Genomic DNA, 57,671 nt, shown 5'->3' with positions numbered 1-57,671 from the left:
GGCCGGCGGGCCCGGGCACCCCGGAGCGCAGGATGAAGTGCTCCACCGCGAGCGCCTCCTGGCCGATGTTGTTGGACAGGGCGAACCAGGGCGCCGCCACGCTGATCTGGGTGGCGTGCGCCCGCATCGCGTCGAGCTTGCGGCCGACGTAGGGGCGGCCGTCGATCTCGGTGGTGATGTCCTCGTCCGCGCAGCCGAAGGGCAGGTCGTCGACGGTGTCCTCGGCCAGGAACCCCACCCCGGCCGCGCGGATCGCCTCGGCCGCCCGGCGCATCGTGGACCTGGCCGTCGCGGTGAAGTAGAACTTGGCGATCCGCCACGGCCGGCCCTCCCCGAACGCCGGGTCGGCGGCCAGCTCGAAGGCCCGCCAGGAGACACGGTGGGCCTGGATGTGGTCGGGGTGGCCGTAGAAGCCGTTCTGGTCATAGGTGACGAGGACCTGGGGCCGCACCTCGCGGATCACCTTGACCAGCTCCCCGGCCGCCTCATCCAGGTCGGCCTGCCAGAAAGCGTTGTCGCGGTGGTTGGAGGCGACGCCCATCATGCCGGAGTCGCGCCAGCGGCCCGGACCGCCCAGGAAGCGGTGGTCGGTGACGCCGAGCGCCTCGCAGGCCGCGGCCAGCTCGCCGATGCGGTGCTTGCCCAGGGTGTCGTCCCGGTCGGCGGCCAGGTGGGCCAGCTCCGGCGGGATGACTTCGCCCTCCTCGCCGAGCGTGCAGGTCACCAGCGTGACCTGGGCACCCTCGGCGGCGTATCTGGCCATGGTCGCACCGCTGCCGATCGTCTCATCGTCTGGGTGGGCGTGCACGAGCAGCAGGCGCCGGTCATTCATGCCTTCGAGGGTATCCGGGCCCTTGTGTACAAGGTGATGTGAACCGCCCCGAACACCCGGGTCCGCCCCTTGGTGAACTCCCGTTCCAGCGCCTTCAGCGTCGGGTGGCCGGTCCGTCCGGGGCCGTTGAGCCGCCGCGAGACCACCCACACCCGGCGGGAGTCCGGACCGGGCGGCCCCAGCCTCCGGTACGGCTCGCCGTACACGGCGACGAACAGCCGGAAGCGCTCGGGCACGTAGAGCAGCGCGTCGCCGGGCCGCTGCTCGGCCCTCAGCACGGCCGCCAGGGTGCGCAGGTCGTCAGGGCGGTTGGCGGGGGCGCGGACGGCGAGGTGAGCGCTCGTGGAGAGCACCGCCAGGGCGGTGAGGGCCGCCCAGCTCGCCGGGGCGCGGCCGAGCGCGGCCAGACCGGTTCCGGCCAGCAGGGCCAGACCCGGGACCGCGAAGAGGACGTAGCGCGGGCTGTAGACCGGGTGGACCTGCGAGATCAGCAGTGACAGCACCACCGGCAGGACCGCCCAGGGCAGCGCCACCCACACCAGCGACGGCCGTCCCGCCGCCGTCCCGGCCACCGGTCCCTCGCCGCCCGTGGCCGCCCCGCCCGCCCCGGCCCGGCGGGCGGGCCGTACCCCGCGCCAGATCCCGAGCAGGACGAGGGCGATCAGCGCGGCCAAAAACAGGGCGGGCAGCGGCGGCGCGGCCCACGCCGCGTCGCCGCCGGCGATGTCCACCCCGAGCTGCCCCAGGCCGTCGATGCCGGGCACCTTCAGCCAGAACAGCTGCTCCTCCCGCTGCCCGGCCGCGATCAGCGCGAGCGGCGCGAGCAGCGCCCCGGCCCCGGCCAGCGAAGCCAGCCACGGGAGGATCTCCGCGCGCCTGCGGACCACGACGCAGGCGTGCGCGGGCAGCAGGAGCAGGGCGTAGAGGTGGAACCAGCCGAGCAGCGCGACCAGCAGGCCGTAGCCGGCGTACCGGGACCGGCGCTCGCCGAGCAGAACCCAGGTGGCGGCGACCGCCACCGCGCTGACCAGGGCGTAGCTCCGCGCCTCCTGGCCGTAGCGGCTGACCATGGGCAGCAGCGCGTAGACCAGCCCGGCCAGCAGGCCCACCCGCGGGGTGGCCAGCTTCCGCCCGATGGCCGCGATCCCGAACGCCGCCCCGGCGACCCCGAGCGCGGAGGGCAGCCGGGCCGCGGTCTCCCCGCCGAAGGCGGCGAACGGCCTGAGCATCAGGTAGTACAGCGCGTGCACGGCGTCGATGTCGTCGAGCAGCCGCCACAGCTCGTCGAACGGCATGGTCGCGGCCAGCACGCTCACCGACTCGTCCCGCCAGAACGACGGGGTGCCGATCCCCCAGAGCACCGACACGAACGCCAGCACGGCAGGTGTCCCCGGAGAGCGGGCGATTCGCGTGGTGAGCGTCACCTGCCCAAGTTTCTCCTAAGACATCTGTTGCTCAAGCCGCCGTCGAGAACCTCGGGACGCGACATGGAACTGGCAAGATGACTGGTATGAGTGAGAGTTTCCCTCGTCTGCAGGCCAGGACCCGCCGGTTCACCCTCGGCGTGCCGCGTGGCTTCACCATCGCTCCGGGTGGCGACCGCGTCGTCTTCCTCCGGACGAAGAGCGGTTCCGACCCGGTCACCTGCCTGTGGGAGTTCGACGTCGCCGGCGGCAAGGAGCGGCTGATCGCCGACCCGCGCGCCCTGGCCGTGGACGAGGACGACCTGCCGCCGGAGGAGCGGGCACGGCGCGAGCGCAGCCGGGAGCAGGCGGGCGGCATCGTCGGCTACAGCACCGACACCGCGGTGACCACGGCGGCCTTCGCCCTCTCCGGCGGACTCTACGTCGTCGACCTGAAGACCAAGCACATACGGCGGCTGAAGACGCCCGGCCCGGTGATCGACCCGCGGGTCTCCCCCACCGGCGAGCACGTCGGCTACGTGACCGGCGGCGCCTTCCACGTCCAGGACCTCGAGGACGAGATCGACCACGTGCTGGCCCGCCCCGAGTCCCCCGAGGTGACCTACGGCCTGGCCGAGTTCATCGCCGCCGAGGAGCTGAGCCGCATGCGGGGCTACTGGTGGTCCCCGTCCGGCGACGCGGTGCTGGCCGAACGGGCCGACGAGTCGCCGGTCGCGAGGTGGCACATCGCCGACCCGGCCAACCCCGCCCGCCCCGCCGCCGAGCAGCGCTATCCCGCCGCCGGCACGGCCAACACCCGGGTCGAGCTGTACGTCCTGTCCCTGGACGGCACCCGCATCCCCGTCCCCTTCGAGGACGAATACCTGGTCACCGCCTCCTGGGACGCCCACGGCCTGACGATCGTCACCCTGTCTCGCGACCAGCGGACCATGCGCCTGCTCAAGGTCGACCCTGCCACGGGCCGCTCCACGACCGTCCGCGAGGACACCGACCACGCCTGGGTGGACGTCGTCCCCGGCGTGCCCGGCCACCTGTCCGACGGCACGCTGGTCTGGGCCGCGAGCAGCGACGGGGGCCACCGTCTGATCATCGGCGACGAGCCCGTCACGCCCGCCACGCTCCAGCTCCGCGAGGTCGTCGACATCGACGGCGACGCCGTGCTCTTCCGGGCCAGCGGCGAGCCCACCGAGGTCGCCCTGTGGGCCTACAAGGACGGCCGGATCACACTGGTCAGCCCGGCCGAGAGCGGTGTCTACAGCGGCCACACGGCCGGCGGCACCCTGGTGGTCACCGGCCAGACCCTCGGCGACGAGGGCTCGGCGACCCGCGTCTTCCACCACGGCAAGCCCCGGGGCCACATCGCCTCCTACGCCGAGCGGCACGGCCTGGACCTGCGGGTCTCCCTCATCCGCGCGGGCGGGCGCGACCTGTCCACCGCCGTGCTCTTCCCGGCGGGGCACGTGCCCGGCTCGGCGCGGCTGCCGGTCCTCATGGACCCCTACGGCGGGCCGCACGCCCAGCGGGTCCTGGCCGCCTCCGGCGCCTACCTGACCAGCCAGTGGTTCGCCGACCAGGGCTTCGCGGTGATCGTGGCCGACGGCCGCGGCACCCCGGGCCGCGGCCCCGAGTTCGAGCGGGCCGTCCTGCACGACCTGGCCACCCCGCCCCTGGAGGACCAGGTGGACGCCCTCCAGGGCGCCGCCGCACGGTTCCCCGACGACCTGGACCTGTCCCGGGTCGGCATCCGCGGCTGGTCCTTCGGCGGCTTCCTCGCCGCCCTGGCCGTGCTCCGCCGCCCGGACGTCTTCCACGCGGCCGTCGCCGGGGCGCCGGTGACCGACTGGCGCCTCTACGACACCTGCTACACCGAGCGCTACCTCGGCCGGCCAGAGGAGGGGCACTACGAATCGTCGTCGCTGTTCGCCGACGCCGAGAAGCTGGACCGCCCGCTCCTGCTGATCCACGGCCTGGCCGACGACAACGTGGTCGCCGCCCACACCCTCCGCCTGTCCTCCGCGCTCCTGGCGGCCGGTCGGCCGCACAACGTCCTGCCGCTGTCCGGTGTCACCCACATGACCCCTCAGGAGGTCGTGGCCGAGAACCTGCTCCTGCTCCAGGTCGACTTCCTCCGGAAGGCCCTCGCCTGAACCCGGCGCCATCGGGCGCGATCAGCGTGATCTGAGGGGACGGACCGTGGAGGACACGGGCCGTCCCCTCAGTCCGTGAAGGGACGCGTCCCGGGACGGCGGGTGAGGAAAGCGCTTCCTTCGCGATGGCCGGCCCGGTCCCGCTCATGACCACCACCGGCGCTTGGAGCCGCTTGGGAGGACCTGTCGATGATCAGCGCCGGGAGACCGGCGCGACCACAGGTCGGCCACAAGTCGTCTCCGTAGCTTTGCTGAGGCCGGATCCCCGGAGTCGTCGGCGTCGCGCCGTCGCGCCGGGACCGGCCCTCTCCACGGATCCGCGGAAGAACGGATCAGGCGACCGCCGGCAGGCGGCCGTCCTCGCCGGGCCCCGCGGAGAGCAAGGACGGCGCAGGCAGTGAGGACGTGAGCAAGTCCATGAACGAGGGTGAACTCCCCGGCGGGGACCGTTTCCTGCTCGGAGACGTCGCCAGGGCGGCTCTGGCGCGGACGGCCGCCCAGGCCGCCGGAGCGCCGCACGCCGCGGCGGCGGACGGGGCCGGGAGCCCGGCGTCCCGGGTGTCTCCGGGAGCGGAGGCCGTCGCCGGCTGGGAGATCCGTCCCGGCACGCCGTGGACCTATGTCACCCCTGTCACCCCGGCGGGCTCGGCCTCCCGGGCGCAGGGCTGGAAGCTGCACGTCTCGGCGACGCCGCTGTCGGCCCCCCTGGTGCTGACCCGGGTGGTCGAGGCGCTGGGCCGCCACCGGTGCGCGTTCAAGTTCGCCTCCGACCTCGAGGAGCTGGTCAGGCTCATCTCCCGGGAGACGGGCCGCGGGTCGGTCGGCAAGTTCGTCACGGTCTACCCGCCCGACGACCGGACCGCCGCGGTGATCGCCGAGGAGCTGCACGCCGCCACCTACGCCCTGCCCGGGCCGCCGATTCTGTCCGACCGCGCCTACCGGCCGGGGAGCCTGGTGCACTACCGCTACGGGGTGTTCTCCGCGCCGAGCGAGCTGGGCAACGACGGCACCTACGCCTCGCGTCTGACGGCGCCCGACGGCACCCGGGAGCTGGACCAGCGCAACGCGTGGTACTCGCCCCCGGCGTGGGCGACCTGCCCGTTCGAGCCAGGGCGGGCGCCGGCGGCGCCGGCCGGCCCGGTGCTGCTCGGCGACCGGTTCGTGGCGCGCCGGGCGATCCGGCACGGCGCCAAGGGCGGTGTGTTCCTGGCCGAGGACCGGACCGGGGGCGGCGAGGTGGTGGTCAAGCAGGCCCGCCCGCACCTCTGCGCCTCGACCGACGGGCGCGACGTGCGTGACCTGCTGCGCCACGAAGCGCACATGCTCGAACTGTTCGCACCGCTGGGCGTCACGGCGCGGAAGGTGGCCTTCTTCGAACAGGACGGCAACCTCTTCCTGGCGCAGGAACTCCTGGCCGGGACCGTGCTGAGCGCCTGGGTCGGCGAGCAGCGCCACCTCACCTCCGACCGGGACCGGTACGGCACCGTCCTGCGCCTGGCCCGGAGTCTGGTGGCGCTGGTCTCCACCGTGCACGGCCAGGGGTATGTGCTGCGTGACCTGACGCCGAACAACATCATGGTCACACCCGGGCTGGAGTGCCGGCTGATCGACCTGGAGCTGGCCGCCGTCCCCGGCACCCCCGTCCAGCGGAACTTCACCCTCGGCTACGCGGCCCCCGAGCAGGTCTCCGCCCCCAGGCACTCCCCCGCGCCCGGGGTGGCCGTCGACCTGTTCGCGCTGGGCGCGACGCTGTACTTCCTGTCCACCGGATCCCAGCCGACGCTGCTGGAGGACAGACCCCTCGGAGCACGCTCGCGCGATCGGCGGCTGGAGACGCTGGTGAGCGTCGCCGGCGCCGGTGATCCCGTGGCGACGGCGCTGGCGCCGCTGCTGCTCGGCCTGATGGCGGAGGCTCCCGAGCGGCGCTGGGAGCTGCGGCGGGTGGAGGAGTTCCTCGCGGAGGCGGCCGCCGGCGCCCTGGCCGGGACGCCGGACGCCTACCGCCTGGGCGTCCCCGAGCAGGACCGGCTGCTGAACGACGGCATCGCCCACACGCTGCGGACGATGTCGCCGCAGGCCCTCGCCGACCCCAGAGGCCGGGGCAGCCTGTGGCCCACTTCCGGGTTCGGTTCGAACGCCGATCCGTGTGCCGTGCAGTACGGCTCGGCGGGAGTGATCAGCCTGTTCGCCTCGGTGCTGGAGACCTCGGCGCTGGAGACCCCGGTGCCGGAGACCTCGACGTCCGAGACCTCGACACCGGAGTCGGAGTCCGCCCGGGCGGTCCCCCCGGCGTCGCGGGCCGAGGTCCGCAGGGGCCTGCGTCAGGCGGCGGACTGGACGGCGCGCCGTCTGGCGGATGAGCACCGGCCCTCGCCGGGGCTGTACTTCGGCCGGGCGGGGATCGCGTGGAGCCTGTACGAGGCGGGCCGCGCGCTCGGCGACGAGGCGCTGCGCGGGGCGGGCATCGAGACGGCCCTGGCCCTGCCGGTCAGCTGGCCGAACCCGGACGTGTGCCACGGCCTGGCCGGGACGGGACTGGCGCTGCTGCACCTGTTCCGGGCCACCGGCGACACCCGCTTCGCCGACCGGGCCGGGGAGTGCGCCGACGCCCTGCTGAAGGCCGCGCGGCACACTCCCGGCGCCGTGCTGTGGCCCGTCCCCGACGACTTCGACTCCGCGCTGGCGGGGGCGGTGCACTACGGCTTCGCGCACGGCGTCGCGGGGGTCGCGACGTTCCTGCTGGCCGCCGGGACCGCGCTGGAGCGCGAGGACTGCCTGGAGACGGCCGTGACGGCCGGGGAGACGCTGCTGGCCGCGGCCGAGTACCGGGACGGGGCGGCCTGGTGGCCGCAGTCCCCGGACGGCGGCGACAGGATCCCCCACTGGTGCAGCGGGTCGTCGGGGGTGGGCACGTTCCTGCTCCGCCTGCACGCGGCCACCGGTGACCCGCGCCTGCGGGAGGCCGCCGAGAGCGCCGCCCGCGCGGTGCACGCACGGCGCCTGGTCTCCGGCACCGCGGCCTGTCACGGTCTGGCCGGTGACGGCCAGTTCCTCCTGGACCTGGCCGACCTGCTGGACGAGCCGGTCTACCGCGAGCAGGCCGAGGAGCTGGCCGGGGTCCTGTGGAGCCGGGCCGTCGTCCGTGACGGGCTGCTGGTGGTGCCGGACGAGGAAGGGACCGCGGTGACCATCGGCTGGAACACCGGGCTGGCGGGCATCCTGGACTTCCTGCACCGGCTCCGGCACGGCGGGCCGCGTCCCTGGATGGCCGACGCCCCCGGTGGCGACCTCCGCGGCGGTCCGGTCCGATGAGCCAGACCGTCACCAGGGCGGGCGAGAACCGCCCGCCGGATGTCCCGCGGATCAACTTCCGCTTCTCCGGGCGCGGCCGGTACGCCGCCTGCCTCACCCGGCTCGGCCACGGCCGCCTCACCGCGGAGATGTGGGACCTCGCCGACGCCCGGCCGCGGCCACGGCCGCTCCGCACCCGCGCCGGCGAGACCTCGCTGAGCCTGCCGGTGCCCACCGAGGCGGGCGACCTGCTGCTGTGCCGCCTCGGACCTGGCGAGCACCGCCTGACGCTGCTCACCGCAGCGCCGTACGGGGCGGAGGGCGCCGCAGAGCACGAGGTGGGCGTCCTGCGCGGCAACGGAGTCAGGATCGTCGCGGGCACGGCCCGGGGGACCGCCGCCCTGGCGTTCGGCGCCGGCAGCGGCGGGCGCACCACGGTGTGGCGCCTGTCCGGGCGGGCGGAGCGGCCCGAACCGATCGCCGAGCTGCCCTACCTCCTCAGCGGCGGGATCTGGCTCGACGGGGCCGGCCACCGCCTGGCCCTGACCACCGTGGGGCCGGGGCCGGCGACCGTGGTCCTGGACACCTCACGAGGCACCTTCACCTCACCGGCCGGGCCCGCGGGCGACGAGCGTCTCCTGCTGGCGGCGCCCGGCCCGGGCGTGCTGCTCACCACCGCGCACCGCGACGGCGCCTACCGCCTCGGCGTCCGCCACCGCGACGGCGAGGGGCCCACCCGCTTCCCCGAGCGGCTCAACACCGTCGAGGGCGTGGTGACGCCGCTGGCCCTGGACCCGGCGGGACGGCGGCTGGCCCTCGCGGTGACCCGCCGCACCCGCTCCCACCTCCTCCTGCACGACCTGGTGGAGGACACCGCCGTCGAGGTCGGCCTCCCGGCCGGGACGCTGTACCCGGCGGCCCACTGGGGCCCCGCGGGCCTGCACGTGATCCACAGCGCGCCTGACCGCCCGCCGGGCTTCGTCAGGGTGGACGGGCGCGCCCGGCCGCGGTTCCTTCCCGTCGGGGAGGACCACGCGGCCCGGCTGGAGCCGGCCCGTGTCCGGTCCTACGACGGCGCGGCGGGCCCCGTCGAGGCGATCGTGTACGGCGACCCGGCCACCAGCCGCCTGGCCGTGCTCGCGCTGCACGGCGGCCCCGAGGACGCCTGGCACTTCGCCTTCGACCCGCTCTTCCAGCGCCTGGCCGCCGCGGGCGTCGCCGTGGTCGCGCCGAACCAGCGCGGCAGCACGGGGTACGGCGCCGCTCACCGTGAGGCCGTCCACGGCGCGTGGGGCGGGCCCGACCTCGCCGACGTCCTCCGACTGGGCCGCGCCCTGGCCGCCGCCCGCGGGCCGGACAGGCCACGGGTGATGCTCTACGGCGCCAGCTACGGCGCCTACCTGGCGCTGCTGGCCGCCGCCGCCCGGGCCGACCTGTGGTCCCGTGCCGCGGTCGTCGCGCCCTTCCTGTCGGGGCGGGAGCTGGCGGAGGACGGGCCGGCGCCGGTCCGTGCCCTGCTGGAGCGGCTCGGCGGACAGGCTGAGATCGACGACGACCTCGGCCCCCGCGACCTGCTGCGGCTGGCCGGCCGCATGCGGCTGCCACTGCTCATCGTGCACGGCGACGACGACCCGGTCATCCCGGTCGGCCATTCCCGCCGGCTGTACGCCCGGTTACGCGGAGCCCGCGGCCAGGTGACCTACCTGGAGGTCCCCGGCGGCGGTCACGCCCCGCAGTACGACACCCGGGACGGCGCCGTTCTCGGCCGCATCGTCGACTTCCTCGGCACCGGGCCGCCCAGCGGCCGCTGACCGGACATCCGCGTCCCGCACGGCCTGACAGGCCGTGGACGCGCCACGAGCCCGGCCGGCGCACACCCGGCGTCCCGCCCCGCGTCAGCGTGGCAGGGACGTCCGGCGCCGGCCGTGAAAAAGGGCTGCCGTAAAGGACGGCGGCCCGGTCATCACCATCGAGAAAGGAAACGTCATGGAGCTCGACATCGCCGCTCTGGACATGCTTCCCGCCACCGAGGAGGCCGGTCTCCAGCAGTGCCGGATGACCTGCGGGGAGACCTGCTCCGACCCGTGGAGCCCCACCTGCGGCGTCACCGGCGGCGCCCCCACCTGGTAAAACGCTCGCACCGCGGACGCGGTGAGCACCGAATAGATCCCTGAGTGAGGCCCGGGGCACGCGCCCCGGGCCTCACCACGGGGCGGCGGGCCCACCGCCGCCCCGCCGCGGACATCCGCCCCCGGTCGCCCGGCCACCGCCGGGAGCCGCCCGGCGGCCGACGACCGCGGCGGCAACCGATACGTCCCGGAGGGAGACGATGTCAGATCAGGCACCGGGCGGGCCGCCGCAGCAGGCGACGCGCGCAGACGCCGACCGCCTCCTGGCGTCCGCCGCACGCCGGGCATGGGCGCCGCTGGCCGTGGCCGCGGTGGCCGACATCGTGGCCACCGCCGCGGCGCTGGCCCTGCCCGCCGTACTCGCCGCCGCCGTGGACGGGGTCCTGTCCGGTCAGGGCGGCGGGCGGGCCGCCTGGCAGCTCGCGCTCGTCCTGGCGGCCGCGGTGTGCGCCGAGGTCGTGGGCGTGCCGGCCGGCGCGGCCTCCACCGCGTCCGCCACGTCGGCCCTGCGGCTGCGCCTCACCGCCCACCTCCTCACGCTCGGAGCCGCCGGGACCCGCCGCCATCCGGCCGGGGAGCTGGCGAACCGCCTGGTGAGCAACACCGCCACCACCGGTTACTTCCCGTTGACGCTGCTGGGCATGGCGACCGGGCTCGTCACCTCGGTCGGCGGCGTGGTCGCGCTGCTGATGACCGACTGGCGGGCGGGCGCCGCCTTCCTGGCCGCCGCGCCCGTCGCGTTGATCATCGTACGGACCTTCGTCACCCGGGTCTCCGGGCTCTACGGCCGCTACCAGGAGGCGCAGGGCCGGCTGGCCACCCGCCTCACCGACGCCCTGGCCGGCATCCGGACGGTACGCGCCTCGGGCACCGCCGGCCGTGAGATCGCCCGGGTGCTCGCCCCCCTCGCGGACCTGTCCAGCGCCGGCCGGGCCCTGTGGCGCGCGCAGGCGCGCGGCGTGTGGCAGATCGCCCTGCTGCCGCTGGTGGAGCTGCTGGTCCTCGCCGTGGCCGGATTCGGCGTCACAGACGGCCGTCTGGAGCCGGGCCAGCTCCTGGCCGTGGCCGGCTACACCGCCCTCGGCCTGACCTTCATCGAGCAGGTCGACGGGCTGATGGGGCTGGCCCACGCCCGCTCCGCGGCCCGGCGGGTGGGGGAGGTGCTGGCCCTGCCCTCCCCCGCCCCCGGCACCCACCCGCTGTCCGCGGGCCCCGGGGCCCTGTCGTTGCGCGGCGTCACCGTGACCCGCGAGGGCGCCCCGCTCCTGGACGGCGTCGACCTGGAGATCCCCGCCGGAGCGCTGACCGCCCTCGTCGGGCGTTCCGGGGCGGGCAAGACCACGCTGGCCCTGCTGGCCGGGCGGCTGACGGACCCCGACCGGGGGCAGGTGCTGCTCGACGGGCAGCGCCTCACCGACATCCGGCCGGACGCCCTGCGCGGCGCGGTCGCCTACGCCTTCGAACGCCCCGTGCTCCTCGGCGGCGACCTCGCCTCGGCCATCGCCTACGGCAGGCCCGAGCTCGACCTCGACGCCGTCCGGCGGGCCGCGCGCGCCGCGCACGTGGACGAGGTCGTCTGCCGTCTCCCGGACGGTTACCGGACCCCCGCCGACACCGCCCCGCTGTCCGGCGGCGAGCTCCAGCGCCTGGGCCTGGCGCGCGCGCTGGTACGGCGGGCCCGCCTGACCATTCTCGACGACGCCACCTCCAGCCTTGACACGGTGACCGAGGCTCAGGTGGCCCGCACCCTGCTGGAGGGCATGCGCGGGTCCACCCGGCTGGTCATCGCCCACCGCACCACCACCGCCGCCCGCGCCGACCTCGTCGTCTGGCTGGACGACGGCCGGATCCGCGCCCGGGGCACCCACCGGACACTGTGGCGAGACCCGTCCTACCGCGCCCTGTTCGCCTCCGACACCGGACCGGCCGACGGCGGACCGGCTGCCACCCAGCCCACCGGCAGCGGGCCGGCCGACGCCCACCCCACCGGCACCCGACCGGCCGACGGCGGACCGGCTGACGCTCAACCCACCGGCACCGAGTCGGCCGACGGCGGACCGGCCGGCGGCGGCTCGCCGGGGACGGAGGAAACGTGCCCGGCCCGTCTGTGACCCGCCCGCGGCCTGAGCCCGGCGACGTGGCCGCCCGCACCGCGGCGGGGTCCCCGGCGACGGACCGGTCCGTCGCCGCCGGGCTCAGGCTGCTGTCGGCGCTGCTGCGCCGCCGCAGGCGGCCCCTCGCCGCCGCCATGGCCTGGTCCCTCGTCGAGGCCGGTCCGGCATGGCTGTCCGGGCTGTTCGTCGCCGCCGCCGTCGACCGTGGTTTCCTGGCCGGCGACCCGGGCGCCGGCCTGGCCTGGCTCGCCCTCCTCGGGGCCGCGGTGCTGCTGCGAGCCGTGGCCACGCGGCTGATGTTCCCCCATCTGGCCGCGGTGGTGGAGCCGCTACGCGACGACCTCGTCACCGCCGTCGTCACCGCCACCGTCACCCGCGCCGCCCACGGCGGCGGGCCGCCCGACACCGCCGCCGTCAGCCGCCTCACCGAGCAGGTGGAGACGGTGCGGAACCTGGTGTCCGCACTGCTGCGGAGCAGCCGCTCGCTGGGCGTCTCCCTGATCGCCGTGCTCGGAGGGCTGCTGGTGCTGTCCCCCGTGGCCGCGGCCGTCGTCGCCGTACCCGTGCTCGTGGCGCTGGCCGTGTTCGCCAGGACGCTGCGCGTGCTCATGGTCCGCCAGCGCGAGCTCGTCCTCGCCGGCGAGGCGCTCACCGCCCAGGCCACCCCGATCCTGGCCGGACTGCGCGACATCGCCGCCTGCGGGGCGCAGTCCCAGGCGTACGCCACCGTGCGGACCGCCGTCACCGCCCACGCCGCGGCCACCCGGGCGCTGGCCTGGGCCGGCCTGGGCAGGCGGCTCGTCGTCACGCTCGGCGCGCACGTCCCGCTGCTCGGCCTGCTGGTCGCCGCCCGGCCGCTGACGGAGAACGGCCGGCTCAGCGCCGGAGAGGTCGTCGGAGCGATGACCTACCTGGCCACCGGTCTCGATCCGGCCCTGCGCTCGCTCACCGGCACCGTCGGCGGCTGGGGCGTGGCGCTCGCCGTCACGCTGCGCCGGATCGCCGAGACCGTCACCGTGCACGCCGTCCCCGCCCCGCCCGACGGCACCGCCTCCCCGGACGGCACCGCCCCGCCCGGTGACACCGCCCTGTCCGGTGGCGCCGCCTCCCCGGACGGACACGGGCTGCGGGCGGAGCGGCTGAGCTTCGCCTACGCGCCGCAGGCCACCCCCGTCGTGCGCGACCTCGACCTCACGGTCGCCGAAGGCGAACACCTGGCCGTGGTCGGCCCCAGCGGCATCGGCAAGTCCACACTGTCCATGCTGTTCACCGGGCTGAGCCGGCCCACCGGCGGGGAGATACGGCTCGGCGGGGTCCCGCTCCGGACGATAGCCGGACACGAGCTGCGGGCCATGGTGGCGCTCGTTCCGCAGGAGGCGTACGTCTTCACCGGGACGGTCCGGGAGAACCTCGCCTACCTCTGCCCCGCCGGGACCGCGGACGCCAGGCTGCGCGGGGCGGCGGAGGCGGTGGGCGCCGGCACGCTCGTCGAACGGCTCGGCGGCCTCGACGCCGTGATCGACGGACCGTCCACGCTGTCGGCCGGCGAGAGACAGCTCATCGCCCTGGCCCGCGCCTACGCCTCCCCGGCCCGCCTGGTCGTCCTGGACGAGGCCACCTGCCACCTCGACCCGGCCGCCGAGGCGGTGGCGGAGACGGCGTTCGCGGCCAGGCACGGCACCCTGATCGTGATCGCGCACCGGATCAGCTCCGCGCGCAGGGCGCGACGCGTCCTCCTGATGGACGGCGCCACCGTGCTCACCGGCTCCCATCATGACCTGGCGGCCCGATCCCCCCTGTACGCCGTCATGGTCGGCCTGTGGCAGCACGACCACGGCGCTCCGTCCATGAACGGTTGACGGCTCCCGGGAGGGGCCGGCCGCCCCCGGCACCCGCGCCGGAGAGCGGCGCGGGCGGGGGCCGCCGTCCTACTTGGACGTGCCGTGCCAGCTGCTCCACAGCGCCGCGTAGGAGCCCTCGGCCGCGACGAGCTCGTCGTGGGAGCCGAGCTCGCTGATCCGGCCGTCCTCGACCACCGCGACCCGGTCGGCGTCGTGCGCCGTGTGGAGGCGGTGGGCGATGGCGATCACGGTGCGGCCGTCGAGGACGGCGGCCAGCGACCGCTCCAGGTTGCGCGCCGCCCTGGGGTCGATCAGCGAGGTGGCCTCGTCCAGCACCAGGGTGTGCGGGTCGGCCAGGACCAGGCGGGCGAGGGCGAGCTGCTGCGCCTGGGCGGCCGAGACCGGCTCGCCGCCGGAGCCGACGGCCGTGTCCAGGCCGCCGGGCAGCGCCTCGACCCACTCCAGGGCGTCCACGGCCGACAGCGCCGCGCGGACCTGGGAGTCGTCCGCGTCGGGGCGGGCGATCAGCACGTTGTCGCGCAGGGTGCCCCGGAACACGTGGTGCTCCTGGGTGACCAGGGCGACGTGACCGCGCAGGTCGTCCAGCGGGAGCTCGACCAGGGGGGTGCCGCCGACCGTGACCGCGCCGCTGCGCGGGCCGTGGATGCCCGCGAGCAGGCGGCCCAGCGTGGACTTGCCCGCGCCGGACGGGCCGACCATCGCCAGCCGCTCCCCGGGCTGGACCACCAGGTCGATGCCGTGCAGCACGTCGTGGCCCTCGCGGTAGGCGTAGCGGACGCCGCTGGCCCGCAGTTCCTCTCCGTCGGGAGTGCCGGGACCGGCCTCGCGGTCGTCCGGCACCTCGGCGACCCCCAGCAGGCGGGCCATGGAGGCCCCGCCGACCTGGAGCTCGTCGATCCACATGAGCAGCCGGTCGAGCGGGTCGATGAGCTGCTGCACGTAGAGCGTGGCCGCGGTGACCTGCTCCAGCGAGACCCAGCCCCGGATGTAGAACATGCCGCCGATGACGAGCGTCGCCACGATCGGGATCACGTAGCCGAGCTCGACCGCCGGGAACCAGACCGTGCGCAGCCCCAGGGTGTAGCGTTCGGCCGCCCACGACCGGGAGATGTCGGTGTCGGTGCGGCGGTGCCGCCGGGCCTGCAGGCCCAGGGCCTCCACCGCGCGGGCGCCGCCGACCGTCTCGGCCAGGCCGTCGGTCATGTCCGCGTAGGCGGCGCTCTCGCGCAGATAGCCGTCCCGGGCCCGCTTGAGGTACCACCGGGTGGAGATCCACAGGATCGGCGCGGCCAGCAGCGAGGGCAGCGCGAGCAGCGGCCCCACCACCAGCAGCGCGCCGACGGTGATCACGCAGGTGACCAGCGCGATCAGCGTCTCGGGTACGGCGTGCCGTACCGTGCGCGACAGCGCGTCCACGTCCCGCGAGGTCCGGGTGATGAGGTCGCCGGATCCGGCGCGCTCGACCGTGGACAGCGGCAGGCCGAGCACCCGGCCTACGAACTCCTCGCGCAGCTCGGCGAGGACCTTCTCGCCGAGCCTGGAGGAGGCGTAGACCGCGGCCCTGACCAGCACCGCCTGCGCGACCAGGAAGCCGCCGATGGCCAGCGCCACCATGGTGACGTCGACCCCGGTGCCGTCGTGCACCCCCTGGACCAGCCGGCCCAGCAGCCACGGCACCGCCAGGCCCGCGACGGCGGCCAGGCCGTGCAGGCCGAGCGCCACCGTCAGGTCGCGGGGGTATTTCAACGTGAGCCTGCGGGCGTACGCCCGGACCTGCGCCTGGTCGGCGACGGGCAGGATCTGCCTGCTCATGCCTTCTCCTCCGCCCGCCACTCGGAACCTGTGCTCACACGATCACGACGCCCTTCCGCTCGCCCGCTCACGAGTCTTCCCCTCTGGTGACCACGGCGGTGTAGGCCGGCACGGTCGCCAGCAGCTCCCGGTGCGTCCCCTGGGCGTGCACGACGCCGCCCTCGACGTAGATCACATGGTCGGTGCGGTCGAGCACCAGCGGGCTGGTCGTGCAGACCAGCGTGGTCTTGCCCGCCCGGGCCTTGGCCAGCCGGTCGGCGATGCGCGCCTCGCTGTGGGCGTCGACCGCGCTGGTGGGCTCGATGAGGATGAGCACCTCCGGGTCGGCCGTCAGCGCCCTGGCCAGGCGGAGCCGCTGCTGCTGGCCGCCGGAGAACTCCCGGCCCGACTCGGCGACGTGTCCGTCGAGGCCGTCGGGCAGCGCCTCGACGATGTCCTCGGCGCAGGCGGTGTGCAGCGCGCCGGCGATGTCGGCGGCGGAGGCCCCGCCGGAGACGTCGAGCTCGTCCCTGAGCACGCCGGCGAAGAGCTTCGCGCCGTTGTCGGCGACCAGGATCCGGCGGCGGACCTCGGCGATCGGCAGGGTGTCCAGCGGCACGTCGCCGAAGTCGACGTCGCCGTCGCTGTAGCGGCCGAGCCGGTCGGCGATCGCGACGGCGTCCTCGGGCGTGGCCGCCGCGACGGCGGTGAACACGCCGGGGCGGACCGCGACCCCGGAGGCCACGTCGCGCAGCAGGCCCCCGCCCGAGTGGCCGGTGCCGCCGTCCACCTCCGGCTCCAGGTTGAGGATCCGCACCACCCGGCGGGCCGCGACGTGTCCCTTGGTCAGCTTGTCGGCCGCCTCGGTCAGCGCCCGCATGGGGGCGATCAGGAAGACCGCGTAGCCGTAGAAGGCGACGAGCTGGCCGGGGGTGATCTTGTCCTCGATCGCGAAGGTCGCGCCCAGCCAGGTGACGCCGGCGATGAGCAGGCCGGGCAGCAGGATCTGCGCGCCCTCCAGGGTCGACTCGACCGCGGCCACCCGCACGCCCGCGTGCCGCACCCGCTGCGACTCCTCGGCGTAGCGGTCGGCGAAGACCTGCTCGCCGCCGATGCCGCGCAGCACCCGCAGGCCGGCGACGATGTCGGCGGCGCGGGTGGACAGGTCGCCCTGGAGGTCGCGGTGGGCGTGCTGGCGCCGGTGCAGCGGCCGGAGCAGGGGGACGACGGCGACGGCCATGACCGGCACTCCGATGAGCACGGTCAGGCCGAGCGGCAGCGAGGCCCTGATCAGGATGACGGTCACCGTGACGATGGCGACGATCGCACCGGTGCCCCTGAGCAGGATGTCCATCGCGCTGCCGATGTGGGCGATGTCGGAGTTGCCGACGCTGACCACCTCGCCGGTGGACATGCGCTTGGGCAGGGTCGCGCCCAGCCGGGTCGACTGCCTGACGGTGACCTGGACGGTCCGGTAGGCGGCGCACAGCCAGTTGTAGACGGCCATCCGGTGCCGGAGGATGCCGGCGGCCGCCTGCACGATCCCCAGGCCGAGCAGCACGGCGCCCCAGGTGACGAGGGCCGGGGTGTCCTTGGCCCTGATGGCGTCGATGCCCTCGCCCATCGCGGTCGGCACCAGCGCCATCGCCAGCCACCACAGGGTGGCGTAGCCGATGCCGAGAAACAGGGAGCCCGCCTGCATGCGGGCGATCCAGCACAGGTATCGGACCGGGCTGCGGGCGTCAGGGGTGCCGGGGTCGGCGACAGGTAGGGAGCGCATAGCCAGTCCAGGCTGACAAACTCCTTCCTCAGCAGGCAAACCATTTTCTGACCTCCGGCGACGTCAAGCAGGGTTGACAGCCACTTGATGTCAACCTAAATTGACAGACATGAGCGATACGGCGCAGCTGGCCTCCGACGCCGGCAGCCGCGATCCGGCCGTCGGCCTGCGGGCCGTGCGGGCGCTGCGGATGCTGGTCGACCGGCTGGAGGCCCTTCAGGTGGAGAACGCCAGGCAGCAGGGCTGGTCCTGGCAGGAGATCGCCAACTGCCTGGAGGTCACCCGGCAGGCGGTGCACAAGAAGTACGCAGGGGGCCGCGGCCTGTTGAGGCGGGAGAAATAAACATGTTCGAACGGTTCACACACGAAGCCCGGCAGGTCGTGACGCTCGCGCAGACGAACGCCCGGCGGCTTCACCACAGCCGGATCGGCACCGAGCATCTCCTGCTCGGCCTGTGCGAGCAGCCGGCCACCCTGTCGGCACGCCTTCTGGCCCGGCACGGGCTCGACCATGCGGAGGCGTCCGCCGCGGTGGTCCGCCTCATCGGCCCCGCACCGGACGGGGAGCTGGACAGGGACGCCCTGGAGACGATCGGCATCGACCTCGACGCGATCCGGGAGAAGGTCGAAGCGGCCTTCGGCCCCGGCGCCCTCGACCGGAGACCGGAGCAAGACCACCGTGGCCGCCTCCGCAGCGGCCGTCACATCCCGTTCTCCCCCCATGCGAAGAAAACCCTGGAGCTCTCCCTGCGGGAGGCTCTCGCCCTCAAGCACAGGCACATCGGCGACGGCCATATCCTCCTGGGCCTGCTCCGGGGAGGCGACGACCTGGCCCGCCGTGTCCTCGACGAGGCGCGCATCGACACGGGGACGCTGCGCCGGGAGATCGTCGAGAACATCGGCCCCCACCGAGCCGCCGGTTAGAACCCGCCCGACGCCACCTGTATGACGCCGCCCGCCCCGGTGCCCGGCCTCATCGGTCGGATACCGGGACGGGCGGCGTCCGCGTGAACCGCGCGGATCCGCGACGCCCGTGCCCGGCACGGAAACGCGGGCCGTACCGGATGAGAATCCGGTACGGCCCGCGCCCGCTCCTACCCGTCCGGCTACTTCGACGCCTTGAGGTAGTCCCGGTTCATCTGGGCGATGGTGTCCAGCGGGATGCCCTTGGGGCAGACCGCGGTGCACTCGCCGGTGTTGGTGCAGCCGCCGAAACCCTCGGCGTCCATCTGCTCGACCATGGCCTTGGCGCGGGAGTCGCGCTCGGGCTGGCCCTGCGGGAGGAGGCTGAGGTGAGTGATCTTGGCCGCGGTGAAGAGGGAGGCCGAACCGTTCGGGCAGGCGGCGACGCACGCGCCGCAGCCGATGCAGGTGGCCGCGTCGAACGCCGCGTCGGCGTCGACCTTCTTGACCGGGACGCTGTGCGCGTCGGGGGCGGACCCGGCGGGAACGGAGACGAAACCGCCCGCCTGGATGATCCGGTCGAACGCCGAGCGGTCCACGACCAGGTCCTTCACCACCGGGAAGGGCGCGGCGCGCCACGGCTCGATGGTGATGACCGCGTTGTCCTCGAAGTGCCGCATGTGGAGCTGGCAGGTGGTGGTGGCCACCTGCTCGCCGTGCGCGACGCCGTTGATGACCATGCCGCACATGCCGCAGATGCCCTCGCGGCAGTCGTGGTCGAAGGCCACCGGGTCGTCGCCCTCCAGGATGAGACGCTCGTTGAGCACGTCGAGCATCTCCAGGAAGGACATGTCGGGAGACACGTCCTCGACGCGGTAGGTGACCATGCGGCCCTTGTCCTGGGGGCCCTTCTGGCGCCAGACCTTGAGAGTGAGGTTCACTTGTAACTCCGCTGGCTCATCTTGACGTACTCGTAGTCGAGGTCTTCCTTGTGCAGGACCGGGCCCTGCTCGCCGTACTCCCAGGCCGCGACGTAGGCGAAGTTCTCGTCGTCGCGCAGGGCCTCGCCGTCGGCGTCCTGCGACTCGGCGCGGAAGTGACCGCCGCACGACTCGGTGCGGTGCAGCGCGTCGATGCACATGAGTTCGGCCAGGTCGAAGAAGTCGGCCACCCGGCCGGCCCGCTCCAGTGCCTGGTTGAGCTCGTCGGCCTCGCCGGAGACCTTCACGTTCTTCCAGAACTCCTCGCGGAGCTCGGGGATCCGCTCCAGCGCCTTGCGCAGCGACTCCTCGGTCCGCTCCATGCCGCAGTAGTCCCACATGAGCTTGCCCAGCTCACGGTGGTAGGAGTCGGCGGTGCGGCTGCCGTTGTTCGACAGCAGCCTGTCGATCTTCTGGCGGACCGCGATCTCGGCCTCGGCCACGGCCTCCTCGTCGACCTCTCCGTAGGGGCCGTTGGCGAGGTAGTCGCCGATCGTGGTCGGCAGCACGAAGTAGCCGTCGGCCAGACCCTGCATCAGCGCGGAGGCGCCGAGGCGGTTGGCGCCGTGGTCGGAGAAGTTGGCCTCGCCGATCACGAACAGGCCGGGGATCGTGGACTGCAGGTCGTAGTCGACCCACAGGCCGCCCATCGTGTAGTGCACGGCGGGGTAGATGCGCATCGGCTGGGTGTAGGGGTCCTCGCCGGTGATGCGCTCGTACATCTCGAAGAGGTTGCCGTACTTCTTCTCCACCGCGTCGCGGCCGAGCCGCTTGATCGCGTCGGCGAAGTCGAGGTAGACGCCCAGGCCGCCGGGGCCGACGCCGCGGCCCTCGTCGCAGACGTTCTTGGCCGCGCGGGAGGCGATGTCACGCGGGACCAGGTTGCCGAACGCCGGGTAGATGCGCTCCAGGTAGTAGTCGCGCTCCTCCTCGGGGATCTGCGAGACGGGCCGGTCGTCGCCCGCCTTCAGCGGCACCCACACGCGGCCGTCGTTGCGCAGCGACTCCGACATCAGGGTCAGCTTGGACTGGTAGTCGCCGCTGACCGGGATGCAGGTCGGGTGGATCTGCGTGTAGCAGGGGTTGGCGAACATCGCGCCGCGCCGGTGCGCCCGCCAGATCGCCGTGGTGTTGCAGCCCTTGGCGTTGGTGGACAGGAAGAACACGTTGCCGTAGCCGCCGCTGGCCAGCACGACCGCGTCGGCGACGTGCCGCTCGATCTCGCCGGTGACCATGTCGCGGACGATGACGCCGCGCGCCCGGCCGTCGGAGACGATCAGGTCGAGCATCTCGTGGCGGGTGTGCATCTCCACGGTCCCGGCCGCGATCTGCCGCTCCAGCGCCTGGTAGGCGCCCAGCAGCAGCTGCTGGCCCGTCTGGCCGCGGGCGTAGAAGGTCCGGGAGACCTGCGCGCCGCCGAAGGAGCGGGTGTCGAGCAGGCCGCCGTACTCGCGGGCGAACGGCACGCCCTGGGCCACGGCCTGGTCGATGATGTTCACGCTGACCTGGGCGAGCCGGTAGACGTTGGACTCGCGGGCGCGGAAGTCGCCGCCCTTGACGGTGTCGTAGAACAGCCGGTAGATCGAGTCGCCGTCGCCGCGGTAGTTCTTGGCCGCGTTGATGCCGCCCTGGGCCGCGATGGAGTGCGCGCGCCGGGGCGAGTCCTGGTAGCAGAACGACTTGACGTTGTAGCCCAGCTCGCCGAGGGTCGCGGCGGCCGAGCCGCCCGCGAGACCGGTGCCGATGACGATGACGTTGAGCTTGCGCTTGTTGGCCGGGTTGACCAGCTTGGCGCTGAACTTCCGCTTCTCCCAGCGGTCCTCGATCGGACCCTCGGGAGCCTTGGTGTCGCGGATCGGCTCGCCTTCGGTGTATTTCAGGGTCGTCATCGTCCGATCACCGTTCCTCGTTCGCTACGCGGATGGCCTGCTCCGCGGCGTCCGCCGCCGCGCTCACTGCGTCGGGTCCGCTCACTTGACCACTCCGGCCATGACCGCGATGGGGACCGCGAGGAAACCGAGGACCAGCACCGCGGAGATCGCGGCGGCCACGCCCCTGAGCGGGCGGTAGCTGCGGCCGCTCGCCAGCCCGAGCGTCTGGAACGCGCTCCACAGGCCGTGCCTCAGGTGCAGGCCGACCATGACGACCGCGAGCACGTAGAAGATCGTGACCCACCAGCGCGAGGGGTCGAAGCCCTGCACCAGCTTCTCGTACGGCGTGCCGTCCCAGCCGGCCGGGTTGACCGTGCCGAAGGTCAGGTCCAGCAGGTGCCAGATGACGAACAGGACGATGACGACGCCGCCGTAGCGCATGGTGTGCACGGCGTAGCCGCCCGCCTGGGACTTGCGCTTGGCCGCGTACTTGACCGGGCGGGCCTTGCTCGCCCGGCGGGCCAGGGAGATCGCCGACCACATGTGCAGGCCGACCGCCACGGCCAGCACGACCTCGACGACGGTCAGCAGGACGCGCCTGGGGACGATCGGCTCGCCCATGGTCCGCAGGAACTCGGCGTAGGCGTTGAAGGACTCGGCGCCGAAGAAACTCTTGAGGTTCCCGGCCATGTGGCCGATGAGGAAGAGCACCAGGATGGCGCCCGTGACGGCCATCACCGCCTTTTTCCCGTTGGAGGTGCCCAGCAGCCCGCCGGGCCTGTCGGGCTTCGCGTTCTTCGCGGCGGCGTCCGCGGGGGGGTTGACCCGCGCGGTGGCGGATCCGCGCTCAATCGTGGCAGTCACGTACGTGACGCTAGGAAACGCGCTTTACCTGCGTCCAAGTCATCACGGATGTGGTTTCCATAGCCTGTGGCTATTACCTCTGCGTCCGGGGAGTTTACCCGGGCGGGTCCCGCGGGCCGGTGCGAGCAATCTCACATCCTCCCCGGCACCGGGGGGCGCCCCGGATCCGGCACCGCCCCCTCCGTACGCTAGGGAAGCGTGCAGCTTCAGCAACTGGCCTATTTCGTGGCGGTCGCCGAGGCCCGGCACTTCACTCAGGCCGCCGAACGGATGCGCGTCGCCCAGCCGTCGCTCAGCAAGCAGGTCAAGGCCCTGGAGGCCGAGCTCGGCGCGCCGCTGTTCAGCCGCGCCAGGGGGAACGTCACCCTCACCCCGGCCGGGGAGGCCCTGCTGCCGCTGGCGCGCCGGATGCTGGCCGACGCCGAGACCGCGCGGCGTGAGGTCGGCGAGCTGGCCGGGCTGCGCCGCGGCCGGGTGCGGCTGGGCGCCACGCCCTCCCTCTGCGCCGGGCTGATGGCCGACGCGCTGGCCAGGTTCCACCGCGCCTACCCCGGCATCGAGCTGCTCGTCGAGGAGGGCGGCTCACGCGACCTGGTCCGCACCCTCGCCCGCGGCCAGCTCGACCTGGCGCTGATCATCCTGCCCCTGCAGAGCGACGACCCCGCCCTGGTCACCGAGGAGATCCTGCGGGAGAACCTGGTCGTCGTCTCCCCCTCCGCCGCGCCCGCGCGCAGGCCGTACATGCGGATAGAGGAGCTGCGCGGGCAGCCGATGGTGATGTTCCGGCGCGGCTACGACCTGCGGGAGGCCACCCTCGGCGCCTGTCGTCATGCCGGGTTCGAGCCGAGGCTGGCGGTCGAGGGCGGCGAGATGGACGCCGTGCTCCGTTTCGTGGAGGCCGGGCTGGGCATCGCCCTGGTCCCCTCGATGGTCCTGGACGGCCGCCCCGGTCTGAGCGGGACGCCGCTGGCGCCTCCCGGGCTCCGCCGCACCATCGCCATCGCCCACCGCAAGGACGTCGAGCCCACCCGCGCCGCCCAGGCCTTCCGCGCGACCCTGCTGTTCTATCTCGCCGAGGCCGCCCACGACGGCAGCCTCCCCGAAGGTGTGGAATTGATCACCACGGCTTGAGCGACCCATTTCCCGGATGGCATACCGGAGAAGGCGCGGGCCGTACAAGATGGTCAAGGTCCGCGAGCGACTGCGCCGCGGCGGGGAGCGGCGGGACGTCCGCTCCGGGCCCGACCACCGCCGCAGCCGGGAGCCTGGGACGAGACCGATCGCTGTCCCATAAGTCCTGGTGTCACACTATTCTGCATAGCGTTAATAGGTGCTCCCCGATCCCGCAAAGAGGCGTCAGTGACCGCCCCTCCCCCCGACACGCTCACGATCCTCCTCATCGAGGACGACGCGGGCGATGCCTTCCTCGTGGAGGAGCTGCTCGGCGAGGCGGACAACCCGCCGAAGATCATCTGGGTGCGCAGTCTGGCGGAGAGCCGCGTACGGCTGACCGAGGACGTCCAGTGCGTGCTCGTGGACCTCTCGCTCCCGGACGCGACCGGCCTCGAAGCGCTGGAGCAGGTGCTGTCCATGGCGCCGCACGCCGCCGTCCTCGTGCTGACCGGACTGAACGACACCCACGTGGGCACCGAGGCCGTGGCGGCCGGCGCCCAGGACTTCCTGGTCAAGCAGGACGTGGAGGCCCGGCTGCTGGCGCGGGCGATCCGCTACGCGATGGAGCGCAAACGCGCCGACCTGGCCCAGCGCAGGCTGGTCGAGGTCGAGCTGCTCACCAAGGAGAACTCCCGCCTCGAACGCGGGCTGCTGCCGGTGCCGCTGCTGGAGACCGAACATCTGGAGCACCAGGCCCGCTACCTGCCGGGCCGCAGACGGGCCCTGCTCGCCGGCGACTTCTGGGACACCGTGCAGAGCCCCGACGGCGCCGTGCACGTGGTGGTCGGCGACGTGTGCGGGCACGGCCCGGACGAGGCCGCGCTGGGGGTCGCGCTCCGGATCGCCTGGCGGACCCTGGTCCTGGCCGGGCACACCGGCAACGATCTGCTGCGCACCCTCGACTCGGTGCTCCGCCTCGAACGCAAGTCCGCGGAGATCTTCACGACGCTGTGCATCGTCACGATCGACCCCGCCCTCAGCACCGCGCGCATGCACGTGGTCGGCCATCCGCCGCCCCTGCTGATCCGCGACGGGACGGTCGGCGTGGTGCCGGGCACCCCCTCGGGACCGCCGCTCGGGATCTTCCAGGGCGTGGACTGGACGGAGATCGAGGTGCCGCTGGGCCGTGACTGGTCCCTGCTGCTCTACACCGACGGCCTGATCGAGGCCACCGTCGGCGGCGGGCCCGACCTGCTCGGCACCGAGGGTCTGCTCCGCCTGGTCCACGAGCAGGGCGGGATCCACCTCGACCGGCTCATCGACCGGGTGACCGAGCTCAACCAGGACGCGCTCAGCGACGACCTGGCGACCGTGCTCATCTCACGGAACGGGCGGGGATGAGCGACCGCCCCCGCCCCCTGCCCGCCGCCGCGCCGGCGACGGGCTTCGGGAAGCTGCGCGTGGGGCAGTGGTTCCTGCTCGCGGGGGTGTCCGTCACGCTGATCTTCACCATCGCCGGAGCCTTCACCATCTCCTCGATCGAGAAGACCCGCCAGGCCAGGGTGGCCGTGGTGGACGTCGTCGACCCCGCGGCGCTGCGCATCCTGGAGATCTCCAACGCGCTGACCTCGCAGGAGAGCTCGGTGCGGGCCTACGGCAGGACCAACGAGGAGTCGTCCCTCCAGGACTACCGCCGGTCGGTCACCGCGGAGGCCGACGCGCTGGCCGCGCTCGACCCCCTGCTGCCCCGGATGCCGGAGCGGCAGGCGGTCGGCGCCGAGGTCGCCCGGCTGAAGGCGGCCGGAGACGCCTGGCGGCGCGACTACGCCGACAGGCTCATCGCCTCCGTGCCGACGCTGGGGACCGAGGCCAGCAACCGGCAGAACGCGCCCGTCAACGCCGCGCGGTTCACCGAGATCCGCCGCTCGCTCACCGCGCTCCAGGACCACCTGAACCGGCTGCACGCCGAGGGCGGCGCCCGGCTGGAGGAGGGCTGGCAGGCTCTCTACGTCGCGCTCATCGGGGTGGCCGGCGTGCTGGTCCTGGCCGCGATCGGCTTCACGCTCATCGTCCGGTACGCGGTGCTGCGCCCGACGGCGGAGCTGACCGGCCAGGTCCGCGCCGTCGCCCAGGGAGACTTCGACCACAAGCTCAGGGTCGAGCGCCCCTCCGAGCTGGCCGAGCTCTCCAGCCACGTGGACGCCATGCGCCGCCGCATCCTCGCCGAGTGGCGGCGGGCCTCCGAGGCGCAGGGCAAGCTGGAGGAGCAGGCGGCGGAGCTGCGGCGCTCCAACGGCGAGCTGGAGCAGTTCGCCTACGTGGCCAGCCACGACCTGCAGGAACCGCTGCGCAAGGTCGCCAGCTTCACCCAGATGCTCGACCAGCGCTACGGCGACCAACTCGACGAGCGGGCCAAGCAGTACATCGCCTTCGCGGTGGACGGCGCCAAGCGCATGCAGCTGCTGATCAACGACCTGCTCGACTTCTCCCGGGTCGGCCGGCTCGGCGGCGAGCGGACCACGATCGACTCCGGCGCGGCCCTGCGGTCCGCCCTGAACAACCTCTCGACCACGATCGAGGAGACCGAGGCCACGGTCACCTCCGACGACCTGCCCGAGGTGCACGGCAACCGGGCCCAGCTCGCCCAGCTCTTCCAGAACCTCGTCGGCAACGCGCTCAAGTTCCGCTCGCAGGAGTCCCCGCGCATCCACATCGGCGTACGGCGCGACGGGGACATGTGGGAGTTCTCCTGCGCGGACAACGGGATCGGCATCGAGAGCAAATACACTGACAGGATCTTCCTGATCTTCCAGCGCCTGCACGGCCGCGACGCCTACGCGGGCACCGGAATCGGGCTGGCGCTGTGCAAGAAGATCGTCGAATACCACGGCGGCCGGATCTGGGTGGACGGCGAGGAGACCGACAGGCCCGGGACGACCTTCCGCTGGACGCTTCCCTCTGGAGATGTGGATGAATGACCTGCGCTGGATCGACGTGCTCCTGGTCGAGGACGATCCGGGCGACGTCCTGCTGACCCGGGAGGCGTTCGAGCTCAACAAGGTGCGCAACAAGCTGCACGTCGTCAACGACGGCGAGCAGGCCATGGCCTTCCTGCGCAAGGAGGGCGAGTACGCCGACATGCCCCGGCCGGACCTGATCCTGCTGGACCTCAACCTGCCCCGCAAGGACGGCCGGGAGGTGCTCCAGGACATCAAGGCCGACGAGAAGCTCCGCAGGATCCCCGTGGTGGTGCTGACCACGTCGGAGTCCGAGGAGGACATCCTGCGCAGCTACAACCTGCACGCCAACGCCTACGTCTCCAAGCCGGTCGACTTCGACCAGTTCATCAACGTGGTCCGGCGGATCGACGACTTCTTCGTCACCGTCGTCAAGCTGCCCAGCTCCGACCAGCACTACTGACCTGCGTCCCACCCGCCGTAGGCCGGGCTGACCGGGGATCTCCCTGGAGCCCCGTTCAGCCCGCGTTCCTGACAGGTCGATGACCTCTCCCTGACCAACGTGACAGGAATCACATCCGGTCAGTGAAAATGTGAGTGACCCTTCTCACATAATCCCCGGGCTCCGTCGTAACGTATCCCCACCAATAACACGCGCGCACGTGTGAGCCGGCGCGACCATGGCCCAGCGCGCGGCACAACTGAAACGACCCGGACCCCCGGCGAGCAGGGTCCGCGGGAGGTGGAGAGGTCTCCGATGACCCAGACAACGGCCGACAGCCCGGCCAGAAGGCAGCGTGCGCAGATCAAGGAGCGCACTCTCCGTACCGATCCGTGGTGGCGCTATCCACTGATCACTTTCATCATCTTCATGGCGTTCCTCGTCTACGCGACGTGGGCGATCTTCGACGCGGACTTCTTCGTGTCCCCGTACCATGCTCCGTTCGCCTCCCCGTGTCTGGCGGAGGCGAGCTGCCCGCCGGAGTCGCGGCTGTTCGGCTTCGCGCCCTTCGGTGACTGGTACACCCTGCCGCCGGGCCTGCTGATCCTGGGGCTGCCCGCCGGCTTCCGCTTCACCTGCTACTACTACCGCAAGGCCTACTACCGGGGCTTCTGGCTGTCGCCCCCGGCCTGCGCGGTCAACGAGCCGCACGGCAAATACACCGGCGAGTCCCGCTTCCCGCTGATCCTGCAGAACATCCACCGCTACTTCTTCTACGCGGCGATCGTGGTCGGCCTGATCCTCGCCATCGACGCGGTGAAGGCCCTCATCGGCAGGCCGGCGGGGCTCGGGACGTGGATCCTCATCGTCAACGCCGTACTGATCAACCTGTACACGCTGTCGTGCCACTCCTGCCGCCACATCACGGCCGGGCGCCTGAACCACTTCTCCAAGCACCCGATCCGATACCGGGCGTGGGGCTTCGTCTCCAAGCTCAACGCCAAGCACCAGGAACTGGCACTGGTCTCGATGTTCTCGGTCATGGGCGCCGACCTCTACGTCCGGCTGGTCGCCAAGGGCATCGTCAACTTCCCGTTCGCATAAGGATCAGCTGTGGAAATCGAGCGTCACGAATACGACGTCGTCGTCATCGGCGCCGGCGGGGCAGGACTGCGGGCGGCCATCGAGGCCCGCCAGCAGGGCAAGCGGACGGCGATCGTCTGCAAGTCGTTGTTCGGCAAGGCGCACACCGTCATGGCCGAGGGCGGCGCGGCCGCCGCCATGGGCAACGTCAACAGCGCCGACAACTGGATGGTGCACTTCCGCGACACCATGCGCGGCGGCAAGTTCCTCAACAACTGGCGGATGGCCGAGCTGCACGCCAAGGAGGCTCCCGACCGGGTCTGGGAGCTGGAGGCGTGGGGCGCGCTGTTCGACCGCACCAAGGACGGCAAGATCAGCCAGCGTAACTTCGGCGGGCACGAATACCCCCGGCTGGCCCACGTCGGCGACCGTACCGGCCTGGAGCTGATCCGCACCCTGCAGCAGCGTGTGGTCGCGCTCCAGCAGGAGGACGAGAAGCTGCACGGCGACGCCGAGGCCTACATCAAGGTCTTCCAGGAGTGCACGGTCACCCGCCTGCTCAAGGACGGGGGCGCGATCTCCGGCGCCTTCGGCTACTGGCGGGAGAACGGCAAGCTCATCCTGTTCGACACCCCCGCGGTCGTGCTGGCCACCGGCGGCATCGGCAAGTCCTACGTGGTGACCTCCAACTCCTGGGAATACACCGGGGACGGCCACGCGCTGGCGCTGCTGGCCGGGGCGAAGCTGATCAACATGGAGTTCATCCAGTTCCATCCCACCGGGATGGTCTGGCCGCCCTCGGTCCGCGGCATCCTCGTCACCGAGTCCGTCCGCGGCGACGGCGGGGTGCTGAAGAACTCCGAGGGCAAGCGCTTCATGTTCGACTACATCCCCGAGGTGTTCAAGGACAAATACGCCACCACCGAGGAGGAGGGCGACCGCTGGTACACCGACCAGGCCAACAACCGCCGTCCGCCGGAGCTGCTCCCCCGTGACGAGGTGGCGCGGGCCATCAACTCCGAGGTGAAGGCCGGCCGCGGATCCCCGCAGGGCGGCGTCTACCTCGACGTCTCCACCCGGCTCCCGGCCGCCGAGATCATCCGGCGGCTGCCGTCGATGCACCACCAGTTCAAGGAGCTGGCCGACGTCGACATCACCAAGGAGGCCATGCAGGTCGGGCCGACCTGCCACTACATCATGGGCGGCGTCGAGGTCGACGCCGACACCGGCGCGGCGGACGTCCCCGGCCTGTTCGCGGCGGGCGAGGTCTCCGGCGGCATGCACGGCTCCAACCGGCTCGGCGGCAACTCGCTGTCGGACCTGTTGGTGTTCGGCCGCCGCGCGGGCGCCGGAGCGGCCTCGTACGTGGACGGGCTCGCCGCCCGGCCGAAGATCTCCCAGGACTCGGTGGACGCCGCCAGGGCGGAGGCGCTCGCCCCGCTGGAGCGCGGGGGCGAGAACCCCTACGAGGTCCACCAGGAGCTGCAGCGGACGATGAACGAGCTGGTCGGCATCATCCGCAAGGCCGAGGAGGTCACCGAGGCGCTGGAGGCGGTGGGCAAGCTCAAGGAGCGGGCCCAGGGAGTCGGCGCGCCCGGCAGCCGGATCTACAACCCGGGCTGGCACCTCTCCCTCGACCTGCGCAACATGCTCCTGGTCTCCGAGTGCGTGGCCAAGGCGGCCCTGATCCGCCAGGAGAGCCGCGGCGGCCACACCCGCGACGACTTCCCCGGCATGTCGGCCGAGTGGCGCCGCAAGCTCCTGGTGTGCGGCCTGTCCCCCGACGGCTCCGGTGTGACCGTCGAGGAGAAGGTCCAGCCCTCGATGCGCGAGGACCTGATCACGCTGTTCGATCGGGACGAGCTGAAGAAGTACATCACCCAGGAAGAGCTGGCCGACTTCGACGCGTTGGTCAAGGAGTAGCCATGAGTTACAAGGCGAAGTTCCGCGTGTGGCGGGGCGAGGGCGGCGAGGGCAAGCTGGAGGACTTCACCGTCGAGGTGAACGAGGGCGAGGTCGTCCTCGACATCATCCACCGGCTCCAGGCCACCCAGGCCCCCGACCTGGCGGTCCGCTGGAACTGCAAGGCCGGCAAGTGCGGCTCCTGTTCCATGGAGATCAACGGCAAGCCCAAGCTCGGCTGCATGACCCGGATGTCCACCTTCACGGAGGACGAGACGATCACGGTGACGCCCATGCGGACGTTCCCGGTGATCAAGGACCTGGTCACGGACGTGTCGTTCAACTACCAGAAGGCCCGGGAGATCCCCTCCTTCACCCCGCCGTCGGACGTGAAGCCCGGCGAATACCGCATGCAGCAGATCGACGTCGAGCGGTCCCAGGAGTTCCGCAAGTGCATCGAGTGCTTCATGTGCAACAACGTCTGTCACGTGATCCGTGACCACGAGGAGAACAAGACCAACTTCGCCGGTCCGCGCTTCCTGATGCGGATCGCCGAGCTGGACATGCACCCCTACGACGTGACCGACCGCAAGGAGGCCGCCCAGGAGGAGCACGGCCTGGGCTACTGCAACATCACCAAGTGCTGCACCGAGGTCTGCCCCGAGCACATCAAGATCACCGACAACGCGCTGATCCCGATGAAGGAGCGCGTGGTCGACCGCCGCTACGACCCGCTGGTCTGGCTGGGCAACAAGATCTTCAAGAGGTCCGGCTCGAAGAGCTGACCCTCCCCTGCGAGCCCCTCCCCTACCAGCGCCGCACCTGCCCGACAGCGCCGGCCCGCGTCACGCGGCCGGCGCTGTCGCGTTCCCTCCCGCCGCCCGCTCGCCCGCCCCGGGACTCGGCGTCCCGGCGTGCCGGAACGGGACGGGTGGCCGGTTCCGGCGGCCACGGCGTGATCGGGCGGCGGGGGCGCGCCGGCGCCGTCACTTGCCGGCGCCGTCACTTGCCGATGCCGTCACTTGGAGCGGCGGAACAGCCCGCGCCTCTTCTTTCCGCTCTCCTGACCGGGCAGGGGGTAGACCGCCGTGGCGGTGGGCTCGGCGGGCGGCGGGCCGATGAGGGGCTCCTGGCCGGGGAACGGCCCCCGGCCCGGGTCACCGGCGTGCGGCGGCTCCAGCGGGAACGGCGCGCCGGGGAACTCACCGGGCCCCTGCGGGACGGCCGGGCCGCCCGGGAGGCCGGGGCCGCCCTGAGGACCGGGGCCGCTCTGGAGGCCGGGACCGCCCGGGAACGGCGGGCCGTCCGGGTGGAAGGGCTCGGCGCCGTGCGGGGGCGGACCGCCCTGGGGGAGGCCGCCGGGCGCGCCGGGGAGGAGGTCGTCGGGCCGGCCCGGCCGCGGGTGGTCGCGGAACTGGTCCGGGCCGGGAGGGAACGGCTCCTGGGCGTGGCTGCGGACGTACGGCGGTTCCTGCGGGAACGGCGCGCCGGGGAACTCACCGGGCCCCTGCGGGACGGCCGGGCCGCCCGGGAGGCCGGGACCGCCCTGAGGACCGGGGCCGCCCTGAGGACCGGGGCCGCCCTGAGGACCGGGGCCGCCCGGGAACGGCGGACCGTCCTGGGGGAAGTCTCCCGGGAGGCCGTACGGCGCGGTGCCGTGGAAGGGGGCCTCCGGCCCCGTCGGCCCGTAGGGCGCCTGCCCCTGCGGGTGCTCCACGTAGCCGACGGGCTGCCGGCCGTGGCCCTGCGGCTGGTCGTAACCGGGCTGGAACTGGTCATGGCCCGGCTGCGGCGGGTAGGCCGTGGACTGCTCGTACGCCTGGGGATACTGCTCCGGCGCGTACTCCTCCGGATAGGCCGGGGCGTACATCTGCATGGGGACGAAGCTGATTATCGGGGCGTAGGCCGTACCGCTCTGGTAGGTGCCGTGCGGGAAGCCGGGCGCGGGTCCGTAGCCGGGGCCGATCGGGTAGCCCATCGGGCCCATGGCGTCGCCCCGCTGGTGGCCCAGGGCGCGGGGGCCGGCGCGGCGGATGGCCGCGGCGTGGGCCAGGCGGCGCAGCCTGCCCTCGAAGATCAGCACGGCGAACAGCACCAGCAGCACGAGGATCAGCGCCGGGATGGCGAGCTGGCCGCTCAGCGTGGCGCTGTCGAACTCGGAGTTGGCGTTGCGGATCTCGTAGGGCACCGGGGCCGGCGTGGTGTCCTCGAACGTCGGGGCGTTGGTCGGCGCGGGCGTGGCCGTGGGGAGCCCGGTCGGACTCTGCTCCGTGGTGGGGAAGACGACCTCCGACTCCGTCTCCTCGGGCGTCGGCGGCTGCGTGCCGACGACGGGAGGCGGCTCGATGGGGGCCGTGCTCGACGGGGTCGGGACGACCGGCGGGGCGGTCGTCGCCGGCGGAGCCGTGGTCTTGGGAGGCTTCGGGGTCGGCGTCTTCGGGGGGACGGTGACCGTGGTGGTCACCGTCTTCTGCGGCACCGGAGTGGTCGGCGGCGGCGACTCCTGCCCGGGGTCCTCGGTGACCGTGACGGTGACGACCGGCGTGGGCTCCTCGCACGGCCCCGCCGGATCGGCGTCACAGCCCGGGATCTCGGAGGGGTCGGCGGCGACCAGGCGGGTGGCCGCGTCGGCCGGGGCGGAGGTGGTGAAGGGCGCCGCGGCCAGCAGCAGCGCGCCGCTCAGCCCCAAGGACATGACAACGGCGGAGACGGCCGCCGTACGCCGTGATCGCGTCACCGGTGCCCTCCGCGAATTTCCCATACAGACTGAGTCAAGGAAAATACTAGTTGGGCAAAAGTAACAGCAAAGCGCTTTTTACAACACAGGTCGCGACTCGCGCCGCCGCTGGACCTTCATCTGCAGCCAGAGCAGCCCCAGCAGGCCCCCGATCGCGGTGCCCACCGCGGGCAGTCCCCGCATCCCGGTCAGGAGCGGACCCGAATCTGCGACCGGCCCGATCTCCCGGCCCGGCCCGTCGACGTCCCGGGGCAGCGGCGCGCCCAGGGGCTGCGAGTCCGTCGTGACCGACGGCGGCGGCGACGCGGCCGGCGCGGCCAGCGGCATCCGGAGGTTGGGGTCGTCCCACACCTGGAGCGGCTGCCCCGGCGCCTGCGGCATCGGCGCCGACAGCTGCGGCATCTCTCCCATCAGCTGGGGCATCTGCCCGGCCTCGGCCAGATCCGCCGGGCGCCGCGACACCGTTTCCGCCATGGCGGCCGCGGCCTCCTCCCGCCCGGCCCGCCGCGCCGCCGCTCGCTCCCGCGGGAGCGAGCCGGCGGACGCCCCGCCCCGCTCCGGCGCGGCGCTCGGGGTGCCGGAGACCTCCGGCCCGGCCTGTCCGGTCCTGGATCCTTCGGACACAGCGGCGCTCCCCCGAGGCGCGGGGGCCTCCTCCAGGGTCATCCGCATGCCCTCCCCGCCCCTCAGCCGCGGGTCCGGCGGCACCGCCAGCGTCCCGGGCTCCCCCAGAACCTGCGGCGCCGCGAGCGCCGGCGGGTTCAGCGGTGCGACCGGCTCCGGCAGGCTCTGCGGGATCTGGGGAGCCTGCCCCGGGTCCGCGGGGCCGTGCGACGTCACCGGCGAGGCGGGCGGTGTGGACGGCCGGTCCGCGGCCGTCGCGGCACCGGCCGGCCCGTCCTGTCCCGCTCCCTCCGCGCTCCCCGACGCCCCCGCGGGGCTGCCGGGAGGCAGGGGGGGCACGTTCGGGGCGGGCCGGGGCAGGACGGGGTCGGCCCTGACGACCTGCGCCGCCTTCATGATCTCGGCGATCCTGGAGGCCGGATTCTCGATCGTGGTCCGGGCCGTGTGCGTGATCCACACGCCGTCGCGGTTGCGCATCCGGGCCACCGCGGTCAGCTCGATGTCCTCGTCCTGGTCCGGCATCGTGAGCAGCACGTCAACCGACCTGCGCGTGTCGACCACCCCGAGGGAGCACATCTGGGCGCCGCCGCCGGGCGGCACCTGGGCGCCGGCCTCCTGCGGGCACTCGATGCTTCTGAGCGCCTCGGCGGGCGTGGTCTCCACCGCCAGCCGCGCGTCGGTGCCGGACCCCTCCAGCCACACCCGGAACCGGATCACGTCGTCGGCGCGGACCCACTGCGACCAGGAGTTGAGCTCGTCGGCCTCGGCCGCCTCGGCGGGGAACGTGGCGGGGTCGTCCGCCCCGACCGCGTATACGGCCGGTCCTCCGCCCAGCACGAGCGCCCCCGTCCCCACGGCCGACACGACCCGGGCACGCTGCCACCATCCGGTCACCGCACTTCTCCGATCCCCCGATACGGACGTACGCCAACAACACATCCCGCTATTGTTATGTCACAATGCGTAGCCGCTCAACCCTCGCGGAGCTGACCTTGTACGGCGCGCACGATCGGCAGGTCCGCGGGCAGCCACGGCACGTCATACAGCTCGTCCATGGGCAGCCAGCGCAGGTCCAGATGCTCCTTGGCCTCCGGCTCGCCCTCCACGATCTCCGCCAGCCACACCCGGAGCACGTAACCGCTCGACAGCGGCCAGTCGCCGCCGACCTGCGCCCCGGCCTCGACCAGGACGCCGAGCTCCTCCTGGCACTCCCGGATCAGCGCCGTCTGATCGTCTTCCCCCGGGTCGACCTTTCCACCGGGCAGCTCCCAGCCACCGGCGAGTTCGGGAGGCTCGGCGCGCTGGGCGGCGAGCAACCTGCCGCTGCCGTCGACGATCGCGGCTCCCACAACGACCTTGTCCATGGCCCTCGATTCTGTCAGCCCTGCTCCTTCAATCTGAGCTGTGCGAGAACATCCGGGTTCTGCAGCGGCCGGGTGAACCCCACGATGCCGATGCGGTCCCGATAGGTGGTGACCTTGATCGGCCCGCACAGCCGGCACCTCGCCTCGACCATCTTGCCCGGCGAGACCACCATTCCCACGTGACCGGGCCGGTCGATCCCGGTGCCCGGCCCCGAGTTGAAGAAGACCAGATCCCCGGCCTGCTCGTCGCCCGGTGCGATCTTCACGCCGAAGGGCCACTGGCCGAAGGTCGTGCGCGGGATGGTCAGGCCGACGCTCCGGTAGGCCATGTAGATGATCCCCGAGCAGTCGAAGGCGTCCGGTCCGGTGCCGCCCCACAGGTACGGCTTGCCGCGCTGGGCCAGCGCGTAGTCCAGGATCCCGGCGACCGTCTCGGTGGGCGCCGCCGCCACCAGAGGCTCGTCGCAGGCCGCCTCCGCCTCCGGCGGGACGCTGACCGCGCCGTCCTTGGCGTACTTCTCGGCGATCTCCATGACCTGGTCGACGTACCACCAGGCCCGGTTGTAGACGAACAGCGAACGCCGCACGTCCTCCGGCGCGCCGTTGCGCTTGAGCATCTTCGCCGCGCCCAGGATGGCGTCGGCCGGGTTGTAGACGTCGGCCCAGCCGTCGCCGTCGCCGTCGGAGGCGTAGCCGTTGAACTGCGACGGAATCTTGATCTTCGCCTTGCCGCCCCAGGTGCCGATCAGGAACTGCATCGGCCCGGCCGCCCCGGCGTAGTTGGTGCCGCTGCGCACCCCGGGGAGCGTGGAGCGCCCGTGGTCGGTCTCCCGCTTGCCCACCCCGGCGAGCACGTTCCACTGCACGCCGATCTTCTCGGCGTGCTTGCGGTACAGCTTCAGGTAGTCCGCCGGGATGTCCGAGCCCGCGGCCTCGGACTGCTCGCCCGCGGCCCTGGAGACCTCATCGCAGTCGGGCAGCCCGCCGCCGGTGAGGGAGGGGAAGGTGCTCATCATCATCATCGGCGCCAGGACCAGGGTGAGCAGGCAGAGCCCCGCGACGGCGATGATGAGGACGAGGCGGACCCGCTTGCCCGTCATCCGCTCTCCCCACTCTGCGCGGACCCGTCGTCGCCGTCCTGGCCTTCGTCGGCCGGCTGCAGATCGTGGACCCGCCAGTCGGCCCCGACCTCGATGAGCGTGACGGCGTAGTCCTCGGTCCGCTTCTTCGGCCCGCTCTTGGCGGTGACGTCCTGGGTGCCGGTGACCACGAACACCACCGAGGTGTTCTGGATCTGCCGGATCTCCTTCACCCGCGCCGTGCCGACGGAGACGACCTCGTCGGCGCGGTTGGCCTCGACGCTGCCCGGGGAGGTGACCGTGCGCAGCAGCACGTCGGCGAACTCGGTCGTGGTGTATCCCCTGAGCCGGTCCCCGTAGACCGCCGGGTCCTCGTCGTATCTGAACGTGCCGTACTCGGCGGTGAACCGCTGGGCGTAGTCGGCGGCGGCGGCCAGCTCCTGCTTGGTCATCGGCAGATAGGAGTAGACGTCGAAGGGCGCGTTGCTGGCCGTCGCCGACGGCCGGGGCGGCTCGGCGCTCACCGCCGCCTGCGATCCGGGCACCGTACGGCTCACGCCCACCGGGTCGGGCTGAGGCCGCCCCTCGTCATCGGAGTCCGGCCACATGGTCAGATAGATCCCGACCGCGGCCAGCATCATGACCAGCACCGCGAAGACCAGCCCCCGACGGCTGCCCCCTTCGACCATCGTCAGTCCTTGTCGGGGTTGGACGCGCGGAGCCAGAAGGGCGCGGCCGTCTCATCGGTCCCTCCGCCCCGCTCGGACCGGCTGGGCAGCCAGAGCGGGGGCGCCTCGGACGACCTGTCCGTGCGCCCGCCGTTCCCCGACCTGCCGGATCCGCCGAAGATGCCGCCCCCCGACCCCGAGGAGTCGCGGGAGCCGCCGAAGATGCCGCCGCCGGATCCCGAGGAGCTCCGGGAGCCGCCGCGGGGCGCGGAGCCCGAGCCGGAACCGTTGCGCGATCCCGAGCCGCGCGGCTCCGAAGCGCGCGAGCCGGAGTCCCAGCGCCGGGAGCCGCCGCCGGGACCGAAGACGCTCCCGCCCGACCGCCCGCCGCCCGACGAGGACGCCGGCGACCCGCCGGAGGAGGGAGCGGAGGACCGGCCGCCGGAGGAGGCCGGGGAGGACCCGCCCGCCGGTCCGCCCTGCGGGGCCCAGCCGCCGGAGCGGCCGCTGAACCAGCCGCCCCCGCCACCGCGGGTGGAGCCCCCGGAGCCGGAACGGGCCGGGGCGGCGCCGCCCGCGGTGGCGCCGCCCGGCGCGGCGCCGCCGGAGAGGTTGAGCGGCGGCGCCGCGCCGGCGCGCGCCGCGGTGACCGGCCGGCCGGTGGCCTTGCGCCGCGTGCCCGTCTGGGCGTCGGTGTCCAGCGGCGCGGGCTGCGCGCCGGCCGGGACCCGGGCGCCGGAGGGCGTGTTCGCCGCCGAGCCGCCCTCCTCCCCGCGGACCTTGCCCTGGGCGACCGCCGCGGCCGCCGTCGCGACCGAGGCGCCGCCGGCGAGCGCGGCCGCCTGCAGCACGGGCTCCGCCTTGCGCATGCCCCAGCGGCCCACCCGGGCCGCCGCGACCGGCGGCAGCACGCCCGCCGCGCGCTGCAGGGTCGGCGCGGAGGCCGCGTCGCCCAGCATCCGGGTGGTGAGCGTGTGCCCGTCCATGGAGGCGAACAGGTGCTGGAACGGCCGACGGTAGAAGAAGACCGCGATCGTCAGCAGGGCCATGAACATGACCTGCATGCCCCACGGCATCGCCGTGGAGATGATCAGGGCGTAGCCGTACACCAGGACGCCCAGGACCAGCGTCAGCACCGCCTGCCTGAGCAGGGTGCCGACCACCATCTCCACCCAGCGCATCGCGATGATCCGGCCGGACCCCGGATGCACGCCGATCAGCAGGAAGACCGGCGCGAGGATCAGCAGCAGCAGGAACCCGACCTTGAGCACCAGCAGCGAGACGGCCACCAGGAAGATCAGCAGTCCGGCGACCATCGCGGCCAGCAGCGCGCCGATCGCGATGCCCAGCCTGTTTGTCCAATCCTTTCCCTGGAAGAGGAAGAAGATCGGCGTGTTCTCCAGCTTGTCGGCGACCTCCGCCTCGTATCGTGCCTGATGGGCGCTGACGTTCGGGATTTGCGTCGCCCGCAGCTCGGTCTCGTCGATGGCCTGGACGTCCAGCAACTTGGCGGCGTATGCCGCCACCTGGGGCGCCGCCGGGTCGGCGGTGCCGAACTCGCCCATCAGCCACGGCTTGCAGATCAGGGTGGACCAGAGCGCCTCGGCGTTCTGTTCGACCCCCGGGACGCCGGTCTGGCCGTAACCACCGGACTTCATCTGGGGATTGGTGTCACCCTTGGCAGGAACGCAGGACGTCCCACCCGCGCCGGGCAGCCCGGAGAAGGCGGAGTTGACGACCTCACTGGTCTTGTCGGTGACCAGCTTGCCCATGCCGGTGAAGTCGCCGGGGCGGCTGAAGAACCAGACCGCGACGGTGACCGCGAGGACCATCCAGATGACGCCCTCGGCGGTCGTGGTCGCGCGTTTGCGGATCAGGCCGTACCAGGCCAGCCAGATGGCGCCGAGGATCACGATCGGCCGCAGGTACGGCCAGTACATCGCGTTGGACAGGCTGATCACGATGTCGTCGACGACATCCTTGATCGACTCCAGCGGGCCCTCGGTGGCCGCGGCCTGATAGGTCGTGATGGTCAGCCGGTCGAGCGCCTTGGCCCACGAGAAGATCGTGTTGGCCATCGTGTTGCCCATCACCGCCGCGACGTCGTCGCAGCCGAGCTGGTGGGTGTGCCAGAACTGGCCGCTCATGCCGTAGGTGGCGTAGTTGCCCTGGGGGGCCGGGGCGGAGGTCGGCGCCGGCGCGGCCGGCGTCTCCGGTCTGGCCGCCCCCGCCCCCGCCGTCTCCGGGGCCGGCGGCTTGAGCAGGCCGTCCACGCCCGAGCCGACGACCTCGGGAGCCAGGTCCGGCGAGAGGTCGCAGGGAGCGGCGGCGACGGCGGTGGACGTGCCCGCCGGCGACAGCAGCGGGAGCGCGAGAAACGCGGCCAGCGCCACCAGCGCGATGACGATCCGCCTGCGTAGTCGTCCCTTGCGGGAGTTGTTCAGCCCCTTGCGGGAGCCCTTCATGACCGCACCTCCAGCGCCGCAGCCCCCGGCCTACTGACTCTGTCGCCCCCGGAAAGATCATGCACGTTCTCGCCCGGTTTGTCGTGGGTCGGATTCGTATCGAGCCACCGCACCAGCTCGTCGGAGATGAGGTCCACCCCTATACGGCCCGCACGACCGTCCAGATCCCGGAAGACGCACTCGCCGTTGCCCAGCGAGCGCAGGATCGCCTTGTGCTCCTCCGAGGGCTCCACCCCGAGCAGCGCCATCACGTGCTCCACCTCGACCCGCTCGGTCGAGCGGAAGGCGAATACCGACGACAGGCAGTTCGTCACCTGCTCGTTCAGCAGGTCGCCGGCGTTCTGCGAGACCAGCACCAGGGCGGTGTTGCGGGAGCGGCCCATCCGGCTGACCTCGGGCACCAGCTTGGCGCCCTCCGGCGTGGAGGTGATGGCCCAGGCCTCGTCCAGGAAGATCGCCTTGGGGGTCCGCCGGTCGAGGCCGTTCATCAGGCCCCGGGCGAACTGGGCGACCAGGTAGAGCAGCGCCACCGACAGCCGCTGCTCGTAGGAGTAGTCGTCACGGCCGGTGGAGGCGTCCGGGAGGGTCAGACCGCCGAGGGTGAAGACCGTGGTCCAGCCCTCGGTGTCGATCTGGTCGCCTCCCGAGGGGTCGAAGCAGAGCCGGGCCAGGTGCATCTCCGACATCGAGCGGAGCACGGCGCCCAGGTTCTTGGAGGCGGCGTCCTCGGTCTGCTCCAGGAAGTCGACGACCTTGCCCAGCGAGGGGTCCACACCGTTGGAGACCGCCGCGACCGCCTGGATCATCGCCGACTCGCGCTCCTCCGACATACGCGGGAGCAGCAGCCGCAGGGTCTCGCTGGCCATCGTCTTCTTGGCCGCGATGTCCTCGCCGAAGGAGAACGGGTCGAGCAGGCCCGGCGCGGCCGAGCCGAGCGGGATGACCCGCGCCTTCCGGCCCCGCCGCTGCAGCAGCTGGACCAGGGAGTCGGCGTCGCCCTTGGGGTCGATGACCGCGACCGTCACGCCGCGCAACGCCATCTGGTAGATCATCAGCAGGGCGAGCGTGGTCTTGCCGCCGCCGGGCTCGCCGGTGATCGCGATGGCCGTCGGCCGGTTGCGCGTGGCCGCCACCAGCGGGTCGAAGTGCACGATGCTCCGGGCCCGGCCCAGGGTCTCCCCGACGTAGGGGCCCATCCAGCCGGCGTTGGCCTCGTCCGCCCGGTCGCCCAGGTCGACGGTGGCGGTCGCCATCCCGCCGGCGATGGTGCGCAGCGGCTGCCGCTGCGCGTAGGCGTTGACCCGGACCCGCTCGCCCGGCAGTGCCTCGCAGAACAGCGAGAACTGGTCGCCGGTGGAGTTGACGATGTCGATGCCCAGGTCGCGGTAGTGCTCCACGACCGCCTCGACCCGCTGTATGCAGATCTCCTCCGTCGGAGCGGCCACGATCAATCGGTGCCAGCCGTACACGAAGGGCAGGCGCTCCTTGGTGATGCCGTGCTCCAGCATGCGGGCCGCGTCGATCTGCTCGGCCAGCGCCAGCGGCGCCTCGGCGCCCGCCTCCCGGATGTGGATGTCCATGTCACGGGCGTGGGCGAGCTTGCGCGCCACGTCCTTGCTGGCCTTGACCGGCGAGATCAGCCGCATCCTCGAACTGATCTCCACCGGGAAGGGCAGCTGGTCGGCGAAGTGCATCCACGGCTCGCCGTCGGGGAAGGGCATCAGGTCGGGGAACCGGGCGAAGGACAGGTGCGCGACGTAGGAGTCGCCGTCGGGCTGCTCGATCCGGAGCAGCGACCTGCCGTTGTGGATCTGCCCTTCGACGAGGGACTCGATCTCGCCCTGGCCCCAGCGCCGCTTGGGGCTGGCCGAGGCGGGCGGATCGCCGAGCGAGCCGGTCGCGGCGTGCTGGAAGAGCCAGGCGATCTCGGTGGAGGTGGCGTGCCGGGCGTACAGGGCGCTGGCGGACAGGGCCCGGCCCAGCCGCTCCGCCTGCTCCGACCACTTGGCGATCTCCGCCTTGGGGACATGGTCGTCGTCGATGCCCAGGACCTTCTCGCTGCGCTGGTAGAGGCCGAAGAGCTGGGACAGCACCCCGGTGCCGAGCTGCCTGCCGCGCGCGCCGAGCCGTACGCCGAGATAGACCTCCTTGCTCCAGAAGTCCTTCGCCCAGACGTGCCGGTACATCTCCTCGAGGTAGTCGCGCCAGCCGGGGCCCTCGTCGGAGGTGGCGTTCAGCGCCATGGCCCACTCGGCCGCCGGGTAGGTGCGGTGCGCCACCCGTAGGTGCACCTCGGCGTCCGGCATCCGGATCGCCGCCAGGGCGATCGTGATGTTGGTGACCAGCGCCTCCCGTTCCTCGGGGGTGATGAACTCGTAACTCACGGTCGGCAACCGGAAGTAGGCCCAGACCGACGAGTCGGTCAGCAGGATCCGGTCATCGAAATATCGGACGGCGAGACGACTGCGTGCCCGCGAGGCGCGGCTCACACGACCTCCTTCACCGGCCGCGTGGCCGGACCCCTGTGACCGGCGGCTCGCCCGCCACGCTCGCTCACGTGCCCACCTCGTTACGCCCGTTCACCACGTCTCCTCGCGCCCGGGGGATCACTGGGCCAATTCCTCCTCGCTGGGTCGGACCGCCTGCGCCGCTCCGAAACCCGCCACCACGACGCCGGCCAGCGCGAGATACGCCCGGCGGCCCGGCGCCCGCAGGTGCGACGGCTCCACCCGCTCGGACCGGCCGGGGGCCAGCTCGTCCTCCCAGGGCACCCGCACGATCGCCCGGCACCGGCCGCGCGCGACGGCCTCGGCCTGCTCCACGTCGCCCATGCTGCGGCGGCTCACCCCGTTGACGACCATGATCGCGCGTCGGCGGAGGTCGGCGCAGCCGTGGCCGTCGAGCCACTCGTAGGTCATGGCCACCGCGTCCGGGCCGTCCTCGCTGGCCGGCACGACCAGGACGAGCTGGTCGGCGTAGGGCAGCACCCGCGCGGCCAGCGCCGCCGCCGGGTCCATGACGATCAGCTTGTAGTGCCGGTCCAGCATGTCCATCGTCTGGCTGAGCCGCCGGTCGGAGAAGAGCGTGCGGTCGGAGAGCCGCTGCTCGGCGCCGGAGTCGCTGTCGCCGGCGATGACTTCGAGGCCGGAGGCGCAGCGGCTGGTGTAGGCGCGCATGCCCAGATAGCCGTGGACGTTGTCGAGGCCGGCCAGCAGGGAGGTCAGGGTCTCGGGCGACTCTCCCTGGATCCGGCTGGACAGGGCGTGGATGCCGATGTTGGCGTCGACCGCGAGCACCCGGTCCTCGCGGTATCGGGCGAGGGTGTGGCCGAGCATGAGGGCGGTCGTGGTCTGCCCGGCGCCGCCGGTGCAGCCCAGCACCACCACCCGGCGGCTGCCGGCGAACACCGCCCTGGTCCGTGCCTCGTCGATCTCCGATCCGTCCGTACGGCCCGTGCCGCCGGGCCCGATGACCACCTGGGCCAGCCGTCGCCAGCCTCCCGAGGAGTCGCGGCCGACGACCGACTCCACCCGGCGCACCCTGGCCTCGCCATGGGTGGGCCTGGGCACCGGCACCGCGGGCGCCACCGGGTCGGCCTTGGCCTCGGCCCCGGACGGGACCGCCCGGATCGACACGCCCGCCGACGCCCCCGCGGGCCGGTCCTGCTGCCATGTCCTCGGCGCCTCGGCGGACTGCCCCATCGGCGCCGGCTGCCCCTTGCGGTGCCTGGTCCACAGGCCGTTGTCGGCCTCCGCCGCCGCGTCGCCCGCCTTCACCTCCGGTCCGGCGGGCCGCCGGACCGGGGCGGGCCCGATGAACCGCGGCTCGGCGGGAGCATGCTCGGCGGGGCCCGCCGCGGCCGCGGGCCGCTCGACCGGCGTGGGCCGCTCGGGCAGCACAGGCCGGCCGGGCCGCTCGACCGGCGTGGGCCGCCCGGCGGGATCGGCGGTCGTGGACCGCCCGGCGACCTCCTCGGCGGGCGTGGGCCCGGTGGGAGCGGCCGAGGCGGCGGACCGCTCCACGGCCTCCTCGGCGGGCGTGGACCGCTCGACCGGCGTGGGCCGCCCGGCGGGGTCGGCCGGGGCCGCGGACCGCTCCACGGCCTCCTCGGCGGTCATGGACCGCTCGGCGGGCTCCTCGGCGGCCGTGGGCCGCTCGGGGAGCCGGCTTGCGGCCCTGGGGGCGGCCGCGGGCCGCTCGGCGGGAGCGGTGGAGGCGGTGTCCGCCTGAGCTCCGTCCCGGCCGGTCCCGGCCGGAGCGGGACGCTCGGACTCGGCCGAGGCGGCGAGCCTGCGCAGCCGCCGCAACGCCTCGGTGCCGATCGGCGCGACCGGATCGGCGGGAGCGTGCTCGGGCGGGGAGAGCGGCGCGGCCTGGGCCGCCGGAGCGGGGTCGGCCGGGATCTTGACCAGTGCGGCGGCGGCCGCGGGCGGCGGAGCGAGGGAGACCCGCTCGACCGGCTCCGCCGGAGCTGAGGCGGCCCGCGTCATCGAAGAGGAGGCGGGAGCGGCCGCCACGGGCGCCTCGGCGGAGACCGCCTGCCCGAGGGCCGGAGCGGCGCCCCGGCGAGGCGTGCGCGCGCCCCAGGCGATGCGTTCGCGGGCGACCGGAGCGGCCGCCGCCGCCGCGGCGGCGGCGGCCACCGCGGGACGGACCTCGCGGGAGGACGCCGCGCGCTTGGGCTGGGCGTGCCGGGCCCTGCGGGAGACCTTGGCCCGGGCCGGTGCGGCCTGCCCGGGCGCGGCCCGCCAGATCCGGCCGGTGAGGCTGATCTCCGAGGGCTCGGCGGTGGGGGCCATCCGGCACCAGGTGCGCGGCTCACCCACGTAACGCACCTGCGACTGGAGCAGCTCGGTGAGCCTCTTGCTCTCGATCACCGGCCTGGTGGAGAGCCAGGTGACGATGCCGGGCGGCACGAGGTAGACCACGTGCCAGGGCGCGTCGAAGGGCAGGCCCAGCAGGTAGAGCACCAGTGACCAGGGCACCACCACGCCCACGAACACACCGATCCAGACAATCGGAAGCGGCATCGGCAGCCGTAGGTCGTACAGCTTGTAGAGCCGTTTCTCGATCCGCCAGATATTGGTATACGTGGGCAGGTCCACACGCTCCTCCTCTCCGCCCTCGTTCTTTGACCGCTACGCGCGATCTCAACCCCCCGTGATGCCCAGCGCGCCCGCGATCGCCTTGGCCGTCACCTCGATGATGTTGGGCACGTAGAAGATCACTCCGATGGCCACCGCGAGGATGATGAACTGCACGAACCTGGTGATCTCACGGGTGAAGAGGAAGAAGAGCGCGACGACGGAGACGACGACGAGGAAGAGCGGGGCGAAGAACTTGCGGAGGAAGTCGGCCAGTCCCTCGGTGTTGACACCCGCCGGGGCACCGGTCGGCTGGGCGAGGTCCATCGCGCTCAGCAGGATGGTCTTCAGGATCACTTCTCGTCCTCCGTGCTCATGATCGTGCTCGCCGGGCGGTCACGGACCCGCGACGCGCATGCCCGGAACCGCCCACCGCCGATTCACTGATCAGGGGGGGTCTGTTCACTGCGGACCGGCACCATTCGATCATGTGTTACCCCACAGACCGTTTCGCGCCTCGGATGTCCTTGACGAACCACTTGTCGCCCTGCTTGACCACGGTGAGCAGGTAGGCCTGCTCAAGCTTGCCGCTCATGTCACCGGGGTCGGACGGGGTGGGCTCGGCCGAGGGGGCCACACCCGAGGGCACACCCCACACGACCGTCGCGGTGACCTCCCGGGTCGTGCCGCCGACGAGAGGGACGGCGAGGTCCTTGAGCTCGACGAGGGTGAACGCGCCGCCGAACCCCTCCAGGGTGACCCCGGCGGCGGCGTAGCGCTGCAGGGAGGCGTTGTCGCCGGCGGCGTAGGCCTTGAAGAAGTCGGCCAGGGGCGTGCGGAGCTCGGCCTCGGCGGCTTCGTCACCCTCGCCCTCGGGCACCGGGGGCAGGTTCGCCGGGGCCGGCGCGGGAAGGATGCCCGGACGCCCGGAGACCACGAACCTGTCGGTCCGGCTGTCGTGGAACACCGGCACGGACAGGAGCTGACGGCGGCTTCCCGACTGGAAGGCCAGGGTCACGACCGCGTTCTCCCGGTCGACGATCTCCGTGCCGTACGGCTGCACCGCGCCGGCGGCCATCCGGCCGACCCCGTCCCAGCCGAACTGCGGCTCGGCGCCGTCGGGCAGGTAAGGCGCGAGCCGGGAGGCCCTTTCCTGCGAGCGGACGGCCTCGAAATTCAGATAGACGGCGGCGAACTGGCTGGCGAAAGAGGTGGCCCGGCTGAGCGGAAATTCGGTGTCCGCCGGAACGGCGGCCGCCCCACCTGCTGTGTTCTGCCGGGTGAAGCGTTCGAAAGGCGCACGGACCCCGTTCACCACGATGACCACTATTAATGCCCAGAGCACGGCGCGGCCGGTCCACACCAGCCAGCGGCCGCCTCCGCCGGACCAGCGGGCCCGGCCCGGTGCGCCCCGCCCTCGGGCCGGAGCGCCGTCGGACTCGGGGCCGTAGGAATCCTCCGGGTATGCCGACAGCTCAGGGTCGCCAGCGATCCGAGGATCACGCTGGACCGTTGCCCTTCGAGCCATCTTGCCTCCGCTCGCGCCCATCCCCCGGTTGGCGCGGTGTCGTATTACTCCCGACCCCGTTAACCATGGTCAAGCACTTACTCTAACCGCCCCGCCGATTGTTCCAGGAAAGCCACGCCTATGCTGCAGGCATCGTCGTGACTGAGCAAACCCGGTCTGGAACTCGGCCGGACCCGCCACCTGTGCACATCGCCAAGAAAGCACGTTATGCCTGCTCGGCGGGTAACCCGATTACTCAAAGGCCACGCATTGCTATCCAAACGGCGCCGAGACTGTCGCGACCTGCGCATTTAACTCGGAATGCATCACACAGTGTCACCATATGAGGAACGGGCCTGGTCAGAGGACCAGACCCGTTCCCTCACGCGTGAGCCGTCAGACGTTGAAGCGGAACTCCACGACGTCGCCGTCGCGCATCACGTAGTCCTTGCCCTCGATGCGGGCCTTGCCCACCTGGCGGGCGGCGGCGATGGAACCCGCCTCCACCAGCTCGTCGAAGGAGACGATCTCCGCCTTGATGAAGCCGCGCTGGAAGTCGGTGTGGATGACCCCGGCCGCCTCCGGGGCGGTGGCGCCCTTGCGGATCGTCCAGGCCCGGGTCTCCTTGGGACCGGCGGTCAGATAGGTCTGCAGGCCGAGGGTCTCGAACCCGACGCGGGCGAGCTGGGACAGGCCGGACTCCTCCTGGCCGACGGACTGCAGGAGCTCCAGCGCCTCGTCGTCGGGGAGCTCGACGAGCTCGGACTCGATCTTGGCGTCCAGGAAGACGGCCTCGGCCGGCGCCACGATCGCCGACAGCCGGGCCCGCAGCTCCTCGTCCACCAGCTCGTCGGCGTCGAGGTTGAAGACGTAGAGGAACGGCTTGGCGGTCAACAGGTGCAGCTCGCGCAGGTCGGCCACGTCGATCCCGGCGCCCTTGGCCCCGGCGTAGAGGGTGGCGCCGCCGTCGAGGAGCTTGACCGCCGCCTCCGCGGCCTCCAGCGTGGCCTTGCGGTCCTTGTTGGTCCTCGACTCCTTCTGGAGCCGGGGGATCGCCTTCTCCAGCGTCTGCAGGTCGGCGAGGATCAGCTCGGTGTTGATCGTCTCGATGTCGCGCTCGGGGGCGACGCCACCGTCCACGTGGGTCACGTCGGGGTCGGTGAAGACCCGGATGACCTGGCAGATGGCGTCGGTCTCGCGGATGTTGGCGAGGAACTGGTTACCCCGTCCCTGCCCCTCCGAGGCGCCGCGGACCAGTCCGGCGATGTCGACGAACTCGACCTTCGCGGGCAGGAGCTTCGCGGAGCCGAATATCTCGGCCAGCTTCTCCAGACGCGGGTCGGGGACGCCGACGATGCCCACGTTGGGCTCGATGGTGGCGAACGGATAGTTCGCCGCCAGGGCGTTGGCGGTCTTCGTCAGCGCGTTGAAAAGCGTTGACTTACCGACGTTGGGCAATCCGACGATGCCGATACTCAGGCTCACGTAAGCCGAGTTTACGGGGAATCACCCAGTGCTACCCGCCGCAGGCACGTCACGGGCCGGTGGACGGCCGCGGCCGCCGGTGTCCGCGGGGCCCGGAGGGTGAGATGTAATGACACGGGCGAAATGCCGGAATCGATCCGGAAGGCGTGTCGGACAGCCAGGAGCCGCCGGGCCTGCGATCATTCCGGGGTGGATGTCATGGCACTCGCTTTCCAGCTCGCCGTGGGACTCGCCGCGGGACTCGCGATCGGGTTCCTGCTGGGCCGGGCGCGTGCCTCCTCGGGAACGGCGGACACCGTGACGCGCCTGGCCGAGGCCGAGGCCCGCGCCAAGGCCGCCGAGGAGAAGGTCGCCTACGTCGAAGGGCAGCTGGCCGAGCGGTTCCAGGCCCTGTCGGCCCGCGCGCTCGACGTCAACAACCTGCGGTTCCTGGAGCTGGCCGAGACCCGGCTGGCCGCCGGCCGCGCCGAGGCCGCCGGGGAGCTGGAGCAGCGCAAGCAGGCCGTCGAGCACCTGATCGAGCCGTTGAAGGACACCCTGGCCCGTGTCGAGGCGCAGCTGCGCGACACCCAGTCGGGCCAGCGGGCCGCCCACGCCGAGCTGGCCAAGCACATCGACGTGGTCCGGGAGAGCAACGACCGGCTCCGCGTCCAGACGACCGCGCTGGTGCGCGCCCTGCAGCGCCCGGAGGCCAGGGGCCGGTGGGGGGAGCTCCAGCTCCGCAGGGTCGCCGAGATCGCCGGGATGCAGCGGTACTGCGACTTCGACGAGCAGGCCAGCGCCACCACCGCCGACGGCGTGCTCCGGCCGGACATGATCGTACGGCTGGCCGGCGGCAAGAACATCGTGGTCGACTCCAAGGTCTCCCTGGCCGCCTATCTGGAGGCCGCCGAGTCCGGCGACCCCGACCACCAGTCGGCCCGGCTCGACTCCCACGCCCGGCACGTGCGCGAGCACGTGGACCGGCTCGCGTCCAAGGCCTACTGGCAGGCGTTCAGCCCGGCGCCGGAGTTCATGGTGCTCTTCATCCCCGGCGAGGCGTTCCTGGCCCCGGCCCTGGAGCGCGACCCCGCCCTGCTGGAGTACGCCATGCGGCGGCGGGTCCACATCGCCACGCCCACCACGCTGATCACCATGCTCCGCACCGCGCAGTACGCCTGGCAGCAGGCCGCGCTCAGCGAGAACGCGCGGGCGGTCTTCGAGCTCGGCAAGGAGCTCTACGAACGGCTGGGCACCATGGGGCGGAACATGGAGACGATGGGACGGTCGCTGAGCAGGGCGGTCGAGTCCTACAACCGGACGGTCGGCTCCCTGGAGACCCGGGTGCTGGTGAGCGCGCGCAAGCTGAACGACCTGGGGCTGGTCGAGACCGAGCTGGACAGGCCCGGCACGGTCGAGGACCTGCCGCGCGCGCTGACCGCGCCCGAACTACTGGAAGAAGAGGGCGCAAGCTCATCTCCCATCTCCCGGCTGAACGGTAAGTTGGCGAACGACCTGCCCTGAAAGCCGTTCCCCGAAGACGCCGTCGGCCGGACACTGGAGGCGGAGCGGAGGGGGTTGGCGATGAGGGGCCGAGGTCGAGGGGGACGACTGGTGGACGATCGAGGCGACGGGCAGCCGCTTGGCGGGGTGATCGCGTGAGTGAGCAGAAGCGGAGTGCCGGCATCCGGCTGACCGCCCGGGGCGCGGTGGCGTCCGTGCTGGTGTTCACGCTGGCGGGCAGTGTCGCGCAGGCGCTGCTCGGCCTGCCGGTGCTGACCGGCCTGGCGTTCGTGGCCGGTTGCGCGGCGGCGGTGTCGCTGGTGAACCGGCGCGACCTGCTCTCGCTGGTGGTGTCGCCACCGTTGATCTTCTTCGCGGCCACGCTGGTCGCCGAGGCGGTCCGGGCCCTGGGCGCGGCCTCACCGGTCCAGGCGTTCGGCCTGGGCATGCTGACCAAGCTGTCGGCCGGCGCCCCGTGGCTGTTCGGTGGCTCGCTCCTGGTCCTGGTCGTGGCCTGGCGGCGCGGCCTGGCCCAGTGCGTCCGCGACCTGCGCGAGGAGCTGCGGGCCGCCGGCCCCGACATTCCCCGCCCGAGGAGCGGCGACAGCGCCGGCTACGCCCCCGAGCCCGAAGGCTACTTCGAGCCCAAGGTGTACGGCACGCCCCGCGAAGGCCAGTAGCCGCGGGGCCGGGCCGCTGTGGGCGCACGGCACGGCCGGCGAGGGACCGTGCACCGGCGGAGGATCTCAGGCTGAGAACGCCCGTACGGCGGCACGCGGCGCCGCCGTACGGACCGGGAGGGCGGGTCAGACTGTGGCGCGCAGGTCCTTGCGCAGCTCGTGCGGGAGGGCGAAGCGGACGCTCTCCTTGACCGACTCGACCTCCTCGACGTCGTCGAAGCCGTGCGTGGCGAGGCGGGCCAGGACTCCGGTGACGAGCTCGTCCGGGACCGAGGCGCCACTCGTCACGCCGACCGTGGTGACGCCGTCGAGCCACTCGTCCTTGATGAGCGAGGCGTCGTCGACCAGGTAGGAGGCGTCGGCTCCGTGGTCGAGGGCGACCTCGACCAGCCGCTTGGAGTTGGAGGAGTTCTCCGAGCCCACGACGATGACGAGCTGGGCCTGGGCGGCGATCTCCTTCACCGCGATCTGGCGGTTCTGGGTGGCGTAGCAGATGTCGTCGCTCGGCGGGTCGATGAGGTTCGGGAAACGCTCCTTGAGCCGGGAGACCGTCTCGACCGTCTCGTCCACCGACAGCGTGGTCTGCGACAGCCACACCAGCCGGTCGGGGTCCTTCACCTGGACGGCGTCGACCGAGTCGAGGCCGTCGACGAGCTGGATGTGGTCGGGCGCCTCGCCGGCGGTGCCCTCGACCTCCTCGTGGCCCTCGTGGCCGATGAGCAGGATGTCGTAGTCCTGGGAGGCGAAGCGCCTGGCCTCGTTGTGCACCTTGGTCACCAGCGGGCAGGTGGCGTCGATCGTCTTCAGGCTGCGCCGGGCGGCCTCCCGGTGGACCGCCGGAGAGACCCCGTGGGCGGAGAAGACCACGATCGCGCCCTCGGGGACCTGCTCGGTCTCCTCGACGAAGATCGCCCCCCGCTCCTCCAGCGTCTTGACCACATGGGTGTTGTGGACGATCTGCTTGCGGACGTAGATCGGCGCGCCGTACTGCTCAAGGGCCTTCTCCACGGCCTCGACCGCTCGATCGACCCCCGCGCAGTAGCCACGGGGTCTAGCCACAAGCACGCGTCGGGTCGCGGGGGTCTCTGAAGTCATGTTCTTATGCTACGTGGAGTGTCCGCTGGGCCGCCCACGCGTCCTATGACCTCATACGGCACAGTCTTGCGAGACTAGACGCCTAAAACAGACCTCCCAGGGAGACGACATGGCAGTCCCCGACATCCTCCGTAATGTCACCAGAAATGTCCGCGAGGCGCTCTCCAGCCGCGAAGGGTTCAAGGAGAAGGCGAAGGACCTGCCGCTCTACGTGCTGCAGTCCGCGCTGAGCGGGGTCGGCCAGGCCCTGCTGATCGGCGACCGTGTGCGGAACACGATCAAGCGCATCGGCCAGCAGGACGAAGAAGAGGAGTCCACGCAGACCGCCGACGAGCCCGCCGAGTCCGGCAAGGACGACAGGACCGAGGAGAAGCCGGCCCGCCGCGAGCCGGTCATCTTCGCCCCCCGCCCGGAGAGCGCCTCCACCAAGGAGATCACGCCCGAGACCAACGGCGCCAAGTCCCGCCCCGAGCCGGTCATCTTCGCCCCCGCCAAGCCCAAGGCCCCCGAGGCCAAGCCCGCCGAGGCCAAGCCCGCCGAGGCCGAGGCCACCGCCCCTGAAGCCAAGCCGGTCGAGCCCGAGACCACCGCCCCCGAGGCCAAGCCCGCCGAGGCCAAGGTCACTGCCCCTGAAGCCAAGCCGGTCGAGGCCAAGGTCACTGCCCCTGAAGCCAAGCCGGTCGAGCCCGAGACCACCGAAGCCGAGGCCAAGCCCGCCACCGCCGAGGCCGCCCCCGAGGCCAAGCCCGCAGAGGTCAAGGCCGCCGAGCCGGTCGAGACCGAGATCGAGACCGCCGAGGCCAAGCCCGCCAGGGCCAAGGCCACCAAGCCCAAGAGCACCGCGCCCAAGGCCAAGACCGCGGAGCCCAAGGCCGCGGAGGCCGTCGTCTCCCAGCCCGCGGCCGTGAAAGTGGAGGTCACGGAGGTCGAGGTCGTCAAGCCCGAGGCGGCCGACGCCGCGCTGGTCGAGGTCACCGAGACCAGGGTCGCCGAGCCTCCGGTGGCCACGCCGGTCCCCGGGGCGGTCGCCGTCCCCGCCGAGCCGATGCCCGGCTACGGCCAGCTGTCGATCGCGTCCCTGCGCGCCCGGATGCGCGGCAAGACGGCCGAGCAGATCCAGGAGCTCATCGCCTACGAGCGGGCCACCACCGCCCGTCCGGAGGTCGTGCGGATGTACGAGAACCGGCTGGCCAAGCTGGAGGCGGCCGGATAGCCGCAGCTTGCGCGTAGGCTCCCGACCATGACCTCGAAGACCACCCCGGAACAGCCGCTCCCGGTCCGCACCGTGCTGCAGATGGTCGGCGGCTGGATCGGCAAACTCGGCACCGTCTGGGTGGAGGGGCAGATCACCGAGCTGACCGCCCGCGGCGGCACGGTGTTCCTGACGTTGCGTGACCCCGTGGCCAACGTCTCGGCCCGGGTCACCTGCCCCCGTGGCGTCTACGAGGCGACCGTCCCCCGGCCGGTGGACGGCGCCCGGGTCGTCATGCACCTGAAGCCGGACTTCTGGGTGAACAAGGGCTCCTTCGCGTTCACCGCCCTGGAGATGCGCCCGGTCGGCGTCGGCGAGCTGCTGGCCCGGCTGGAGCGGCTGCGCCAGGTGCTCGCCGCCGAGGGACTCTTCGGAGTCGACCGCAAGCGGCGGCTGCCGTTCCTGCCGGGCACGATCGGGCTGATCTGCGGCCGTGACTCGGCTGCCGAGCGCGACGTGCTGGAGAACTCGCGGCGCCGCTGGCCCGCGGTGCGGTTCAAGGTCGAGCCGGTGGCCGTGCAGGGCCCGTACGCGGTCACCGAGGTCACCGAGGCTCTGCGGAAGTTCGACGCGGACGGCGAGGTCGACGTCATCGTGATCGCGCGGGGCGGCGGGTCGATGGAGGACCTGCTGCCCTTCTCCGACGAGGCGCTCGTGCGGGCGGTGGCGGCGTGCCGGACCCCGGTGGTCAGCGCCATCGGCCACGAGCAGGACAACCCGCTGCTCGACCTGGTCGCCGACGTGCGGGCGTCCACCCCCACGGACGCGGCCAAGAAGGTCGTGCCGGACGTCGGCGAGCAGCTCACGCTCATCCGCCAGCTCCGCGACCGGGGCCGGCGGGTGGCCGGCGGGTGGCTGGAGCGTGAGACGGCCTGGCTGGCCGCGGTCCGCTCCCGCCCCGCCCTGGCCGACCCGGTCCGTGAGATCGAGCGCAGGGCCGAGCAGGCCGAGCAGCTCAGGGACCGGGCGAGGCGCTCGCTGACCGCCTCCCTGGACCGCGCCCAGGACTCCCTGGAGCACCTGCGGGCCCGCCTGGTCTCCCTGTCCCCCGCCGCCACCCTGGAGCGCGGTTACGCGATCGTGCAGCGCCCCACGGGTGAGGTCGTACGGCGGGCGGCCGACGTCGCCCCCGGCGCCGAGCTGACGATCCGCTTCCCCGACGACAGGGTGTCGGTCAGGAGGGATTCAGCCACGTGAGCGAGGGGTAGCGCAGGCCGTCGTCGACGAAGCCAAACTGCCGGTAGAGCGACTCGCCGTCGGAGGTGGCGTGCAGGTCCACCCTGCGGACCTCGCTGTCGCGGTACCACTCCATGAGCTTGGCCATGATGGCCCGGCTGTGTCCCCGGCGCCGGTGGCCGGGGTCGGTGGTCATGTCCTGGATGTAGCCGCAGCGGCCGTTGGCCGGGGCGGGGCCGGGGAGGCGCTCGAAGATGAGACCCATTCCGCAGGCGGCCAGCCCGCCCTCGGGGGCGTCCACCACGTAGACGGCCGTGTCGTCGCTGCCCAGCCTCTCCTTGAGGCTGTCGGCGTAGGCGTCCTGCCACTGGCCGTCGACCGGGTAGCTGCCGTCCCGGGCCATCCGGTCGGCCAGGACCTCGCGCAGGCGGACCAGCTCGGGGATGTCCTCGGGGGTCGCGGTACGAACGCTCATCCATGCAGTGTCCCAGGGCCGTGATCCGTCCCTTGTGTCGGCGGGTGACTCTAGGGTGGGGATGTGGCCGATGAGAAGACACCGTCGTATGAGCAGGCACGCGAGGAGCTGACCGAGGTGGTCCGCCGCCTGGAGGCCGGCGGGCTGACGCTGGAGCAGTCGATCGAGCTGTGGGAGCGCGGCGAGCGGCTGGCGTCGCTGTGCGAGGAGTGGCTCCAGGGCGCCCGGGTGAAGCTCGCCGCCGCCATGGCACAGCGCCGGCAGCCCGACCCCGCGGGGGACGCGCCCTTCTGAGGTCTGTCCGGCGGCGTACGTCCTGGACGGGTCGCGTCGCCCGGGTGACATGGTCCGGGCCCCGAACGGGCTCCTAGGAGGTCACCCGCGGCTGCTGCTTGATGGATCCGGCCAGGGCCGACAGCTCATCCCACTGGGCGGTGCCCGTGACGACGACCGTGGCGTCGGGCAGGAGCCGGACGAGGGAGCGCTGGTCCTTGTCCTTGCGGACGCGCTGCTCCCAGGTCACCCCGCCGATCTGGACGCTGCCGGTGACCTCGCCGGTGTTGGCCAGCCGGTTGGCGAACTCGGCCGCGGGCCTCTCGTCGCTCTGGGCGAGCATCGCGTGGGAGCGCTTGGCGGTGGCGAAGCCGAGCCTCCAGGTGACCGCGCCCTTCTCCTTGGTCATCCGGGAGCTCGTCGGGATCCAGCCGGCGGGCACCTGGTCCGGCGACCACACCTGGTAGGGCGCGTCGCGGCGCATGTTGGCCACGTCGAACGAGAAGTCGACCTTGGGGATGTGCTCGGTCCTGCTCTGCGGTGTGACCAGCAGGAACACGCCGACGCCGGCGAGGCAGACCAGCATCGCGACCGCATAGCCGTAGAAACCCTGAGTGAACCGTTCCACGACTGTCGAGACTAGTCGCTCGGGAGCGCGGTCCGGTCTCAGGGGCGCCTGATCTGCCCGACGATGGCGAGCACGCCCTCGGCGAGGTTGCGGGACGCCTCCTCGTCCTCGGACAGGGCGACCTCGGAGACGGCGGCGGCGAGCGCGCCGGTGAGGACCACGACCAGCGCGCCCTCGTCGCCCTCGAACAGGGCGGCGTTGCGCTTGGCCCACTGGCGCAGCCGGTCGCGCATGATGACCTCGAACCCCGGGGGCCCGTCACCGCGCAGGAACAGCGCGGCGAGCTCGCGCTCGGCGAAGCAGCCCTCCAGGTAGGCGCGGGCACCGGCGATGAACAGCCGCATCGGGTCGGCCTCGCCCCCGGTCCGGGCCTCCTGGACGGCCTGCTTGGTCCGCTGGGTCTGCCGGGTCTGGAAGTCGTCGAAGAGCGTCAGGTAGAGATCGGCCTTGCCGGAGAAGTGGTGGTAGAGGCTGCCGACGCTCGCCCCGGCGCGGGCGACCACGTCGGTGACACCGGCCTCCGCGAAACCGCTCGCGACGAAGACCTCCCTGGCGGCCGCGAGGAGCGCGACGCGCGTGGCGGCACCCCGCTCGGAGGTCCGTGCAGCCACGCCTGTCACCAGCCGTTCCGTGTCGCTACTCATGGTGGGCACATTATCCCCCGCCGCCCGGCAAGAGGGGGGCAACTACGATCGATGCAGTAATCCACGAGAGGGGCTCCTCGTCATGTCCGATCAGACGTCCGTACCTGCCGCGCTCGCCACGGGTGCACACGCACCTGATCGCAACCTGGCCCTCGAACTGGTCAGGGTCACCGAGGCGGCCGCGATGGCCGCGGCCCGCTGGGTCGGGCGCGGCGACAAGAACGGCGCCGACGGCGCCGCGGTGAACGCGATGCGCCAGCTGATCAACACGGTGTCGATGAACGGCGTGGTGGTGATCGGCGAGGGCGAGAAGGACAACGCGCCGATGCTCTACAACGGCGAGCACGTCGGGGACGGCAGCGGCGCCGAGTGCGACGTGGCCGTGGACCCGATCGACGGCACCCGCCTGACCGCGCTCGGCATGCCCAACGGGATCTCGGTCATCGCGGTCAGCGAGCGCGGCTCGATGTACGACCCCTCGGCCGTCTTCTACATGGACAAGCTGGTCACCGGTCCCGAGGCCGCCGGGGCGGTCGACATCAACGCGCCGGTGGCCGACAACATCTCGGCGGTGGCGAGGGCCAAGGGCGGCGAGCCGTCGGACGTGACCGTGGTCATCCTCGACCGGCCGCGCCACGAGAAGATCATTCAGGAGGTCCGGGAGGCCGGGGCGCGGATCAAGCTCATCACCGACGGCGACGTGGCCGGAGCGATCATGGCCGCCCGCGCGGGCACCGGCGTCGACCTGATGCTCGGCATCGGCGGCACCCCCGAGGGCATCATCGCGGCCTGCGCGCTCAAGTGCCTGGGCGGCGTCATCCAGGGCAGGCTGTGGCCGCAGGACGACGCCGAGCGCCGCCGGGCGCTGGACGCCGGCCTCGACCTGGACGCCACGCTGACCACCGACGACCTGGTCCGCTCCGACGACGTGTTCTTCGCGGCCAGCGGGATCACCGACGGTGAGCTCATGCAGGGCGTCCGCTACCGCGGTGGCCGCGCCGTCACCAGTTCCCTGGTCATGCGCGGCCGTTCCGGCACGATCCGCAAGATCGAGAGCGAGCACCAGCTCTGGAAGCTGCGCGCCTACAGCGCGATCAACTTCGACAGCGCGAGCTGACCGGCCCGGCGCCGCTCGTGGCCCGTCCGCTCAGCGGCGGAACCACGAGCGGCGGGGCCGCTTGGGCGACTTGGCGACGATGTTGCCCAGGGTGACGATCCCGGTGATCTCGATGAGCGGTCCGTCGGGCGAGGGCGGGACCTGGTTCTTCTTGCCCGCCATGAAGGCGGAGGCGGGCATCTCGATCCGGACGCCCTCCGGGACGATCAGCGTGAGGGTCGCGGCCATCACGGTGACCTGGAGCGTCACGTGGCCCGACTGGAGCAGCGCCTCGCGCAGGTCGAGCGTGACGTTGGCGCAGACCGCGGTGGCGGAGAAACGGGTGGGCACCACCCAGCGGCCCGAGCGCTCGTCCGAGCCGAAGAAGGCCAGCACCGGGCGGACGTCGGTCCGCAGCGGCTGCGCCTCGGGCGGGAGCAGGTCGGCGGTGAGCGCGGCGATCTCGCCCAGCGTGCGGGCCCGGTAGAGCGTCTGGAGCCGCTCCTCGTGCTCGTCGTGGTCCAGCCGGCCGTCGGCGAGCGCGTCGCCCAGCACGGCGGCCACCCGTGCTCTGTCGTCGTCCCCGGCGCGCAGGTCGCCGGGGCGCGGCCGGTGCTCGGAGTTACGGATCGACGGGGGCGGGGAACTGTCCACCCTTCGACGATAATCGCTGTCCGGGCCGGAGCGACGTGATGAGGCCGCCGACATGGCGGCGGAAGCCGGCGGTGCGGCGATCACGGCGGAGCGCCGGGCGCGGCCGGGGGCGCGTGGGACACGTCCGACCACTCCTGCCGGGACGCCCGGACCGCGCCTGGCCACGCCGCCCCGGACGCGCGGACCGCTCCCGGCCACGCCGCCCCGGACGCGGGGCGCGGCGGCCCGGGTGATCAGCCATTGACCGCCGGAGACGGCGCCCCTACTCTGACGAGAACCTGAACCCCCCTCATGTTCTCTGGAGGTCGTGATGCCGACCCCACGCGACAGACAAGCACGGGTGGCGACCTGGGCCGCCTTCTTCGTCCAGGGCCTCTGTTTCGCGACCCTGCTCACCCATGTGATCGACCTGCAGCACAGGTTCGGGCTGAGCGACGGCGACCTCACCCTCGTCCTGCTGCTCGTCCCGGTGATCGCCGGCGCCGGGAGCGTCGTGGCCGGCCCGCTGGCCGCGAGGTACGGCAGCGGCCCGGTCCTGCGGATCTCCCAGCTGGGGGTCTGCGCGGTCGTGGCCCTTTCGGGATGGAACACCGCGCTCGTCGGGCTCTACCTGCTCAGCGCGGTGTTCGGCCTGTTCGTCGGGGCGGTGGACGCGGCGATGAACATGCAGGCGGTCGCGGTCGAACGCCGTTACGGCATGAGCGTGCTCACCGGCTTCCACGCCGTGTGGAGCGTCGGCTCGATGCTGGGCGCCGGCTTCAACTCCGTCTTCAGCGCTTTCGGCACCGGGCTGGGCTGGTCGTTCTCCGTCCCGGTGGCGGTCGGCGCCGCGATCTCCGTGATCATGCTCCCCCGTCTCTACGATCGGGACGGGGAGCGGGCGACCGCGCGCGCCGCGCAGGCGGCCAGGGTGCCGTGGCGGCCGATCATCCCGCTCTGCCTGGCGATGGCGTTCCTATACGTCGGCGACGCGGCGGTCTCCAACTACAGCACCCTCTACATGGAGGGCGCGCTGTCGGCGAGCGGCTGGCTGGTGCCCTTCGCCTACCTCGTCTACCAGGCGGCCATGCTCCTCGCACGGGTCCCCGGAGACTTCGCCGTGCGCAGGTACGGCCCGGCACCGGTCGTCCGGGTGGGCGCGGTGATCGCGGCCGTGGGCACGCTCGGCGTCGTCGTCGCCCCCGGAGTCACCTCGGCCGTCCTGTCGTTCGGCCTGATCGGCGTCGGCCTGTCCATCATCGCGCCGCAGTCGTTCTCGGCGGCCGGCCGCCTCGGCGCCGGGGCCGAGACGGCGATCGCGCGCGTCAACGTGTTCAACTACGTCGGCTTCCTCGTCGGCGCGGCCGTGGTCGGCACCGTCAACGACACCGTGGACGCGCGGGCGGCGTTCGTGCCCGCCGCCGTCCTGGTGGCCCTGATCGTGCCGCTGGCCAGGGGCTTCCAGCCGAAACCGGAACTCGTGCCGCAGAAGTAGGGCCGCTGGTCGCGTCCGGTCCGTCGGCCGGCCGGGAAGCGCATGAGCGCCTGCGCCATGGCGAGCCTCATCGCGACGCCTTCGTCATGGGGACCCGCGGATCGACCGGCTGGTCCGCCCAGGAGGAGCGGACCCAGGCGTGCCGGGGGTCGTCGCAGAAGGCCATGGACCGCGTGGGGGCGGGTCCGGCCAGGACGTTGAGGTAGTACAGGTCGTAGCCGGGGGCGGCCATCGACGGGCCGTG

The 57,671-nt window shown here is 72.7% G+C and carries 46 protein-coding genes (1 of these 46 running past the window's edge); 22 read left to right on the top strand and 24 right to left on the bottom strand.

Translation table 11 applies throughout. The features are described from left to right. Positions 1–832: the 5' portion of an N-acetyl-1-D-myo-inositol-2-amino-2-deoxy-alpha-D-glucopyranoside deacetylase gene (mshB, locus tag ACZ6R6_RS31475; RefSeq protein WP_470099461.1), read on the bottom strand. The gene continues 77 nt to the left of window position 1, outside the view; only the first 832 of its 909 coding nucleotides appear in the window; the start codon lies at positions 830–832; its stop codon lies off the left edge, out of view. Next, entirely contained in the window at positions 829–2,256 is a 1,428-nt protein-coding gene (locus ACZ6R6_RS31470) for a glycosyltransferase family 39 protein (protein WP_470099459.1), read from the bottom strand. The genes mshB and ACZ6R6_RS31470 overlap by 4 nt, the downstream gene beginning before the upstream one ends. Positions 2,257–2,342: 86 nt before the next feature. Between ACZ6R6_RS31470 and ACZ6R6_RS31465 the strand changes: the two genes are divergently transcribed. The 6 genes from ACZ6R6_RS31465 to ACZ6R6_RS31440 all read left to right on the top strand — a co-directional run bounded on the left by ACZ6R6_RS31465 (position 2,343) and on the right by ACZ6R6_RS31440 (position 13,796). Next, positions 2,343–4,403 carry a S9 family peptidase gene (locus ACZ6R6_RS31465; protein ID WP_470099457.1) on the top strand — a complete coding sequence of 687 codons (2,061 nt, stop codon included), beginning with the start codon at positions 2,343–2,345 and terminating at the stop codon, positions 4,401–4,403. Positions 4,404–4,808: 405 nt separating this feature from the next. Further along, a complete protein-coding gene (lanL, locus tag ACZ6R6_RS31460; protein ID WP_470099455.1) occupies positions 4,809–7,715 on the top strand; it encodes a class IV lanthionine synthetase LanL in 2,907 nt (968 codons plus the stop codon). Beyond that, positions 7,712–9,505: an alpha/beta hydrolase family protein gene (locus tag ACZ6R6_RS31455; protein WP_470099453.1), complete on the top strand. Its 1,794-nt coding sequence runs from the start codon at positions 7,712–7,714 to the stop codon at positions 9,503–9,505. The genes lanL and ACZ6R6_RS31455 overlap by 4 nt, the downstream gene beginning before the upstream one ends. Positions 9,506–9,680: 175 nt before the next feature. After that, entirely contained in the window at positions 9,681–9,824 is a 144-nt protein-coding gene (locus tag ACZ6R6_RS31450; protein WP_470099451.1) for an ALQxL family class IV lanthipeptide, read from the top strand. Positions 9,825–10,023: 199 nt separating this feature from the next. Continuing rightward, entirely contained in the window at positions 10,024–11,934 is a 1,911-nt protein-coding gene (locus ACZ6R6_RS31445; protein ID WP_470099449.1) for an ABC transporter ATP-binding protein, read from the top strand. Continuing rightward, positions 11,916–13,796 (top strand): ATP-binding cassette domain-containing protein, encoded by a 1,881-nt coding sequence (locus tag ACZ6R6_RS31440; protein ID WP_470099447.1) that lies wholly within the window; start codon positions 11,916–11,918, stop codon positions 13,794–13,796. Before ACZ6R6_RS31445 ends, ACZ6R6_RS31440 begins: the two co-directional genes overlap by 19 nt. A gap of 69 nt (positions 13,797–13,865) precedes the next feature. Here ACZ6R6_RS31440 and ACZ6R6_RS31435 read toward each other — a convergent pair whose 3' ends face one another. Both ACZ6R6_RS31435 and ACZ6R6_RS31430 read right to left on the bottom strand, forming a co-directional pair. Further along, positions 13,866–15,611, bottom strand: coding sequence for an ABC transporter ATP-binding protein (locus tag ACZ6R6_RS31435; RefSeq protein WP_470099445.1), 1,746 nt, complete (start codon positions 15,609–15,611; stop codon positions 13,866–13,868). A 67-nt stretch (positions 15,612–15,678) separates the two neighbouring features. Next, positions 15,679–17,370: an ABC transporter transmembrane domain-containing protein gene (locus ACZ6R6_RS31430; protein ID WP_470099443.1), complete on the bottom strand. Its 1,692-nt coding sequence runs from the start codon at positions 17,368–17,370 to the stop codon at positions 15,679–15,681. 109 nt (positions 17,371–17,479) lie between these two features. On the opposite strand from ACZ6R6_RS31430, the gene ACZ6R6_RS31425 reads away from it, so the two are divergent. Then, positions 17,480–17,713: an RNA polymerase subunit sigma-70 gene (locus ACZ6R6_RS31425; protein WP_306864020.1), complete on the top strand. Its 234-nt coding sequence runs from the start codon at positions 17,480–17,482 to the stop codon at positions 17,711–17,713. Positions 17,714–17,715: 2 nt separating this feature from the next. Next, on the top strand, positions 17,716–18,294 hold the full coding sequence (locus ACZ6R6_RS31420; RefSeq protein ID WP_470099441.1) for a Clp protease N-terminal domain-containing protein: 579 nt from the start codon (positions 17,716–17,718) through the stop codon (positions 18,292–18,294). Positions 18,295–18,476: 182 nt separating this feature from the next. Here the strand turns inward: ACZ6R6_RS31420 and ACZ6R6_RS31415 are convergent, their stop codons facing one another. From ACZ6R6_RS31415 to ACZ6R6_RS31405, 3 genes are all read right to left on the bottom strand, one after another. Further along, complete coding sequence (locus tag ACZ6R6_RS31415; RefSeq protein ID WP_470099439.1) at positions 18,477–19,214, bottom strand: succinate dehydrogenase/fumarate reductase iron-sulfur subunit; 738 nt, start codon at positions 19,212–19,214, stop codon at positions 18,477–18,479. After that, positions 19,211–21,142, bottom strand: coding sequence for a fumarate reductase/succinate dehydrogenase flavoprotein subunit (locus ACZ6R6_RS31410; protein WP_470099437.1), 1,932 nt, complete (start codon positions 21,140–21,142; stop codon positions 19,211–19,213). Before ACZ6R6_RS31410 ends, ACZ6R6_RS31415 begins: the two co-directional genes overlap by 4 nt. An 81-nt stretch (positions 21,143–21,223) precedes the next feature. Continuing rightward, positions 21,224–21,988 carry a succinate dehydrogenase cytochrome b subunit gene (locus tag ACZ6R6_RS31405; RefSeq protein ID WP_470099435.1) on the bottom strand — a complete coding sequence of 255 codons (765 nt, stop codon included), beginning with the start codon at positions 21,986–21,988 and terminating at the stop codon, positions 21,224–21,226. A gap of 198 nt (positions 21,989–22,186) precedes the next feature. On the opposite strand from ACZ6R6_RS31405, the gene ACZ6R6_RS31400 reads away from it, so the two are divergent. The 7 genes from ACZ6R6_RS31400 (at position 22,187) to ACZ6R6_RS31370 (ending at position 30,270) form a co-directional block, all read left to right on the top strand. Continuing rightward, positions 22,187–23,119 (top strand): LysR family transcriptional regulator, encoded by a 933-nt coding sequence (locus ACZ6R6_RS31400; RefSeq protein WP_470099433.1) that lies wholly within the window; start codon positions 22,187–22,189, stop codon positions 23,117–23,119. Positions 23,120–23,347: 228 nt separating this feature from the next. Continuing rightward, entirely contained in the window at positions 23,348–24,502 is a 1,155-nt protein-coding gene (locus ACZ6R6_RS31395) for a PP2C family protein-serine/threonine phosphatase (protein ID WP_470099431.1), read from the top strand. Further along, positions 24,499–26,079: a sensor histidine kinase gene (locus ACZ6R6_RS31390; protein WP_470099429.1), complete on the top strand. Its 1,581-nt coding sequence runs from the start codon at positions 24,499–24,501 to the stop codon at positions 26,077–26,079. The genes ACZ6R6_RS31395 and ACZ6R6_RS31390 overlap by 4 nt, the downstream gene beginning before the upstream one ends. After that, complete coding sequence (locus ACZ6R6_RS31385; RefSeq protein WP_306863999.1) at positions 26,072–26,521, top strand: response regulator; 450 nt, start codon at positions 26,072–26,074, stop codon at positions 26,519–26,521. The genes ACZ6R6_RS31390 and ACZ6R6_RS31385 overlap by 8 nt, the downstream gene beginning before the upstream one ends. Positions 26,522–26,815: 294 nt before the next feature. Further along, a complete protein-coding gene (locus tag ACZ6R6_RS31380) occupies positions 26,816–27,604 on the top strand; it encodes a hypothetical protein (protein WP_470099427.1) in 789 nt (262 codons plus the stop codon). Positions 27,605–27,613: 9 nt separating this feature from the next. Continuing rightward, complete coding sequence (locus ACZ6R6_RS31375) at positions 27,614–29,506, top strand: fumarate reductase/succinate dehydrogenase flavoprotein subunit (RefSeq protein ID WP_470099425.1); 1,893 nt, start codon at positions 27,614–27,616, stop codon at positions 29,504–29,506. A 2-nt stretch (positions 29,507–29,508) separates the two neighbouring features. After that, positions 29,509–30,270, top strand: a complete 762-nt coding sequence (locus tag ACZ6R6_RS31370) for a succinate dehydrogenase/fumarate reductase iron-sulfur subunit (RefSeq protein WP_470099423.1) — start codon at positions 29,509–29,511, stop codon at positions 30,268–30,270. A 233-nt stretch (positions 30,271–30,503) separates the two neighbouring features. Here ACZ6R6_RS31370 and ACZ6R6_RS31365 read toward each other — a convergent pair whose 3' ends face one another. From ACZ6R6_RS31365 to ychF, 11 genes are all read right to left on the bottom strand, one after another. Further along, positions 30,504–32,222 carry a hypothetical protein gene (locus ACZ6R6_RS31365; protein ID WP_470099421.1) on the bottom strand — a complete coding sequence of 573 codons (1,719 nt, stop codon included), beginning with the start codon at positions 32,220–32,222 and terminating at the stop codon, positions 30,504–30,506. A gap of 78 nt (positions 32,223–32,300) precedes the next feature. Next, complete coding sequence (locus ACZ6R6_RS31360; RefSeq protein WP_470099419.1) at positions 32,301–33,740, bottom strand: hypothetical protein; 1,440 nt, start codon at positions 33,738–33,740, stop codon at positions 32,301–32,303. A gap of 77 nt (positions 33,741–33,817) precedes the next feature. Further along, positions 33,818–34,210, bottom strand: a complete 393-nt coding sequence (locus ACZ6R6_RS31355) for a (deoxy)nucleoside triphosphate pyrophosphohydrolase (RefSeq protein WP_470099417.1) — start codon at positions 34,208–34,210, stop codon at positions 33,818–33,820. Positions 34,211–34,224: 14 nt separating this feature from the next. Beyond that, positions 34,225–35,310 carry a C40 family peptidase gene (locus tag ACZ6R6_RS31350; protein ID WP_470099415.1) on the bottom strand — a complete coding sequence of 362 codons (1,086 nt, stop codon included), beginning with the start codon at positions 35,308–35,310 and terminating at the stop codon, positions 34,225–34,227. After that, the gene (locus ACZ6R6_RS31345) at positions 35,307–35,978 is read right to left on the bottom strand and encodes a hypothetical protein (protein ID WP_470099413.1); all 672 of its coding nucleotides are present in this window, start codon (positions 35,976–35,978) and stop codon (positions 35,307–35,309) included. The genes ACZ6R6_RS31350 and ACZ6R6_RS31345 overlap by 4 nt, the downstream gene beginning before the upstream one ends. 2 nt (positions 35,979–35,980) lie before the next feature. Beyond that, positions 35,981–38,422 carry a type IV secretion system protein gene (locus tag ACZ6R6_RS31340; RefSeq protein WP_470099411.1) on the bottom strand — a complete coding sequence of 814 codons (2,442 nt, stop codon included), beginning with the start codon at positions 38,420–38,422 and terminating at the stop codon, positions 35,981–35,983. Then, positions 38,419–40,911: an ATP-binding protein gene (locus ACZ6R6_RS31335; RefSeq protein WP_470099409.1), complete on the bottom strand. Its 2,493-nt coding sequence runs from the start codon at positions 40,909–40,911 to the stop codon at positions 38,419–38,421. Before ACZ6R6_RS31335 ends, ACZ6R6_RS31340 begins: the two co-directional genes overlap by 4 nt. Before the next feature lie 117 nt (positions 40,912–41,028). Further along, the gene (locus ACZ6R6_RS31330) at positions 41,029–43,527 is read right to left on the bottom strand and encodes a TcpE family conjugal transfer membrane protein (RefSeq protein ID WP_470099407.1); all 2,499 of its coding nucleotides are present in this window, start codon (positions 43,525–43,527) and stop codon (positions 41,029–41,031) included. A gap of 45 nt (positions 43,528–43,572) precedes the next feature. Then, positions 43,573–43,833 (bottom strand): hypothetical protein, encoded by a 261-nt coding sequence (locus tag ACZ6R6_RS31325; protein ID WP_470099592.1) that lies wholly within the window; start codon positions 43,831–43,833, stop codon positions 43,573–43,575. 166 nt (positions 43,834–43,999) lie between these two features. Then, entirely contained in the window at positions 44,000–45,034 is a 1,035-nt protein-coding gene (locus tag ACZ6R6_RS31320; protein ID WP_470099405.1) for a conjugal transfer protein, read from the bottom strand. Between the two features lie 375 nt (positions 45,035–45,409). After that, entirely contained in the window at positions 45,410–46,498 is a 1,089-nt protein-coding gene (ychF, locus tag ACZ6R6_RS31315; protein WP_470099403.1) for a redox-regulated ATPase YchF, read from the bottom strand. A gap of 198 nt (positions 46,499–46,696) precedes the next feature. On the opposite strand from ychF, the gene ACZ6R6_RS31310 reads away from it, so the two are divergent. Then, positions 46,697–48,001: a DNA recombination protein RmuC gene (locus tag ACZ6R6_RS31310; RefSeq protein ID WP_470099401.1), complete on the top strand. Its 1,305-nt coding sequence runs from the start codon at positions 46,697–46,699 to the stop codon at positions 47,999–48,001. Between the two features lie 134 nt (positions 48,002–48,135). Then, positions 48,136–48,660, top strand: coding sequence for a DUF6542 domain-containing protein (locus ACZ6R6_RS31305; protein ID WP_470099399.1), 525 nt, complete (start codon positions 48,136–48,138; stop codon positions 48,658–48,660). A 126-nt stretch (positions 48,661–48,786) separates the two neighbouring features. Here ACZ6R6_RS31305 and ACZ6R6_RS31300 read toward each other — a convergent pair whose 3' ends face one another. Then, the gene (locus tag ACZ6R6_RS31300) at positions 48,787–49,755 is read right to left on the bottom strand and encodes a 4-hydroxy-3-methylbut-2-enyl diphosphate reductase (RefSeq protein WP_470099397.1); all 969 of its coding nucleotides are present in this window, start codon (positions 49,753–49,755) and stop codon (positions 48,787–48,789) included. 109 nt (positions 49,756–49,864) lie between these two features. On the opposite strand from ACZ6R6_RS31300, the gene ACZ6R6_RS31295 reads away from it, so the two are divergent. Then, positions 49,865–50,968 (top strand): hypothetical protein, encoded by a 1,104-nt coding sequence (locus tag ACZ6R6_RS31295; protein WP_470099396.1) that lies wholly within the window; start codon positions 49,865–49,867, stop codon positions 50,966–50,968. Between the two features lie 27 nt (positions 50,969–50,995). Continuing rightward, complete coding sequence (gene xseA / locus ACZ6R6_RS31290) at positions 50,996–52,204, top strand: exodeoxyribonuclease VII large subunit (protein ID WP_470099394.1); 1,209 nt, start codon at positions 50,996–50,998, stop codon at positions 52,202–52,204. On the opposite strand, the gene ACZ6R6_RS31285 is transcribed toward xseA, so the two are convergent. After that, positions 52,182–52,658: a GNAT family N-acetyltransferase gene (locus ACZ6R6_RS31285; protein ID WP_470099392.1), complete on the bottom strand. Its 477-nt coding sequence runs from the start codon at positions 52,656–52,658 to the stop codon at positions 52,182–52,184. The two genes, xseA and ACZ6R6_RS31285, sit on opposite strands and share 23 nt — an antisense overlap. Before the next feature lie 63 nt (positions 52,659–52,721). On the opposite strand from ACZ6R6_RS31285, the gene ACZ6R6_RS31280 reads away from it, so the two are divergent. Further along, positions 52,722–52,952: an exodeoxyribonuclease VII small subunit gene (locus ACZ6R6_RS31280; RefSeq protein ID WP_306863952.1), complete on the top strand. Its 231-nt coding sequence runs from the start codon at positions 52,722–52,724 to the stop codon at positions 52,950–52,952. A gap of 73 nt (positions 52,953–53,025) precedes the next feature. Here ACZ6R6_RS31280 and ACZ6R6_RS31275 read toward each other — a convergent pair whose 3' ends face one another. Both ACZ6R6_RS31275 and ACZ6R6_RS31270 read right to left on the bottom strand, forming a co-directional pair. Continuing rightward, positions 53,026–53,559: a DUF4245 domain-containing protein gene (locus ACZ6R6_RS31275; RefSeq protein ID WP_470099389.1), complete on the bottom strand. Its 534-nt coding sequence runs from the start codon at positions 53,557–53,559 to the stop codon at positions 53,026–53,028. A gap of 38 nt (positions 53,560–53,597) precedes the next feature. Next, entirely contained in the window at positions 53,598–54,203 is a 606-nt protein-coding gene (locus ACZ6R6_RS31270) for a TetR/AcrR family transcriptional regulator (protein WP_306863946.1), read from the bottom strand. A gap of 82 nt (positions 54,204–54,285) precedes the next feature. Here ACZ6R6_RS31270 and glpX point away from each other — a divergent pair, with 82 nt between their 5' ends. Further along, positions 54,286–55,320: a class II fructose-bisphosphatase gene (gene glpX, locus ACZ6R6_RS31265; RefSeq protein ID WP_306863942.1), complete on the top strand. Its 1,035-nt coding sequence runs from the start codon at positions 54,286–54,288 to the stop codon at positions 55,318–55,320. A gap of 30 nt (positions 55,321–55,350) precedes the next feature. On the opposite strand, the gene ACZ6R6_RS31260 is transcribed toward glpX, so the two are convergent. Then, positions 55,351–55,953 (bottom strand): DUF1707 SHOCT-like domain-containing protein, encoded by a 603-nt coding sequence (locus tag ACZ6R6_RS31260; protein WP_470099386.1) that lies wholly within the window; start codon positions 55,951–55,953, stop codon positions 55,351–55,353. A 310-nt stretch (positions 55,954–56,263) separates the two neighbouring features. On the opposite strand from ACZ6R6_RS31260, the gene ACZ6R6_RS31255 reads away from it, so the two are divergent. Continuing rightward, positions 56,264–57,427 carry an MFS transporter gene (locus ACZ6R6_RS31255; RefSeq protein WP_470099384.1) on the top strand — a complete coding sequence of 388 codons (1,164 nt, stop codon included), beginning with the start codon at positions 56,264–56,266 and terminating at the stop codon, positions 57,425–57,427. A 67-nt stretch (positions 57,428–57,494) separates the two neighbouring features. On the opposite strand, the gene ACZ6R6_RS31250 is transcribed toward ACZ6R6_RS31255, so the two are convergent. Then, positions 57,495–57,671: 5-deoxy-glucuronate isomerase (locus ACZ6R6_RS31250; RefSeq protein WP_470099591.1), on the bottom strand; the 177-nt coding region annotated here is incomplete at its 5' end.

The sequence above is a fragment of the Streptosporangium sp. NPDC048886 genome, from assembly GCF_055586905.1.
Note: the sequence above shows the minus strand (reverse complement) of the source record. Positions and strands in the feature narration are given on the sequence as shown.

Excerpts from the sequence above, each read along its gene's own strand:
- ACZ6R6_RS31465 (WP_470099457.1), top strand. The coding sequence starts at position 2,343 with ATGAGTGAGAGTTTCCCTCGTCTGCAGGCCAGGACCCGCCGGTTCACC.
- ACZ6R6_RS31455 (WP_470099453.1), top strand. The coding sequence starts at position 7,712 with ATGAGCCAGACCGTCACCAGGGCGGGCGAGAACCGCCCGCCGGATGTC.
- ACZ6R6_RS31450 (WP_470099451.1), top strand. The coding sequence starts at position 9,681 with ATGGAGCTCGACATCGCCGCTCTGGACATGCTTCCCGCCACCGAGGAG.
- ACZ6R6_RS31445 (WP_470099449.1), top strand. The coding sequence starts at position 10,024 with ATGTCAGATCAGGCACCGGGCGGGCCGCCGCAGCAGGCGACGCGCGCA.
- ACZ6R6_RS31435 (WP_470099445.1), bottom strand. The coding sequence starts at position 15,611 with ATGAGCAGGCAGATCCTGCCCGTCGCCGACCAGGCGCAGGTCCGGGCG.
- ACZ6R6_RS31430 (WP_470099443.1), bottom strand. The coding sequence starts at position 17,370 with ATGCGCTCCCTACCTGTCGCCGACCCCGGCACCCCTGACGCCCGCAGC.
- ACZ6R6_RS31425 (WP_306864020.1), top strand. The coding sequence starts at position 17,480 with ATGAGCGATACGGCGCAGCTGGCCTCCGACGCCGGCAGCCGCGATCCG.
- ACZ6R6_RS31420 (WP_470099441.1), top strand. The coding sequence starts at position 17,716 with ATGTTCGAACGGTTCACACACGAAGCCCGGCAGGTCGTGACGCTCGCG.
- ACZ6R6_RS31410 (WP_470099437.1), bottom strand. The coding sequence starts at position 21,142 with ATGACGACCCTGAAATACACCGAAGGCGAGCCGATCCGCGACACCAAG.
- ACZ6R6_RS31390 (WP_470099429.1), top strand. The coding sequence starts at position 24,499 with ATGAGCGACCGCCCCCGCCCCCTGCCCGCCGCCGCGCCGGCGACGGGC.
- ACZ6R6_RS31385 (WP_306863999.1), top strand. The coding sequence starts at position 26,072 with ATGAATGACCTGCGCTGGATCGACGTGCTCCTGGTCGAGGACGATCCG.
- ACZ6R6_RS31380 (WP_470099427.1), top strand. The coding sequence starts at position 26,816 with ATGACCCAGACAACGGCCGACAGCCCGGCCAGAAGGCAGCGTGCGCAG.
- ACZ6R6_RS31370 (WP_470099423.1), top strand. The coding sequence starts at position 29,509 with ATGAGTTACAAGGCGAAGTTCCGCGTGTGGCGGGGCGAGGGCGGCGAG.
- ACZ6R6_RS31355 (WP_470099417.1), bottom strand. The coding sequence starts at position 34,210 with ATGGACAAGGTCGTTGTGGGAGCCGCGATCGTCGACGGCAGCGGCAGG.
- ACZ6R6_RS31350 (WP_470099415.1), bottom strand. The coding sequence starts at position 35,310 with ATGACGGGCAAGCGGGTCCGCCTCGTCCTCATCATCGCCGTCGCGGGG.
- ACZ6R6_RS31345 (WP_470099413.1), bottom strand. The coding sequence starts at position 35,978 with ATGGTCGAAGGGGGCAGCCGTCGGGGGCTGGTCTTCGCGGTGCTGGTC.
- ACZ6R6_RS31340 (WP_470099411.1), bottom strand. The coding sequence starts at position 38,422 with ATGAAGGGCTCCCGCAAGGGGCTGAACAACTCCCGCAAGGGACGACTA.
- ACZ6R6_RS31325 (WP_470099592.1), bottom strand. The coding sequence starts at position 43,833 with ATGGACCTCGCCCAGCCGACCGGTGCCCCGGCGGGTGTCAACACCGAG.
- ACZ6R6_RS31320 (WP_470099405.1), bottom strand. The coding sequence starts at position 45,034 with ATGGCTCGAAGGGCAACGGTCCAGCGTGATCCTCGGATCGCTGGCGAC.
- ACZ6R6_RS31310 (WP_470099401.1), top strand. The coding sequence starts at position 46,697 with ATGGCACTCGCTTTCCAGCTCGCCGTGGGACTCGCCGCGGGACTCGCG.
- ACZ6R6_RS31300 (WP_470099397.1), bottom strand. The coding sequence starts at position 49,755 with ATGACTTCAGAGACCCCCGCGACCCGACGCGTGCTTGTGGCTAGACCC.
- ACZ6R6_RS31295 (WP_470099396.1), top strand. The coding sequence starts at position 49,865 with ATGGCAGTCCCCGACATCCTCCGTAATGTCACCAGAAATGTCCGCGAG.
- xseA (WP_470099394.1), top strand. The coding sequence starts at position 50,996 with ATGACCTCGAAGACCACCCCGGAACAGCCGCTCCCGGTCCGCACCGTG.
- ACZ6R6_RS31285 (WP_470099392.1), bottom strand. The coding sequence starts at position 52,658 with ATGAGCGTTCGTACCGCGACCCCCGAGGACATCCCCGAGCTGGTCCGC.
- ACZ6R6_RS31270 (WP_306863946.1), bottom strand. The coding sequence starts at position 54,203 with ATGAGTAGCGACACGGAACGGCTGGTGACAGGCGTGGCTGCACGGACC.
- glpX (WP_306863942.1), top strand. The coding sequence starts at position 54,286 with ATGTCCGATCAGACGTCCGTACCTGCCGCGCTCGCCACGGGTGCACAC.
- ACZ6R6_RS31255 (WP_470099384.1), top strand. The coding sequence starts at position 56,264 with ATGCCGACCCCACGCGACAGACAAGCACGGGTGGCGACCTGGGCCGCC.